At 57.8% G+C, this 57,671-nt stretch carries 49 protein-coding genes (1 of these 49 running past the window's edge); 37 read left to right on the top strand and 12 right to left on the bottom strand.

Going from position 1 to position 57,671, the window contains the following annotated elements; all coding sequences use genetic code 11:
- The 5 genes from ROO76_12820 to ROO76_12800 all read left to right on the top strand — a co-directional run.
- A protein-coding gene (locus tag ROO76_12820; protein MDT8069039.1) for a proline--tRNA ligase crosses the window boundary here: on the top strand, positions 1–1,583 show its 3' portion. Its footprint begins 187 nt before the window's first position; the window shows 1,583 of its 1,770 coding nt (coding positions 188–1,770); its start codon lies beyond the left edge, outside the window; it ends in the stop codon at positions 1,581–1,583.
- Between the two features lie 24 nt (positions 1,584–1,607).
- Positions 1,608–1,952 (top strand): hypothetical protein, encoded by a 345-nt coding sequence (locus tag ROO76_12815; protein ID MDT8069038.1) that lies wholly within the window; start codon positions 1,608–1,610, stop codon positions 1,950–1,952.
- Between the two features lie 315 nt (positions 1,953–2,267).
- The gene (locus tag ROO76_12810) at positions 2,268–4,955 is read left to right on the top strand and encodes a PBP1A family penicillin-binding protein (protein ID MDT8069037.1); all 2,688 of its coding nucleotides are present in this window, start codon (positions 2,268–2,270) and stop codon (positions 4,953–4,955) included.
- A gap of 51 nt (positions 4,956–5,006) precedes the next feature.
- Positions 5,007–5,849, top strand: a complete 843-nt coding sequence (locus tag ROO76_12805; GenBank protein ID MDT8069036.1) for a tetratricopeptide repeat protein — start codon at positions 5,007–5,009, stop codon at positions 5,847–5,849.
- Between the two features lie 32 nt (positions 5,850–5,881).
- A complete protein-coding gene (locus tag ROO76_12800) occupies positions 5,882–6,655 on the top strand; it encodes a tetratricopeptide repeat protein (protein MDT8069035.1) in 774 nt (257 codons plus the stop codon).
- Positions 6,656–6,939: 284 nt separating this feature from the next.
- Here the strand turns inward: ROO76_12800 and ROO76_12795 are convergent, their stop codons facing one another.
- Entirely contained in the window at positions 6,940–7,593 is a 654-nt protein-coding gene (locus ROO76_12795) for an HAD hydrolase family protein (GenBank protein ID MDT8069034.1), read from the bottom strand.
- A 125-nt stretch (positions 7,594–7,718) separates the two neighbouring features.
- Between ROO76_12795 and ROO76_12790 the strand changes: the two genes are divergently transcribed.
- The gene (locus ROO76_12790; GenBank protein ID MDT8069033.1) at positions 7,719–9,092 is read left to right on the top strand and encodes a hypothetical protein; all 1,374 of its coding nucleotides are present in this window, start codon (positions 7,719–7,721) and stop codon (positions 9,090–9,092) included.
- 85 nt (positions 9,093–9,177) lie between these two features.
- Positions 9,178–13,713 (top strand): DEAD/DEAH box helicase, encoded by a 4,536-nt coding sequence (locus tag ROO76_12785; protein ID MDT8069032.1) that lies wholly within the window; start codon positions 9,178–9,180, stop codon positions 13,711–13,713.
- A 181-nt stretch (positions 13,714–13,894) separates the two neighbouring features.
- Here ROO76_12785 and ROO76_12780 read toward each other — a convergent pair whose 3' ends face one another.
- Entirely contained in the window at positions 13,895–14,710 is an 816-nt protein-coding gene (locus ROO76_12780) for a DUF72 domain-containing protein (GenBank protein MDT8069031.1), read from the bottom strand.
- 66 nt (positions 14,711–14,776) lie between these two features.
- Complete coding sequence (gene ligD / locus ROO76_12775) at positions 14,777–15,811, bottom strand: non-homologous end-joining DNA ligase (GenBank protein MDT8069030.1); 1,035 nt, start codon at positions 15,809–15,811, stop codon at positions 14,777–14,779.
- An 84-nt stretch (positions 15,812–15,895) separates the two neighbouring features.
- On the opposite strand from ligD, the gene ROO76_12770 reads away from it, so the two are divergent.
- From ROO76_12770 to ROO76_12755, 4 genes are all read left to right on the top strand, one after another.
- Entirely contained in the window at positions 15,896–16,780 is an 885-nt protein-coding gene (locus ROO76_12770; protein MDT8069029.1) for a nucleotidyltransferase, read from the top strand.
- 18 nt (positions 16,781–16,798) lie between these two features.
- Positions 16,799–17,506 (top strand): metallophosphoesterase, encoded by a 708-nt coding sequence (locus tag ROO76_12765; protein ID MDT8069028.1) that lies wholly within the window; start codon positions 16,799–16,801, stop codon positions 17,504–17,506.
- 77 nt (positions 17,507–17,583) lie between these two features.
- Complete coding sequence (locus ROO76_12760) at positions 17,584–19,104, top strand: pitrilysin family protein (protein MDT8069027.1); 1,521 nt, start codon at positions 17,584–17,586, stop codon at positions 19,102–19,104.
- A complete protein-coding gene (locus ROO76_12755) occupies positions 19,104–21,299 on the top strand; it encodes a pitrilysin family protein (protein MDT8069026.1) in 2,196 nt (731 codons plus the stop codon). The genes ROO76_12760 and ROO76_12755 overlap by 1 nt, the downstream gene beginning before the upstream one ends.
- Positions 21,300–21,350: 51 nt before the next feature.
- On the opposite strand, the gene rffA is transcribed toward ROO76_12755, so the two are convergent.
- From rffA to ROO76_12740, 3 genes are read right to left on the bottom strand one after another with little or no spacing between them, the layout of a single operon-like run.
- The gene (rffA, locus tag ROO76_12750) at positions 21,351–22,505 is read right to left on the bottom strand and encodes a dTDP-4-amino-4,6-dideoxygalactose transaminase (GenBank protein ID MDT8069025.1); all 1,155 of its coding nucleotides are present in this window, start codon (positions 22,503–22,505) and stop codon (positions 21,351–21,353) included.
- 3 nt (positions 22,506–22,508) lie between these two features.
- A complete protein-coding gene (locus ROO76_12745) occupies positions 22,509–23,501 on the bottom strand; it encodes a glycosyltransferase family 2 protein (GenBank protein ID MDT8069024.1) in 993 nt (330 codons plus the stop codon).
- A gap of 1 nt (position 23,502) precedes the next feature.
- On the bottom strand, positions 23,503–23,859 hold the full coding sequence (locus ROO76_12740) for a hypothetical protein (GenBank protein ID MDT8069023.1): 357 nt from the start codon (positions 23,857–23,859) through the stop codon (positions 23,503–23,505).
- A 143-nt stretch (positions 23,860–24,002) separates the two neighbouring features.
- On the opposite strand from ROO76_12740, the gene rimO reads away from it, so the two are divergent.
- From rimO to ROO76_12635, 21 genes are all read left to right on the top strand, one after another.
- Positions 24,003–25,556, top strand: a complete 1,554-nt coding sequence (rimO, locus tag ROO76_12735) for a 30S ribosomal protein S12 methylthiotransferase RimO (GenBank protein MDT8069022.1) — start codon at positions 24,003–24,005, stop codon at positions 25,554–25,556.
- Between the two features lie 87 nt (positions 25,557–25,643).
- Positions 25,644–25,901 (top strand): DNA gyrase inhibitor YacG, encoded by a 258-nt coding sequence (gene yacG / locus ROO76_12730; protein MDT8069021.1) that lies wholly within the window; start codon positions 25,644–25,646, stop codon positions 25,899–25,901.
- Positions 25,882–26,400, top strand: a complete 519-nt coding sequence (locus ROO76_12725) for a phosphatidylglycerophosphatase A (GenBank protein ID MDT8069020.1) — start codon at positions 25,882–25,884, stop codon at positions 26,398–26,400. Before yacG ends, ROO76_12725 begins: the two co-directional genes overlap by 20 nt.
- A gap of 22 nt (positions 26,401–26,422) precedes the next feature.
- On the top strand, positions 26,423–27,472 hold the full coding sequence (locus tag ROO76_12720; GenBank protein MDT8069019.1) for a gluconolaconase: 1,050 nt from the start codon (positions 26,423–26,425) through the stop codon (positions 27,470–27,472).
- Positions 27,473–27,628: 156 nt separating this feature from the next.
- Positions 27,629–28,876, top strand: coding sequence for a competence/damage-inducible protein A (locus tag ROO76_12715; protein MDT8069018.1), 1,248 nt, complete (start codon positions 27,629–27,631; stop codon positions 28,874–28,876).
- A 94-nt stretch (positions 28,877–28,970) separates the two neighbouring features.
- Complete coding sequence (thpR, locus tag ROO76_12710; protein ID MDT8069017.1) at positions 28,971–29,555, top strand: RNA 2',3'-cyclic phosphodiesterase; 585 nt, start codon at positions 28,971–28,973, stop codon at positions 29,553–29,555.
- 92 nt (positions 29,556–29,647) lie between these two features.
- Positions 29,648–30,331: a glycerol-3-phosphate 1-O-acyltransferase PlsY gene (gene plsY, locus ROO76_12705; GenBank protein ID MDT8069016.1), complete on the top strand. Its 684-nt coding sequence runs from the start codon at positions 29,648–29,650 to the stop codon at positions 30,329–30,331.
- A gap of 138 nt (positions 30,332–30,469) precedes the next feature.
- Positions 30,470–31,504, top strand: a complete 1,035-nt coding sequence (locus tag ROO76_12700) for an NAD(P)H-dependent glycerol-3-phosphate dehydrogenase (protein ID MDT8069015.1) — start codon at positions 30,470–30,472, stop codon at positions 31,502–31,504.
- 123 nt (positions 31,505–31,627) lie between these two features.
- Positions 31,628–32,029, top strand: a complete 402-nt coding sequence (locus tag ROO76_12695) for a hypothetical protein (GenBank protein MDT8069014.1) — start codon at positions 31,628–31,630, stop codon at positions 32,027–32,029.
- A 175-nt stretch (positions 32,030–32,204) separates the two neighbouring features.
- A complete protein-coding gene (locus tag ROO76_12690; GenBank protein ID MDT8069013.1) occupies positions 32,205–33,998 on the top strand; it encodes an HD domain-containing protein in 1,794 nt (597 codons plus the stop codon).
- Positions 33,999–34,173: 175 nt separating this feature from the next.
- A complete protein-coding gene (ftsY, locus tag ROO76_12685) occupies positions 34,174–35,130 on the top strand; it encodes a signal recognition particle-docking protein FtsY (protein ID MDT8069012.1) in 957 nt (318 codons plus the stop codon).
- A gap of 82 nt (positions 35,131–35,212) precedes the next feature.
- Entirely contained in the window at positions 35,213–36,400 is a 1,188-nt protein-coding gene (gene ribD, locus ROO76_12680; GenBank protein ID MDT8069011.1) for a bifunctional diaminohydroxyphosphoribosylaminopyrimidine deaminase/5-amino-6-(5-phosphoribosylamino)uracil reductase RibD, read from the top strand.
- A gap of 70 nt (positions 36,401–36,470) precedes the next feature.
- Positions 36,471–37,178: a riboflavin synthase gene (locus ROO76_12675; GenBank protein MDT8069010.1), complete on the top strand. Its 708-nt coding sequence runs from the start codon at positions 36,471–36,473 to the stop codon at positions 37,176–37,178.
- A gap of 17 nt (positions 37,179–37,195) precedes the next feature.
- Positions 37,196–37,522, top strand: a complete 327-nt coding sequence (locus ROO76_12670) for a hypothetical protein (GenBank protein MDT8069009.1) — start codon at positions 37,196–37,198, stop codon at positions 37,520–37,522.
- A gap of 16 nt (positions 37,523–37,538) precedes the next feature.
- Entirely contained in the window at positions 37,539–38,153 is a 615-nt protein-coding gene (gene rdgB, locus ROO76_12665) for an RdgB/HAM1 family non-canonical purine NTP pyrophosphatase (GenBank protein ID MDT8069008.1), read from the top strand.
- 260 nt (positions 38,154–38,413) lie between these two features.
- Positions 38,414–39,214 carry a succinate dehydrogenase gene (locus tag ROO76_12660; protein MDT8069007.1) on the top strand — a complete coding sequence of 267 codons (801 nt, stop codon included), beginning with the start codon at positions 38,414–38,416 and terminating at the stop codon, positions 39,212–39,214.
- Positions 39,215–39,262: 48 nt separating this feature from the next.
- Positions 39,263–41,047, top strand: a complete 1,785-nt coding sequence (sdhA, locus tag ROO76_12655; GenBank protein MDT8069006.1) for a succinate dehydrogenase flavoprotein subunit — start codon at positions 39,263–39,265, stop codon at positions 41,045–41,047.
- A 121-nt stretch (positions 41,048–41,168) separates the two neighbouring features.
- Positions 41,169–41,915 carry a succinate dehydrogenase iron-sulfur subunit gene (gene sdhB, locus ROO76_12650; protein MDT8069005.1) on the top strand — a complete coding sequence of 249 codons (747 nt, stop codon included), beginning with the start codon at positions 41,169–41,171 and terminating at the stop codon, positions 41,913–41,915.
- Positions 41,916–42,139: 224 nt separating this feature from the next.
- Positions 42,140–42,922 carry a DUF5715 family protein gene (locus ROO76_12645; protein MDT8069004.1) on the top strand — a complete coding sequence of 261 codons (783 nt, stop codon included), beginning with the start codon at positions 42,140–42,142 and terminating at the stop codon, positions 42,920–42,922.
- A gap of 56 nt (positions 42,923–42,978) precedes the next feature.
- Positions 42,979–44,259: a dipeptidase gene (locus ROO76_12640; protein MDT8069003.1), complete on the top strand. Its 1,281-nt coding sequence runs from the start codon at positions 42,979–42,981 to the stop codon at positions 44,257–44,259.
- Between the two features lie 138 nt (positions 44,260–44,397).
- Positions 44,398–45,030: a peptidylprolyl isomerase gene (locus tag ROO76_12635; GenBank protein ID MDT8069002.1), complete on the top strand. Its 633-nt coding sequence runs from the start codon at positions 44,398–44,400 to the stop codon at positions 45,028–45,030.
- A gap of 685 nt (positions 45,031–45,715) precedes the next feature.
- On the opposite strand, the gene ROO76_12630 is transcribed toward ROO76_12635, so the two are convergent.
- Together ROO76_12630 and ROO76_12625 are read right to left on the bottom strand one after the other, a co-directional pair.
- Positions 45,716–46,354: a hypothetical protein gene (locus tag ROO76_12630; GenBank protein MDT8069001.1), complete on the bottom strand. Its 639-nt coding sequence runs from the start codon at positions 46,352–46,354 to the stop codon at positions 45,716–45,718.
- 508 nt (positions 46,355–46,862) lie between these two features.
- Positions 46,863–47,438: a hypothetical protein gene (locus ROO76_12625; GenBank protein ID MDT8069000.1), complete on the bottom strand. Its 576-nt coding sequence runs from the start codon at positions 47,436–47,438 to the stop codon at positions 46,863–46,865.
- A gap of 748 nt (positions 47,439–48,186) precedes the next feature.
- Here ROO76_12625 and ROO76_12620 point away from each other — a divergent pair.
- Entirely contained in the window at positions 48,187–48,714 is a 528-nt protein-coding gene (locus tag ROO76_12620) for a peptidylprolyl isomerase (protein ID MDT8068999.1), read from the top strand.
- A gap of 101 nt (positions 48,715–48,815) precedes the next feature.
- The gene (locus ROO76_12615; GenBank protein MDT8068998.1) at positions 48,816–49,361 is read left to right on the top strand and encodes a hypothetical protein; all 546 of its coding nucleotides are present in this window, start codon (positions 48,816–48,818) and stop codon (positions 49,359–49,361) included.
- Positions 49,362–49,421: 60 nt separating this feature from the next.
- On the opposite strand, the gene ROO76_12610 is transcribed toward ROO76_12615, so the two are convergent.
- The 3 genes from ROO76_12610 to ROO76_12600 form a co-directional block, all read right to left on the bottom strand.
- Positions 49,422–50,072 (bottom strand): hypothetical protein, encoded by a 651-nt coding sequence (locus ROO76_12610; protein MDT8068997.1) that lies wholly within the window; start codon positions 50,070–50,072, stop codon positions 49,422–49,424.
- Positions 50,073–50,263: 191 nt separating this feature from the next.
- On the bottom strand, positions 50,264–51,190 hold the full coding sequence (gene mdh, locus ROO76_12605) for a malate dehydrogenase (GenBank protein ID MDT8068996.1): 927 nt from the start codon (positions 51,188–51,190) through the stop codon (positions 50,264–50,266).
- Positions 51,191–51,374: 184 nt separating this feature from the next.
- Entirely contained in the window at positions 51,375–52,799 is a 1,425-nt protein-coding gene (locus ROO76_12600; GenBank protein MDT8068995.1) for an NADP-dependent isocitrate dehydrogenase, read from the bottom strand.
- Positions 52,800–53,155: 356 nt separating this feature from the next.
- Between ROO76_12600 and uvrA the strand changes: the two genes are divergently transcribed.
- The 3 genes from uvrA to ROO76_12585 all read left to right on the top strand — a co-directional run bounded on the left by uvrA (position 53,156) and on the right by ROO76_12585 (position 57,187).
- Entirely contained in the window at positions 53,156–56,023 is a 2,868-nt protein-coding gene (uvrA, locus tag ROO76_12595; protein MDT8068994.1) for an excinuclease ABC subunit UvrA, read from the top strand.
- On the top strand, positions 56,001–56,702 hold the full coding sequence (locus tag ROO76_12590; GenBank protein ID MDT8068993.1) for a VIT1/CCC1 transporter family protein: 702 nt from the start codon (positions 56,001–56,003) through the stop codon (positions 56,700–56,702). The genes uvrA and ROO76_12590 overlap by 23 nt, the downstream gene beginning before the upstream one ends.
- A gap of 194 nt (positions 56,703–56,896) precedes the next feature.
- Positions 56,897–57,187: a hypothetical protein gene (locus tag ROO76_12585; GenBank protein ID MDT8068992.1), complete on the top strand. Its 291-nt coding sequence runs from the start codon at positions 56,897–56,899 to the stop codon at positions 57,185–57,187.
- Positions 57,188–57,190: 3 nt separating this feature from the next.
- Here the strand turns inward: ROO76_12585 and ROO76_12580 are convergent.
- The coding region (locus ROO76_12580) for a DapH/DapD/GlmU-related protein (protein ID MDT8068991.1) at positions 57,191–57,671 on the bottom strand (481 nt) is incomplete at its 5' end.

Below are 57,671 nucleotides of genomic sequence, written 5' to 3'. Positions count from 1 at the left end.
ACAAGATCGGCCAGGAATTCTTCCTTCCCTCGCTAAACCCGCGCGAGATATGGGAAGCCAGCGGCCGCTGGTCGGTCATGGGCGACAACATGTTTCGCCTGAAGGATCGCAAGGGCGCCGATCTCTGCCTCGGCATGACTCACGAAGAGGTCATGACCGATATCGCCCGCAAAGAACTACGCAGCTATAAGCAGTTGCCCCAGATCTGGTATCAGATCCAAACCAAGTTCCGCGACGAGCCTCGTCCCAAGTCCGGCCTGCTGCGCGTGCGCCAGTTCACGATGAAGGACGCTTATTCGTTCGACATCGATGCCGCCGGACTCGACGTCAGCTACGAGAAGCACTATGACACCTATAAGGCGATCTTCAAGCGCTGCGGCCTCGACTTTGTCGCCGTCGAAGCACACTCAGGAGCAATGGGTGGTTCGCAGTCCCACGAGTTCATGGTGTACACCGACGCCGGTGAAGACCTCGTGGCAAGTTGCGCAAAGTGCGGTTACGCCGCCAATCTCGAAAAAGCAACGTCGCGTCTCGAACCCGTGCAGGAACTGGAGGGCGGCGACAAGCCTGAAGAGATTCACACTCCGAATATCAAGACGATCGACGAGCTTTCGAATTTCTTGAAAATCTCGCCCAAGAATCAAATGAAGACTTTGTGCTTCATGGCAGTTAATGAGAATGCGCCCGAGGGACAACCGAAGTTCATTCCCGTCGTCATTTTCGTCCGTGGAGATCACACCCTGAACGAGGCCAAGCTTGCCACGACAGTTCCTGGAGCCGAGTTCCGCCCCATGCATCCGGAAGAGGTTTCGGCGATCTTTGGCGCTTTTGGGGGATCACTAGGGGCCATTGGCTCGGAGAGCTTCCAATACCGGGGTGTGAAGGCAAAAGTCTTCCTGGATCTTGCTTTACGCGAGCGCCGGAACTTGGTAACAGGAGCAAACAAAGAGGATTACCACCTCCGTAATATCACACCCGGACACGATTTCAGGGTAGAAGATACACAGTGGGCCGACTTCCGGAACGTACAGGCCGGGGAGGGATGTCCTGACTGCGGCGAGCCACTTAAGGTGGCAAAGGCCGTGGAGATCGGGCACATCTTCAAGCTCGGCTACAAGTATTCGGAGTCGATGGGCGCGCGCGTACTCGACAAGGACGGCAAGGAAGTCACGCCGATCATGGGGAGCTACGGTATTGGCATTGAGCGCATCCTGACCTCGTCGATCGAACAGAATCACGATGACGACGGTTTCTGGCTGCCGCCAAACGTTGCGCCGTTCCAGGTCGTAGTGGTGCCCACGAATGTGAAAGACGAGCTGGTTTCGAAGACCGCGGAGGAGATTGCGGTGAGGCTCGAAGGTGCCGGGTATGACGTTGTGCTCGATGACCGTGACGAGCGCCCCGGCGTGAAATTCAAGGACGCGGATTTGGTCGGAATCCCGTTCCGGGTGACTGTTGGCAAGAAGGTTTCCGAGGGCAAGGTTGAGGTATTCCGTCGCTCGACACGTGCTACTCAGGATGCTAACATCGCCGAAATTGTAGGGGTGATGCAGAGCCTCTACCGCCCTGATGCAAGTCATTGATTTGCACAAGGCTAAGGATTCGAAATGAAGCAGTTGAAAGCTTTTCTGGGGCTTGCGATCGTGGTCGTTGGCTTCTACCTGGCCTGGGTGCTGATCCCGCCCTACTATAACAACTATTCCTTCCAGGACGAGCTCGATAACGAGGCGCGCACCGCCGTTTACAACCAACAGATGACAGAAGACGACGTGAAGAAAGAGTTGGCCAAAACGGCAAAGGATTTGGATATTCCCTTGACGCCGGACGATATTCACGTGGAAAAAACCAACGGGAACATCTCGATATGGGCGGAGTACACGATCAGCATTGAGACTCCAGTAAAGACAATCGACCTGAAGTTTTCACCGGCCACGAAGGACAAGCGGATCTAGAATCGACCGAAGAACCGAACCTCGGGACAAAAGAACAAGGCTGCGATGCAGGGTTGGACAGCAAACTGGTCTCATTAGCATCTTACTTCTTGTAACCTTTAGGATTCCGGTCTTCGGTTCACCCGATCTTTGATTCTTCGGTTTAGAATAATCTCACCTGCTCTGGCCGAGAAATGGTGAAGGCAGCTGTCTTGAGAAGGATGGCGCGTTCGCCCACCAAAGCTTGTTTGGCTGATTGGAAACGGAAGAGTGCCGGGCCAGAGTTCTCTACCGTTCATCCAAGTCGCTGAAACAGGCATCTCTGAAGATAAAAGCGTGGCCATAAAAATAAGAATTCCGCGCAAGACTTCATTCAAGTCTTCGCCAAAATCGGGAAAGAAACGCAGGTCAAACTTCCACCTCGGCGATCCTATCGTCAAGATTGGCATTGCCGCCTTCCTTTTCCTCTCGCTCGCGTTCTTCGGCGTCTTTGCCTTCTATTACGTTCGCTACGACAAGATCATCGACCGCAAGATGCGCGGACCGATTTTCAACAATTCGGCCAAGATCTATGCCCGCCCTGAAGTAGTCCGTGACGGTGAGGCTTACAACCTCGACGATCTCGTGGCGAAAATGAAGCGCGCCGGATACACACAGGATGGGCAGAAACCCGTATCGCCATGGGGTACATACAAGTTGGAGGACAATGCGATCGAGATCATGCCGGGGCCGCAGTCCTTCCACAGCCCAGACACGGCCATTGTTCAGTTCAAGAATGGAAAGATTTCGAACATTACCTCCGGGGGCGACAAGGGCCAGGAACTTGATGGGTATGAACTCGAACCGCAGTTAGTCACGGCCCTGTTCGAAGGCGAACAACGCACGAAGCGGCAACTGGTGACGTTCAACGAATTACCGAAGGTCATGGTGAACGCTGTTGTCGCGATTGAGGACCGACGGTTCTTCCAGCACTCTGGTGTGAACTTCTATAGGCTGATCGAGGCTGCCATTATCGACGTCCGCGAGCACGGACGGGAGCAAGGCGCTTCGACCATCACCATGCAGCTCTCGCGAGGTTTCTTCCTCACGCCCCAGAAGACCATCAAGCGCAAGCTGACGGAAATGCTGATTGCGATTGAATTGGAGCAGAAGTTCACGAAGGAACAGATATTCGAGCTTTACGCGAACCAAATCTATATGGGGCAGCGCGGGTCGTACTCCATCAATGGCCTGGGAGAAGCCGCGCGTGCGTACTTCAACAAGGACGTCCGTAACCTCAGCCTGCCCGAGGCTGCGATGCTGGCGGGGATCATCCAGTCGCCGAACTATTTCAATCCATATAAAAGGCCTGACCGTGTTGTCGATCGCCGGAACATGGTGCTGGATGCGATGGTGGATACAGGCGCAATTACGCGCGCCCAGCGCGATGAAGCGAAAAAGGCACCTCTAAAACTCGCGCCGCCCAATGTTGAGGCCAGCGACGCACCCTATTTCGTCGATCTCGTAAAAGATCAACTCCAGAACAAGTTCCCCGAGAACGAACTCAACGACGGGGGCCTGCGCATTTACACCACCATCGATCCGCAACTGCAGCACGCGGCTGCCGAGGCGGTACAAGTGGGCCTTAAACGGGTGGACGAACAAGTTCGCAAACAGCACACCCGGAGAGTTCGCGTTGGAAAAGGCAAAGCAGCGAAGTACGAAACCAAGGTGGACGAGAACATCAGGTACCCACAGGTCGCGCTTGTTGCCCTGGATCCGCACACCGGGGACGTTCTCGCAATGGTCGGCGGCCGCAACTATGCCTTCAGCCAGCTAAACCACGCTGTGGCCCAGCGGCCTACGGGCTCAATTTTCAAACCGTTTGTTTACGCAGCGGCGTTGAATACGGCTATCAACGATACGCCGCCGGACCAGATCATCACCGCATCTTCGACGGTCGACGATTCCCCTTCGACTTTCACTTATGGCGACCAGATCTACGAGCCGCGAAATTACAAGAATGAATATAAGGGAACCGTTTCGCTGCGGTACGCGCTGATGGAGTCGCTCAACAACGCCACGGTGAAAGTGGCGGAGACGGTCGGTTACGACAAGGTCGCCGACCTGGCTCGCGCTGCCGGAATCACATCGGTGAAGCCGACACCGGCCATGGCTTTGGGCGCCTACGACGCGAGTCCGCTAGACATGGCTGCGGCATATACCGTGTTCGCCAACGGTGGAACGCGCATTGATCCGATGCTCGTGCACTCAGTCCGTGCGGCGAATGGAGACGTGATCCAGGACTTCCAGACAACTACACGCCAGGTACTCGATCCACGGATTGCATATGTGATGACCAGCATGATGGAAGGCGTTATCAACAACGGTACCGGTTTCGAGGTCCGCCAACTAGGCTTCACTGCGCCGGCCGCGGGTAAGACCGGCACTTCGCACGACGGCTGGTTTGCCGGATACACGAGCAACTTGCTCTGCATTGTCTGGGTTGGGTACGACGATTACAGCGATCTTCGCCTGGCCGGCGGCTCAACGGCCGCACCCATCTGGGCGGAGTTCATGAAGCGAGCTGTAGCCCTTCCCCAATATCATGATGTGACGGACTTCACGCAGCCCTCGGGAGTGGTCGACGTGGCAATAGATAAAGTCACGAATCGGCTATCCACTCCGGCATGTCCGGACCATTATGAGATGGCTTTCGTTGCCGGGACTGAGCCGCAATTGACCTGCGAACAGCAGGCGGACAACCGAAATGTCTTTCAGAAGATCCTTGGGTTGGGACAACCTGCGCCACAGGTTCCTGTGATTACCGGCGGACAGCCGCGGCTTGTAGCGCCACCCAACGGTCAACAACAGGTTCCACCTGCGGCCAATCAGCAGGCGCAGCAACAAAAACCGCAACCAGAGCAGAAGAAAAAGGGATTCTTCGGTAAATTGAAGGACATCTTCGGTGGTGGTGGTGACGATAAGAAAGACCCGCAAAATGGGAACCACCAAGGAAATGGGAACAAACCACCCCCGAAATGATGTCTAATAGCAGTAAGCAGCAGGGGCACCGCCCCTGCTCGGAGGTAGAAAATGCTTGGACGCATTCTTCTCGCTTCCTCTCTCCTCATGACCGGCGCAAGCGTATCGGCCCAAACGCAATCGCCCGGCTCGCAGTCTGAAATTCCGCCGCCATCTGAAATACAGGAAGTGAAGCCACTCGCGCCTCTTCCCCAACTGTCTTTCACGCAGGCAACCGCGCAAGAGTTGGAAGACCGTGCCGACCTGCTCAAGGAACAGAAGAACTATCTTGACGCAATCGACTATTACCGAGCGGCGCTGAAGAAACATCAGAATTCCGCTATCACTGAGAGGGCTGTCATCGAGAACAAAATCGGTATGACTTATCTCTTGATTGGGAATATGAAGGCGGCGGAGAAGGCCCTGAAAAGAGCCGTTAAAACCGACAAGAAGTATCCCGAAGCCTACAATAATCTCGGAGTGGCATACTACGGTCTTAAGAAGTATCGGCCCGCCGAGAAGAATTACAAGAAGGCGATCGAGCTTCGTGAATCCGCGTCATTTCACAGCAATCTGGGAACGCTGTATATGGAGCGCAAGAAATACCAGGAAGGCATGGCTGAGTACGAGAAGGCCTACCAACTCGACCCCGGCGTCTTCGAGCGCTCTTCGCGAAATGGGATTTCCGCGCGCATGGGATCTCCGGGCGATCAGGCGCGCTTCTTCTATGTCATGGCCAAGCTCTTCGCCGCGAATGGAAAACTGGACAAGTCTCTTGAGTACCTTAAGAAATCTTTAGAAGATGGCTACCCCGATATTGATAAGGTATATAAGGACGCCGACTTCGCCACCTTGCGCAAAGATCAGCGGTTTACGGAACTGATGGCGCAGCGACCAGTGGCGATCCCGCAGTAGAGTTGAGCTGATCGAGGACGGAAGGAACAATTTTGCGATTCAAGGCCCCACTACTGCTTGCACTGGTTCTCTCTGTAATCCCTGCAATTGGGCAGCAGAACGCGGATTCAACTCCAACTGGGATGGAGTCGCGCGCGGACGCACTCCGATCCCAGAAAGACTACGTTGCCGCAGCTAATCTGTACAAGGACGCCCTTCACAAAGCTCCGAAGAACGCGGTCTTATGGAACAAACTCGGAATGACCGAATTGGTGATCGGCTCGGGTGCGCAAGGTTTTGAGCGTTCCAGTCGGTTCAACAGCGCGCGCATGGACTTCGAGCGCGCCACCAAACTTAGGAAAGACTACGCCGATGCTTTCAACAACCTCGGCGTCGTGTATTACATCCTCGGCGACTACCGCAAAGCTATAAGCCGCTATAAGGAAGCACTCGCGCTCCGCGACTCCGCTTCGTTCCACTCCAACCTCGGATCCGTTTACTTCGCGCAAAAAAAAGTCGCGCTGGCGATGAACGAGTACTTGCTGGCCCTGCAACTCGATCCAGGGGTTTTTGAACGAAGTTCCACGACCGGGTTGATCGGTCGCGTAAGCCGCCCAGAAGAACGAGCCAAGTACGCCTTCATGCTGGCCAGGTTGTACGCCAAGGTCGGCGATGTGGATCACGCAATCACCCAGATACGGACCGCGCTTGAGAACGGGTACAGCGAATTGGATCCCCTCTACAAGGACCAGGTATTTGCTGCGGTTCGGAACGATCCACGGTTCTTACAACTGATGGAGAACAAGCCGCCAGCCATTCCAAACTAAGCCACGGAAGAGCTACAGGCAACCGTTTACGACTCAAACCCCAGTTCTGTTTTCCCTCTGACTCTTGACGATAATTACGTTCTTCTTACAATTCCTTCACATTCGGCACGAATTTGCCATGTCCCACGATGAATTTCGACGCAACTTTTTTGGGTGGAACGTGTCTAACCGGGTAGAGCCTCCTGAAAACGGACTCGTTGTTCAGGGGAAACGGTGACCCTCCGGTTCCTGTAACCGGAGGGACTTTTTTTGCTCAAAATAAAGATCTTCGGCAGGGAAAAGACTTAGCCTTCCCTGGGTGAGGGCGTCCTCTGCTGGATGTATTCGGCGATGGCTGCCTCGTACTTCCCTTGCGCTTTGAGAATGAACTCAATGGCATCGCGCACGGCTCCCTCTCCGCCGCGATGATCGGTGATGACATGTGATTCGTCTTTCACGTCTTCGCGTGCGTTTGCAACCGCGATGGCCAGTCCGACAGCGCGCATCACCGGCAGATCGATAATATCGTCGCCAACGTATGCAACCTCTTCCGCTCTGATTCCTTGTTTCTCAAGAATCTCCTGCAGGACCGAAAGTTTGTCGTGCGCTCCCTGATACACGTAATCCAGCTTGAGATCGCGTGCGCGCAACCGCACGGTCTCCGAAATGCGCTTGGTAATTATGCCGATCTTAAGACCGGCATTGTGTGCCAGCGACATCGCCGTTCCGTCATGCGCGTGGAACCCCTTCGCCTCAATCACCGCGTCCGACGCAATGGCAAAACCGCCATCGCCGGCACGAGTTTCCGTATGCTGCCGCAGCGGTTGCTGTGCGCCCGCGGGAGCGGGAAACAGGAAAATGGTGCCATCGGTCATCACACCGTCCACATCGAGCAGGACGAGTTTGATCTGCCTGGCGCGATTGCGCGCGCGATCGTGGGTATCCTTGGCGTTAGACATGATAAGAAAATTGATTGTATCAGTCCGACCAGGGCGGGTAGGAATTGGGTTAAACTCTCGTCATGCGTGGGGCCCGACGACAAGCACTTGCACTTTTAATCGCGATCGTAACCGGCGCACTAGGGATGGCCGGACAGGAAACAAAGACTGCTCCCACGCAAAAGAAGTCTCCCGCCGCGACGAAAACAACCAAATCCGCCGACACGGGCGATCTCAATCGCGACACGACCTTCTCGTTGTTGCGCGAGGCCTACAACATCTCACGCGATCTCACCAGTGAGCAGCGCATCCCCTTGCTCGTCCAGATTTGCCAGATCTCTGCGTCCATGAATTCGAAGACCGCCGAGCCCCGGTTAGTGGTTCGCGCGGCCGGCGGGCATATGCAAACACGGACAGAGCGCACCGTTCCGCGCGATCTCACCAGGAAGCAGCGCGACAAGCTGCGGGACTGGTCTGAGGAGCTCTTTCAATTGGGAGACGAGTTCCCTTCCGGTTCGCAGTTGAGGTTGCAGGCTGAAACCGCAGCGGCGCGCGCCATGATCTCCGTGAACCCCAAGCGTGCGGTCGAACTGCTGGACGCCATCGACACCACTCCCGACCGGGGCGGCTGGGATCCCCGGTTGAGTGTCGTTTCAGCGTTGTTCAACGAGCTCTATGCTCGAGAAGGTGCCGCGGCAATTCCGGATATCCGCCGCGAGGCGCTGTCCCTGGGTGACCGGGGGGTGTATCCATATTACGCAGTTTTGAATTTGCTCAACCAGGTGCACGATAACCGCGACGTAGTGCGCCAGTTCTTTGCCGACAGCGTTGATTACCTGCGCCGAGGTCCGGCCAGTCGCCAGGAAATATTCGGAATGGTCAGCCTCCTGTCTTCCGATCAGATTCGAAAACAGGTGGAGGATTGGCAGACTCAGGACGCGGCGACGCAACTGGTTTCCCAGGTCAAAGAGTATATGCACGCGCAGAGCGAATCTCAGGGCGACGAATCCGTCGGCGTACGCGGGCTCCTGATGGTCGTCAAGAACTCTCTGAAACGATTTGCGCCCGATGCTGTGGCATCGCTGCCCGATCCCGCCAATCTCGGATTCAACGGAAGCCCGTACTTTATGTCTGTAAATGCCAACACCCGCCGGAAGATACCGGAGCCCTCTGTTCCCGACGAATCGATGCAGCAGCTGAAAGCGGCCTTCGAAGCGAGTCGTACCGCGATGATGAAGCTCAATGAAAATGACATTCACGAAGGCCCGCAAATGCAGCAAACCATCGGCCGTACTGTAGAACTTGGTGCGGAACTGGCGCAACAAACCATACAGAGCTACGCCCCGGAAGATCATGCCTATGCGATGCTCGTATCGAGTTCGGAACTCAGCGGCGTCGCTCGCCTTGGCGCGCATATCAACCCAGCTGCAACACTCGCAGCCATCCGAGGCGTTCAGGACGACGAGTTGAAAACCCGCCTTCTGCTGGCGGTCGCGCGCACGATTGAGTATCTCCACTAGATTATTCTGAGAATCCTGCAAGCGAACAATTGGCGAAAGTATCGATTCGGCGTAGAATTGCGCCGTGGGGCGATTTGAAGACAGATTGCCGTTCCCAGAGCCTGTTCGGGCGGCCGTTTCGGCTACTACCGGCGAGGCTGGAATCGAGCGCGAGGCGCCGCTCATTATTCCGGAGACTCTCGCCTGGGCCCATCCGCTCGTCGCCGAGTGGTTCGTTCGCAAATTCGGCACTCCCACTGAGCCCCAGATCGAGGGCTGGCCCTGCATTCTCTCTGGGCGCCCCACACTGATTTCGGCACCAACCGGCTCTGGCAAAACCCTCGCGGCCTTTCTCGCGTGCATCGATCGCCTTGTTCGCAAGGCTCTATCCGGTGAACTTCGCGATCACACCGAGGTCCTCTACATCTCGCCACTCAAAGCGCTCGGCAACGACGTTCAGCGCAACCTCGAAGGCCCCTTAGGCGAGATTCAGGCGATGGCCGGAGCACGTGGCGTGCTCATGCCGACGATCCGCACTGCGGTTCGCACCGGCGACACCCTGATCGTCGAACGGCAGCGCATGCTGCGCAAACCGCCGCACATCCTCGTCACCACGCCGGAATCGCTTTACATCCTGCTCACTAGTGATCGCGGCCGCGGCATGTTGCGTGCCGTCGATACAGTGATCGTCGACGAGATCCACGCCGTTGCCGACGATAAGCGTGGCGCCCACCTTGCGCTGTCGCTCGAACGGCTCGACCATCTCATCGAACAGAGTCAGCTTCCGAAGCCGATTCGCATTGGCCTTTCGGCAACGCAAAAACCCATCGAAACAGTCGCCGACTTCCTCTATCCCGGCCAGCCCCACGACCTCGTCGTTAGCGACGACCAGGGACCCATAACCGGAGTTATCCCCGTAACCGCGAAGCGCAAACAGCACCGCTCCGTCGCCATTGTCGACGTCGGCCATCGGCGAAAGATGGACCTCGCGCTTGAGGTCCCAAGCACGGAACTGGGCCCCGTCGCAAGCAACGAAATGTGGGGCGAAATCTACGACCGGCTGGTCGCGCTTGCCAACGAGCACCGCTCGACATTGATATTCGTCAACACCCGCCGGCTCGCCGAGCGCGTTGCCTTCCATCTCGCCGAGCGCATGGGCGAGGAAAACGTCGCCGCGCATCACGGTTCCCTGTCGCGGAAGATTCGATTGACTGCCGAGCGCAAGTTGAAGAACGGTGAAATTCGAGTTCTCGTCGCAACCGCCTCCCTCGAACTCGGTATCGACGTCGGCTTCGTCGATCTCGTCTGCCAGATCGGCTCCCCACGCGCGATTGCCGTCGCCTTGCAGCGCATCGGCCGTGCAGGCCACTGGCGCGGAGCAGTTCCCAAGGGCCGCATCTTTGCGACCACACGCGACGAACTGATGGAATGCGCGGCTTTGGTGCGGGCCATCAAGCACGGCGACCTCGACCACCTGATGATCCCCGAGGCTCCTCTGGACATCCTCGCGCAGCAGATCGTCGCCACCTGTGCCTCGGATGAGTGGGACGAAGGCGCGCTTTACGACCTCGTTCGTCGTGCTTATCCCTATCGCAGCCTGTCGCGCGAAGATTACGCCAAGATACTCACGATGCTCTCCGAAGGCATAGCCGCCCGACGAGGCCGCTACGGGGCCTATCTCTATCGCGATCAGGTGAATCATCGTTTGCGCGCCCGTCGCGGTGCACGCCTGGCCGCCATCACCAGCGGCGGCGCCATTCCCGAAACTGCGCTCTTCAGCGTCGTCTCTATGCCCGAGGGAATTACGGTCGGGACTGTCGATGAGGACTTCGCCACAGAGAGCAACGCCGGCGACATTTTTCTGCTCGGCAACACTTCGTGGCGAATCACGCGTGTCGAGGGCCGCAGTGGCCGGCTGCTTGTCGAAGACGCGCACGGCGCTCCGCCCAGTGTTCCCTTCTGGCGCGGCGAGGCCCCCGCGCGAACCTCGGAACTGAGCGAGGCTGTCGCCGACCTGCGACAGAGGCTCAGCGACCTGCTGCCGACTTCCAAGCCGGTCAGAACTGAAATTGGACATTCTGAAGAAGGCGGATCAGGGGAACGCAAGACGATCCGCGGCCTGCAATTTTCGCCCGAGATTCGAAATGCCATCGAGTGGCTCAAGGAAGAAGCAGGAACGGACGATGCCGCAGCCGTCCAACTTATCCAATATCTCCTCGAAGGCCGTGTCGTTCTCGGCGCTGTCCCAACGCAGAAGCGCGTGATTGCCGAGCGGTTCTTCGACGAGGGCGGCGGAATGCAGTTGATCATTCACGCGCCTTTCGGCGGCCGCATCAACAAGGCATGGGGGCTGGCGCTGCGCAAACGGTTCTGTCGGTCCTTCAATTTCGAACTGCAGGCGTCAGCCACCGATGACGGCATCAACATCGCGCTCGCCGAACAGCACAGCTTCCCGCTCGCGGACGTCTTCCACTTTCTGCAACCGGAGACCGTGCAAGACGTCGTGCAGCAGGCCGCGCTCACCGGTTCCCCGATCTTCCAGACTCGCTGGCGTTGGGACGCGAATCGGTCGCTCGCTCTGCTGCGCTTCCAAGGAGGGCAGAAGGTTCCGCCTCAGATTCAGCGCATGCGTGGTGACGATCTTCTCGCGGGGGTCTTCCCCGACGCCGCTGCGTGCCAGGAAAACATCGACGGCGACATCCAGGTCCCTGACCATCCCCTCGTGCAGGAAGTGATGAAAGACGTGCTGCACGAGGCCATGGATGTCGAAGGCCTAAAGCGAGTGCTCGGCCAGCTTCGTGATGGATCAATCGAAACGATCGCCGTAGACACGCCGGTTCCCTCACAGTTTTCTCACGAAATCCTGAACGCGAACCCCTACGCTTTCCTCGATGACGCTCCGCTCGAGGAGCGACGCGCCCGCGCCGTGCAGATGCGCCGAACGCTGCCGGAGAGCGTGCTGGAAGAGGTCGGGAAACTCGACTCGGCGGCCATCGATCTCGTCCGCGAAGAGGCGCGCCCGGATGTGCGCGAAGCCGACGACCTGCACGATGTCCTGCAAACCCTGGTCGCCCTTCCCATTCCCCTCGAAATGCCCGGCTGGGAGCGCCTCTCTGAAGCATGGAGCGGCTTCTTCGAAATCCTCGCCCGCAATCGTCGCGCCGTGACCGCAATCAGTGACCGCCGACTGTATTGGGTAGCCAGCGAACGCGCTCGCGCGTTCGTGGCCATTTTCCCGGACGCACAATTTGATCCTGCACCACCGGAGCTAAGCAGCCCCGAACTTCCCCGCGAAGACGCCCTGAAGCAGATGGTCAGCGGTTGGCTTTCGCACTGCGGTCCGGTCAGCGCGCATGGACTGAGCGCGACATTGGGAGTTCCGGAGCGAGATCTCGATGCCGCCCTTCTGCGCATTGAAGCCACCGGCACGGCGCTTCGCGGACAATTCACCGAACAGAAAATCTATCTCGAGTGGTGCGATCGACGCCTCCTCGCACGTATTCACCGCCTCACCGTTGCGACTCTGCGCAAGCAAGTCGAACCGGTCACGCCCGCTCAGTTCTTGCGCTGGCTGCTCCGATGGCAGCACGTCGCACCCGGTTCGCAACTTGCCGGAGAACGCGGATTGCTCGAAGCGCTACACCAGTTGCAGGGCTTTGAAATCCCAGCCAATGCGTGGGAACGCCAGATCCTCTCGCGTCGTGTTCGCGAATACGATCCGACAGTTCTCGACCACCTCTGCCTTACCGGCGCCATCGCATGGGGCCGCTTATCCCCGCATCCTGCGACAGTTGAACCAAGTGACGGTCGCGGACGACGCGTGATTCCAACCAGCGTCGCTCCTATCACCTTTTTCGTCCGCGAAGAGTCGGACTGGATGCAGCCCCGACGTCACGGCGAAGAAGAAGAGCAGGAGCACGGGTTGAGTCCGGTCGCGCGCGAGGTGCTCGGGTTCCTTCGCAAACGCGGCGCATCGTTCTTCACCGACATCGTCCGCGGCACCGGCAAACTGAAGTCAGAGGTCGAAATGGGTCTCTGGGAACTCGTGGCGGCCGGCTTCGTCACCGCCGATGGTTTCGACAACCTGCGCTCGCTCATCGATCCCAAGCGTCGCTCAGGCCAGGGACACGGGAAAACAGCGCGCCCGCGCCATTCCGCCGGCCGCTGGTCCCTTCTCTACCTCGACGACAACATCGACGGCTCCGAAACCGCCCGGCAGGAGCGCCGTGTCGAAGCGGTCTGCTGGATGCTCTTACGACGCTACGGAATCGTCTTTCGCGAACTACTGGCACGCGAAAGCGGCCTGACCCGCTGGCGCGACTTGCAGGTCGCCTTCCGCCGCCTCGAAGACCGCGGCGAGGTTCGCGGCGGACGCTTCGTCTCGGGTTTCATCGGCGAGCAATTCGCCTTGCCGCTGGCCGTAGAAAGCGTTCGTGAAATTCGCAAAATTCCGACCAGCGGGGAAATTGTAACCGTATCCGCCGCCGACCCTGTGAACCTCGTCGGTGTCATCGTCCCCGGCGAGCGCGTCCCCGCAATCTCAGGCCGCACCGTGACCTACCTTGACGGCGTTCCTTACGAACCGCAGGAAGAACGCATGCTGCCGTCGGTCGAGCAGCAAATTGAAGCCAGCGGCGACTGACTTGCGCTTCTTCGATCACGCCCCCTTTATTACGGCTCCCTTTTTTATCGCCCGGCTCGACTCTCGTTTTTGTGATCCCGTCTATAAGAACTCCGGGCCTGTCAAGACACTCATGCGCCAAGGTGGTTCTTTGCGTCGCTTTGTCTCGCGGAAGATTTTTGTTTTGACATGAATTATCGTCTCAAATGGACGCCTTGCCGCTCTGCTCCTCAGCGTGACAGCAATGACCTGCTTCATTCCGTGTGCTCTCCAGCAACTCCACAGCCCACAGCGGGCTTTCCGGACGCTCTTCATGTTTGAAGAATCCGAAGACCTCTTTACCCTGCGAAGAGGTGGTCATAACTCGTTGTGCCAGTGCCTTGCGAGCGGTCTCGGTGTAGTGGGACCGGCGAAAACGGTAATAGACGAAGGGGGCCGTGTGCACCTCCGGTGTGGTGAACTCGTCGCTTTCGGCTACGCAGAGCGCCGCGCCATGCCGCCTCAAAATATCGCTGATCTGATCAGCCAGCCAGCTCTCGTGACGGAATTCGAATGCGGCACGAAGGCCCTTCGGCAGCTTGCCGAGAAACGCGTCCAGCACCTCAGGAGATGCTTTCAGGTTTGGCGGTAACTGAAAGAGAACAGGACCTAATCGGCCAGATCGCTCCAACGATGAAACCGAGGAGACGAACGCGCTCAGAGCGTCGTCGACATCCATCAGGCGCTTGATGTGCGTGATCCGCTGGTTGGCTTTCACGACGAACTTGAAACTCTCCGGAGTCTGCTGCAGCCAGTTCGCAATCGTCTTTTCAGTGAGCAGGTGCCGGAAGGTGTAGTTGACTTCGACCGTGTTCAGGCGCGTCGAGTAGTGCTGCAGGTACTTCGATTGCGCCAGCTTCGGCGGATAGAACGCGGGCTGCCAGACCTTGTAGGCCCAGCCAGAGGTGCCGACGTAAATACGCGGGCTCCCGGCGTTATCGCGTTGCGAAGTCTGTGCCTGAGTATTTGATCCGGCCATTTCGCCTCCACCGCTTGTCGCCTGCTTCTCAGCTCTATCGTAACCGGCTAGGTACCCCCGTTCCGATCAGCCTGTCTTTCGTTTCTTCGCAGTTTTCTTCGCCAAGACTTTAGCTCTTTCGTTAGCAGAAGGCGTTCGCTTTGCGGGAACTGGCTTCACAGTTGACACACCGTCGAGGGCGGTGAGTTCCTCGATCTTCGGCAGTTTCTGCTTCATCGTGAGCACCGGTTCGAAAAGATCGCCGAATTTGTCTACTCTCTTCAGAACCTCGTCGGAGGTGAACACCAGGAGGTTGGGATCTTCTTTCTTGAGGCACTGTTCTACCTCTTCCCATTTCACCGGAGTAGAAACGGTCGGCCGCTCCTTGGCACGCAAGGAGTAGACGCAGACGGTCGTCTTGTAATCGTCGTTCTGGCTCCAGTCGACGAAGATCTTACCGGTTCGCAGCACTTTCTTCATGTCGCTGACGACGAGATCGCGATGCTGGCGTTCGAGTAGTCGCGCGAGTTCATGCGCAAAAGGCTTGCTCTGGTCGTAGGTGACGGCCGTGTTCAGCGGAACGTAGATTTGGAGCCCTTTCGAGCCCGAGGTTTTCGCAAAGCTCTTCAGCCCGAAATGCGCGAAGACGTCTCGCACCCAGAGCCCCACCTTGCAGCACTGCACGATATCTGCCGGAGCACCGGGATCGAGATCGAAGACGATGAAGGTGGGCCGCATCATGTCTTTCGACTGGGAAAGCGACGTGTGCAACTCGATGTCCGCGAGATTCGCCGCCCAGATGAGAGTCGGGAGGTCCTGCGCCAGGCAGTAGTTCACCCAGCGATTGTTCCCGGGGCTCCAAATGGGCGCGACCTGTACGAAATCGGGACGATGCGCCGGACAGTTCTTCTCATAGAAGTGCATGCCGTTCACGCCGTTCGGATAGCGCTTTAAGGTCAGCGGGCGTCCGCGGAGATGCGGCAGCAGCGCGGGCGCGATGCGGGCGTAGTAATCGATAATATGGCCCTTGGTAAACCCGACCTCGGGATACATCACCTTGTCGAGGTTCGATAGGTTCAGGCGCTGTCCCTGGATCTCGACGACCGTTTCGCTTCTCGCCATATGCTCCTCTTGGATGCTGCCGGATCGTGGTCTGCTCCAGAGATGCTGGCCCGGTCAGCGGGGTAAACCCGGTGCTCTGGAATTGTGCCGCAGCCCCGTATTTTCAACAACACTGATGGCAAGTTTTACATCAAAGGGTGGGTGCCGAAATACGCCGATAAACCGCTGCCGGTTAGTTCGTCTCAGCCGCCCGTGTTCCCACCGGAACAGGAAGAACTCTTCCGGGGGGTCCTAGAACTGCTAAATCAGAGCGGGATTCCTTACGTAGTTTCTGGCGCTTTTGCACTAGGGCAACACACCGGCATCTGGCGCAACACCAAGGACCTCGACCTGTTCCTGGCCCCAGAGGACATTCCGCCGGCGCTGGAAAAACTCAAGGACGCCGGCTTCGAGACGGAAGTCCGCGATCCCGTGTGGCTCTTCAAGGCTCACCGCGGCGAATTCTATGTCGACCTCATCACCGGGATGAGCAACGCCGTGATTACCGTAGACAAATCATGGATCGAGCACGGCTCATCGGCAACGATCGTCGGCGTTCCGACGCGCGTGCTTGCCGCCGAAGAACTGATCGCGTCCAAACTATTTGTCACGCGGCGCGAACGCTTTGATGGCGCCGACATCGTGCACGTTATCCATGGAACGCAGGGCAAACTGGATTGGAAGCGGGTACTGGAGATCGTGGGAGAGCACTGGATGATCGTGCTCTGGGCCATGGTGCTGTTTCAATACACCTATCCGGCACATTGCAATTACATACCGCGTTCGGTGTGGGATGACCTGTTAGGCCGGCTGCAGAAGGAACTGGACCATCCCAATCCGGTTGCACATTTTCGGGGCAGCCTGATCGACGAAAAGATGTTCGCTATCGACGTCAACGAATGGGGCATGGCGAACCTGATCGAGTATCACCGCCGATTGCGGGAACCGAAACCACAGTCGGACAAAGATCCGGCTGAGCCAGCCGCATAACCGGAACGACGACGCTCAATGAGAATAGCTGCCACTGCTGATCTTCATTTCACGCCGCAGAATTACGATCGCATTCGCGAGCAGATGAATCGCGTACGCGATGATGCTGACCTGATGGTCATCGCCGGAGACCTCACGAATTACGGCCGCCCGCAGGAAATGGAATCCCTGCTCAATGCCCTGGTTCGTTTACGCGTGCCGATCGTTGCGGTGCTCGGGAACCACGACTACGAGAGCGGCCAAGCCGAACAGTTGATGCAGATGATGACCGCCGAGGGAATCAAGGTACTCGACGGCACCGGTTATGAGCGCGACGGGGTTGGCTTTGCGGGGACGAAAGGGTTTCTAGGCGGCTTTGGCCGCGGAATCCTGACGGCGTTCGGTGAACCGGAGGTCAAAGCGTTCGTGCAGGCATCTGTCGACGAGGCGCTCAAACTCGAGCGCGCACTTTCACAATTGCGCACGGATAAGCGCGTTATCGTGATTCACTACGCGCCGATCGGGGATACGGTAAAGGGCGAACCGACAGAAATCTTTCCGTACCTCGGCAATTCACGCCTTTCTGAAGTCGCAGATCGCCACGGGGCCGACCTTATCGTGCACGGTCACGCGCATCATGGATCGCCGGACGGAAAGACCACCGGCGGAATCCCCGTATACAACGTTGCGCTGCACATTCTGCAGCAGCAGAACCCTCCGGTGCCCTACCGGATCTTCGACGTCTAACTCATATTGCGGTTTGACTCTCTTTCGCTTCCGGGCGTACTTTCATGGATTGGACCAATCTCCCTCGGGGGGACTGAATGAAGCTCCGCAAATCCGCTTTTCCTGTACTTCTGCTTCTGTGTATCGCCGCTTCCTCTCTCTTCGCGCAAGACCTCGCATCATTTGAAAAGCGCGTCACTGTTCAGAAGCTCCCAAACGGATTGACGGTCGTCCTCTGTCGACGGCCTGAGGCGCCGGTGTTCGCGTTCAACCTGTTCGTGGACGCGGGCTCTGCCCAGGACCCGAAGGGCGAAACCGGAATCGCGCACATGATGGAGCATATGGCGTTCAAGGGAACGCCGAATATAGGCACCAAGGACTGGCCAAAGGAGAAGGTCGCGCTCGCAAAGGTCGAGGTGGCCTATGCCGCATATGAGCGCGAGAAGCTGAAGCGGGTCAATCGCAATGACAAGCTCATGATGCAATTGGAAGAGAGCTGGAAGAAGGCGGTAGCGGACGCTAACCAGTACGTTATTCCCAACCAGTTCGGGCAGATCGTAGAGCGCGAGGGCGGCGCGGGGATGAATGCCGAAACCGCGGAAGACGAGACCCAGTATTTCTACTCGATGCCCATCAATCGCCTTCAACTCTGGGCCTATCTCGAGTCCGACCGCCTGATGCATCCGGTGATGCGCGAGTTCTACAAGGAACGCGACGTCGTCATTGAAGAACGCAGGATGAGAACCGACAGTTCACCGATCGGACGCCTAGTAGAGCAATTCCAGGGAACGGCGTTCACCGGGAGCCCGTATCACCGGCCCACTATTGGATACCAGTCCGATCTCGACAACTTTTCTGCAACAGATGCCCAGAACTTCTATCACCGTTATTACGTGCCCAGCAACATGGTGCTGGCGGTGGTTGGCGATATCGATCCGAAGACAGCGCTCCCAATCATCGACAAATATTTCGGACGGATTCCCTCAGGGCCAAAACCGGAAGAATACGCGACCAAGGATGCGCCGCAGAACTCCGAACGCCAGATCCTGCTGCACGACCCCTCGCAGCCCTTCTACCTAGAGGGCTACCATCGACCGAGCTACCTGGACCCCGACGACGCGGTTTACGACGCGATCTCCGACATTCTTTCGAACGGACGCACTTCGCGGCTCTATCGCTCTCTGGTGCGCGACAAAAAGATTGCGGCAGAAGCCGCCGGATTCAGCGGCTTCCCGGGAACGAAGTATCCTCACCTGTTTGCCTTCTATGCTGTGCCGATGCCGGGTCATACGCCGGACGAGATGCGCACGGCGATTCACGAAGAGATCGACAAACTGAAGACGACCTACGTAACAGATGAAGAACTGGCAATGATGAAGACTCGTGCGAAGGCCGCGCTGATCCGGAGCCTCGACAGCAACTCTGGGTTAGCTTCCATGCTCAGCATCGAGCAGGCGCGCTATGGCGACTGGCGCGAACTCTTCCGCGAGGTGGACCGAATAGAAAAGGTCACAAAGGAAGACATCAAGCGCGTTGCGAACAAGACCTTCACCGACAACAACCGCACCGTCGGAATTCTCGAAACGGCGCCGCTGAAGAATCAGAAGGAGGGCCAGTAATGCTTAGCCGACGATTCATCGCATTCGTGTTGAGCAGTCTCCTGGCCGCAAGCGCGGTTCAGAGCATCGCGCAGGCGCAGAAGCCAAAGCAAGCTCCTGCCAAAACCACTGCCGCGCCAAAAACAACCGGCCCGATTCCGTCTTCATGGAAGCAAGTTCCGATTCCGCCGCTGCCGAAGTTCAGCCCGCAGGAACCCATCCGTGTGCAGTTGGAAAACGGCATGGTCATCTTCCTCGAGCCCAATCACGAATTGCCCCTGATCGGCGCAGTCATGCGCATCCGTGGGGGCTCTCGCTCCGAACCCGCCGATAAGACCGGCATGCTGGATATCTACGGCTCTGTGTGGCGCACCGGTGGAACCGAGCAGCGCACTGGTGACCAATTGGACGATTTCCTGGAGGCGAGAGCCGCAAAGGTCGAAACCGGATCGAACGACGACAGCACTTTCATTTCGTTGAGCTGCCTGAAAGGCGATTTCGATCCCGTCTTTCACATCTTCCTTGAACTGCTACAACACCCTGCCTTCCGCGCCGACAAGATCGATCTCGCGAAGAGGCAGATGGACACCGACATCTCGCGGCGCAACGACGATACCGACTCTATTGGGGGGCGCGAGGGTGCCAAGCTTGTTTACGGGCCGCAGAATCCTTACGCCCGCGTGGCCGAATATGCGACGGTTGCGGCTGTCACGCAGCAGGATCTCCTGAGCTGGCACAAACAGCACAACAACGCTAACGACATGATTTTCGGGATCACCGGGGACTTCGATCCGAAGGAGATGGAGGCTAAACTCCGCCAGACATTCGAATCATGGCCGAAGGGACCGGAGAGCGAGACACCGAAGATCACCTTCAACACTGCGCCGCCAGGCATCTATCTCGTAAATAAGACAGATGTTAACCAGAGCTTGATCCAGTTGCTCGGTCTTGGCATCGAACGAAAGAACCCTGATTACTTTGCACTCCAAGTGATGAACGAAGTTTTCGGCGGCGGATTTTCCTCGCGACTTTTCCAAAATCTCCGGACGAAGGAGGGCCTTGCTTATGCAGTGGGAGGAGGCATCGGTTCCGCGTGGGATCACCCCGGCATGACGGACGTCGAGATGGGCACAAAGAGTGCGACAACGGTGGAGGGCATCAAGGGGCTCTGGCGGCAGTTGGACCTGCTCCATACCTCGCCACCAACCGAGGACGAGTTGAAACTCGCGAAAGACAGCATCCTCAACTCGTTCATCTTCCGCTTCGATACACCGGGGAAAGTTCTCCGCGAACGCATGGCATACGAGTACTACGGCTATCCGGCCGATTGGCTCGAGCGCTATCGCTCGGCCATCGAGAAGGTCACGACGTCCGACGTGAAGCGGGTCATCGACAAGTACGTACATAAGGATCAACTCTCGGTGCTCGTGGTCGGCAACTCGGAACAATTCAGCCCCGCACTCACGACGCTCGGCCCGGTAAAGAACATAGACATTACGATTCCCCCACCGCCTGGTTCCGCCAAAGCAGTTGCGAAACCGACTGCTTCCAATCCTGAGGGCAAGGCGCTCATGGGAAAAGTGGTTCAGTTCCTCGGCGGAGAGGAGAAGTTGAAGTCCTTGAAAGCGCTGCAATACCAGGCGACCTCAACGCGAGTGTCACCGCAGGGAGAAATACCGATCGACACGGAGACCACGATTGAGTTCCCTGACAAACTCGCTACCAGCATGAGCGCGATGGGTAATGAAATGAAGATCGTAGTGACGCCTACTGCAGCATTTCAGGCCGGCGGTGGACAGGTGCGGGACATGCCTTCTTCCATGCGGGCCGACGCTCTGCAAACAGCGAAACAGCAGATCTACAACGTGGCCCAGCACGCCGACGATCCAGCCTATGTCTTCGCCGCAGGCGGAACGGAAAAAGTTGGCAACACTGAGGCCGCGGTTTTGAACATCTCCGGCGACGGTTCAACCTTCCGCTGGCTGGTGAACCCCAACACCGGAGAGTTGCTGGAAGCCATCAGCGAAGTTAGCGGACGCCAGGGCCCAACAGAACGCGTGATTCAATTCTCTAACTGGAAGCAGGTCGATGGCGTGAACTTCTATAACCAGCGAACGGTCAGCGATGACGGGAAAGTGGTGGCTAAAGACGCGATTAAGTCCTGGACGGTGAATCCGCCGGTGGATCCGAAGAAGTTCGAGAAGCCGACGGAATAGAATCTCGGTGCCCCGAATTCTCCCAGTTGCCGGAGCCTTCGGGGCACCTGCTCAATACCGAAACTCACGCACTGCCTCAATTACAGTCTCCAGCTCTTCACCCGACATCGTGTTGAACAAGGGCATTCGTACAAGTTGGTCGCTGATGCGTTCTGTCACCGGGCAGTCTTCGGTTCTGCCGCCCAGCCGACGACCCATCGGAGATGAATGAAGAGGAACGTAGTGGAAAGGTGTGGTGATACCACGCGCCTTCATGTGCGCGATGAATGCCTGGCGGCGTTCCAGCGTCGGCATCAGAAGGTAGAACATATGATAGGGCTGTTCGCAATGGTCCGGAATAAACGGGAGCCGAACCCCATTCGAAGCCGCCCACGCGGCCAGTTCCGCGTAATAGGTCTCCCAGATGTTCCTGCGCTGCGACTGGATCACGTCCCGCATTTCGAATTGTCCTAGAAGGAACGCAGCGTTCAGTTCCGATGGCAAGTAGCTCGATCCGAGGTCGACCCAGTTGTATTTATCAACCTGCCCACGAAAGAACTTGCTGCGATCCGTCCCCTTCTCTCGCAGGATCTCGGCGCGATCGACAAGCGCCGGGTCGTTGAGCAACAACGCTCCGCCTTCGCCGCAAGCAATATTCTTCGTCTCGTGAAAACTCTGCGCGGCCATAAAGCCGAAGGTCCCGAGGTATTTTCCCTTGTATCGCCCGAACAGGCCGTGCGCATTGTCTTCGATAACTGAAATTCCAGCGCTATTTGCGATGGAAAGGATCGAGTCCATCTCGCAACCAACACCGGCGTAGTGAACAACCACGATGGCCTTGGTCCGCGGAGTTATCAAAGATGAAAGTCGCCGCTCATCGAGGTTCAACGTGTCCGGGCGAATGTCGGCGAAGACAGGCTTGGCACCGCATAGCACGTAGGCATTAATCGACGAGACGAATGTGAAGGAGGGAACAATTACCTCGTCACCCGGTTCCAGGTTGAGCAGGAGAGCCGTCATCTCCAGTGCATGAGTACCAGATGTTGTAAGTAGCGCGCCATGCACTCCGAGGTGTCGCCTCAGCCAATTGTGACAAGCGCGGGTAAAGCGGCCATCGCCCGCGAGAATGCCGGATTCCAGCGCTTCGGCAACGTATTCACGCTCGCGGCCAACCGGGAGACAGCGGTTGAACGGGATGCTCGTGATCGTGGTGGTCGCCGGTGACATCGCTTATTCCTGCGCCAGGATCTCGCGAATCGTCGCAGCCGGTTGTCCCATCGTGCGGAAATGTATTCGCGACAGGTACTCGCCAATGATACCTATCGCGAACATCTGCGCTCCGGAGAAGATGGCAATCATCGAGGCCAGGAATGCGAAGCCGGGAACGTTCTGACCGTTCAGAAAGTATCGCGCAACCACGTAGACCAGCGTCGCGAAACCGAAAACGGTAAACGCGAAGCCGACGAGGCTCGCGATCTGCAGCGGCAACGCGCTGAAACCGGTCATCATATTCATCCCGTGCTTCAGGAGCTTGCGGAAGTTGTATCCGGAGCGCCCTGTGTTGCGCGCCTCGTGGCGTACGCGCACGCTGCTAAAGCGATTCGTGGACCATGTGAGGAGCGCGTCGAGAAATACCCAAGGTCCCTGGTATCCGGCGAATCCATCTCGCAAGCGCGTTCGGAGTGCGCGAAACGCACTGGCATTCCTGGCCGCTGACGCACCCATCGGCCCGCTCAACGTGATCTTGGTGATCTCCGACGCAAAGTCGCGCCCAAAGCCGTGTTGCTGCACCTCGGGCACGCCGTACACGACATCGAATTCTGCCCCGAGCGCGGCGAGCAGTTTAGGGATCTCCTCGGGCGGATTTTGCAGATCATCGTCCATCGTGACCGAAACGTCGTAGCGCGCAAGGCGTAGACCGCAGAGAATCGCATTATGCTGGCCATAGTTCCGCATCAGGTCAATCGCACGCACAAATGGGTATCGTTCGACGAGGCGTCGCAGGGCGAGCCAACTGTCGTCGGAACTGCCGTCATTGACGAACATGATTTCGAACGGCACGTTCCTTGCGCTCATGACGGCTTGAATTCGTGCCGCCAATTGCGCGAGTGTCGCCGCGCCGTTGTGGACGGGAATAACAATCGAGACACCGCGCGGAAGGGCACTCAATGGCGCATACGGATAGATGGTTGCTTCGGGGACAATCTTCGCAATGGAGGTCATTTCATCCCCACGCGATCAACGCGATGCCCGCAATCAGAAGTGCTGAGCCGAACACCTTCGGAAACGTAAGCCGCTCTCCAAGCAGCATCATGCCGCCCAAGGCGACCACGGCAAAGGCGACGCTTACGAAAAACGGATACGCCGTCGAGAGCGAGATTGACGTGAGAACCCGTATGTAAATGAGGGAGGAGAGGGCGAACAGCAGAAATCCGGACCAGAACGTCGGCTGGCGAAGCAATCCGAAGCTGAGAATTCCGGACGCCGGTACACGTCCAATCGCCGCCTTAAGGCAGAGATTGGAAACGCCCATCAGGGCTGCTGAAACCGCAAGAGACGACACTGCCGACCAATGGCTCATCAAACGCAGCACTCAGCCATAACCTACCATGGGCGTCGCGAGCTAACCCCGCCGGACTTAACAAATCACGGCGAAGTTCCCGAAACGGGAAAGCGTCTCTTTCGCCGCGGGTGCCTGGTGGCCTGCTAAAATAGAAATTCCCGATGTCCAGCGAAACTTTCACTCCAGACAAGCCCATCCATGCCTCGGAGTCCGACCAGTCGACTCCCAAGGTAGGCTTTGTCTCGCTCGGCTGCCCCAAGAACCTCGTCGATAGTGAGGTCATGATGGGCATCCTGTCTAAGGCAGGAGCGACGATCACCTCGCGCGCCGAAGACGCCGACATCATCGTGGTCAACACCTGTTCGTTCATCGACACCGCCAAGCAGGAGTCCGTCGATACGATCTTGGAGATGGCCGGCCACAAGACCGCTGGGCGAGCAAAGAAGCTCATCGTCGCCGGGTGCCTCGTCGAGCGATATCGAAACGAGATCCAGAAGAACATCCCCGAAGTAGACGCCGTCGTTGGCACCGGCGAGTTGGATAAGATTCTCGCCGCAGCCGGAGTACAAGCTACACCCTCGCAAACATGCGACTCTCCCTTTCGTATCCTGAATTCCAGTACCGCATCACAGTCGCTGAAATCCGGCATCTACTCCGAACAGAAGTCCGGTCACCCTCCTGCTCGGCCCGAAGGAGATGCCCGCGAAGGGGCCGGACGCTTCTCCCGCGACGAGTGGGACGGCGCCGTCCACGATCTCCCTAATTATCTGTACGACGAGACCACGCCGCGCGTGCTCGCCACGCCCGGTCACATGGCCTACATCAAAATCGCCGAAGGCTGCGATCATCCCTGCACGTTCTGCATCATTCCGCAGTTGCGCGGCAAGTTTCGCTCGCGCCGGTTCGAGTCGGTCATCGCCGAAGCGGAGATGCTGGCCAAGCGCGGCGTGAAAGAGATCGTGCTTATCGGCCAGGACACCACCTGCTACGGCGAAGATCTCGGCTTGAAGGACGGCCTCGCCCTTTTGCTGAAGCGTTTGGCGCAAATCGAGAAGTTGCGTTGGGTACGATTCCTTTATGCCTACCCGAACAAGATCAGCGGCAAACTGCTGGATGTTATCGCGACGAATGAGAAGGTCTGCTCCTATATGGACGTCCCGCTGCAGCACGCTTCGGCCAAGGTCCTGAAGAAGATGAAGCGCGGCGCTTCGGCGGAGATTTTCCTGAAGTCGATCGACAAAATGCGCAAGGCTGTACCGAACCTCACGCTGCGCACATCGTTCATCGTCGGGTTCCCCGGCGAGACTGCGGAAGATTTCGAGCAGCTCTGCGATTTTGTCCGGGCCGCGCAATTCGACTGGCTCGGCGTGTTCAGCTACTCGGACGAGGAGGGTGCGAAGGCGTTCCATCTCGAAGACAAAGTTCCGTCGCGTGAGATCGAGCGGCGCCGCCGCAAGCTGATGCAAATTCAGAAGCAGATCAGCAGGAAACGCCGGAAGACACTCGTCGGCAAACAATTCGACATCGTATTGGAAGGTCCGTCGCCGGAGACCGAGTTGCTGTGGGAAGGCCGAACCGCCATGCACGCTCCTGAGATCGACGGCAAAGTTTTCATCAACGACTTCGGCGAATACGAAAACGTTCGCGAAGGAGAGTTTTACCGCTGCGAGATCACCGAAGCGCACGAGTATGATCTGGTGGCCAAACTGATTTGAGGGGCAAGGCACAAGGTAAAAGGTTCAAGATGTTGGCGATTTTTCTGGCACCTTGAACCTTGCATCTTGTACCTGCTTTTCTTTTCTATGCCCAAGAAAAAAGTCCGTAGCCTTCGTTGCCCCACCTGCCGCAAGGTTGTCCTGCGGGACGAGCCAGAGTTCCCGTTCTGCAGCGAACGCTGCCGGACGGTCGATCTCGGCAAGTGGGCGAGCGGCGGATACGTGATTTCGACGCCGCTGAACGATCCGGAATCCGGCGGCGAGGCTGGTTACACCGAGCGTCCGCCATCGGCCGGTCGGCGCTCCGGACCTGCAAGCGAGAACCATGAACGCAAGCCCAACTGAAGCGGAAGTACCAGCCAAGCGGACGCGCGGACCATTGTGGGCGTGGCTTGTCGGCACCTTCTTCGGCGTCGGAACGCTTCGTCCCGGGCCGGGCACCTGGGGATCAACTGCAACCGTACTCCTGTGGGCAGGATCCTCGCAGTACCTCCCGCAATCACTGCGCCTCCCCCTGAACATTCTGCTGGCGAGCCTTGCCATCGCGATCGGCATTCCGGCGGCCACACGCATCGCCCGCGCGTCGGGTAAAAAGGACCCACAACATGTAGTCATCGACGAGGTGGCCGGCCAGTTGATCACGTTAGTGGCGGCTCCACTCCATTGGAAACCGATGCTCGCCGGACTTATACTTTTTCGAGTCTTCGATATGTGGAAACCGTTCCCGGTGCGGAACCTGGAGAAGTTGCCGGAAGGAACCGGGATTGTCGTGGACGATGTTGCCGCCGGAGTTTACGGACTGATTGTCATGCAGCTATTGCTCAGGTTTGGCATCTTAGGGTGAAGAAGACTTCACCGCAGAACAGATGATGGCACTGGATCTAAAAAGTACTCGGAACGGCGGGCCGCATATTGACGGAGTCGAACCGCGCTTCGCGCTCCCGGGCGGTGAGATCCGGATCACGGGTTCGCACCTTCGCCTGCCCGAGCAGAAACAGCCGAGTGTCCGATTCGGCGAACTCGAAGCGCCAGTCGTCATCAGTGCCGATCAATTCCTCGTCACCCGCGTACCCGACGAAGCCGCCTCTGGCCCGCTGACCGTCTCAACCAACGGCTCGCGTAGCAATCCTGTCGATTTCCGCGTCGCCGCGCCGATTGCCGAAAACCTGCACCCCGTCGCAAATCCAGCGGTCGACCATGATGGCAACATTTTTGTGACGTTCTCCGGTACGCGTGGGCAGAAGGTACCCGTCGCCATATACAAGATCGACACGAACCTGAATATCCGCCCTTACGTTGTTGAGATGATGAATGCGACGGGATTGGCGCTCGATGCCGACGGCTATCTCTACGTCTCTTCGCGAAATGACGGGACCGTCTACCGCGTCGCTCAGAACGGTGCGATCTCGACTTATGCTGAAGGCATGGGCGTCGCCACTGGGATCACCTTCGACTACGACATGAATCTTTACGTCGGCGATCGTAGTGGGACCATTTTCAAGATCTCGCGAGACCGGCAGATTTACGTCTATGCAACGCTGGAGCCGAGCGTCTCCGCTTACCATTTGGCGTTCGGCCCTAACGGCAATCTCTTCGTCACGGGCCCAACGACCTCGAGCTTCGATGCGATCTACGAGATCGATTCGCACGGAACCGTGCACACGTTCTATCGCGGCCTCGGACGTCCCCAAGGGCTGGCGTTCGACACAGACGGCAATCTCTATGTGGCCGCGTCGCTGAAGGGCAAGCGCGGCATTGTGAAGGTCACTCCGGACAAGCAGGCCTCGCTGACCGTCGCCGGACAAAACCTGGTCGGCCTCGCGTTCGCGCCGAACCAATCGGCTGTGCTTGCCACAACCAGTGGGCTTTATCAACTCGCGTGGGGAATAGCGGGTAGGCCGTTGATAACAAGCTAGCACTCAGCCGTCAGTGAAACAGGGCCGAGGAAGAGCGAAAGAACGGGTTGGTGGTGCCCACATCTGCTAACTACGGCAGATGCGGAGCACAGACCTTCCCGCTTAGAGATTTCCTCAAGCTAGCTCCCGATAAGCTTTCACATTTAGACTACTAACGTGATCGCCGAAATCATCGCTGTCGGGTCGGAGATGCTCACGCCGTTCCGGCAGGACACCAATTCCCTGTTCCTCACGTCGCGCTTGAACAGTCTCGGGGTCGAGGTCGCCTTCAAAACCATTGTTGGCGACAATCGCGAGCAACTGGTCAATGTGGCGCGTACGGCGCTGGGCCGTGCCGACGTCCTCGTCTTCAGCGGCGGCCTTGGCCCGACGGAGGACGATGTGACGCGCGAGTCGGTCGCCGAGGCGCTGGGAATTGAATTGAAACGCGAAGGCGACCTCGTCGCCGAACTCTACGCGCGATTCGCGCAGCGGCGCATCAAGATGCCGGAGAACAACCTGAAGCAGGCCGACGTGCTCGGTGGCGCGGAGATCATCCGCAACCCGCGCGGCTCGGCGCCGGCACAGTGGCTGGAAGGCACGCACCTCGGCCAGCAGCGCATCATCATTCTCCTGCCCGGACCGCCTTGGGAGTTGGAGCCATTATTTCGCGAAGAGTTCGAGCCGCGATTGCGTGCCGTTCTGCCCGAAGCCTTTATCGCCGCGCGCGAAATCAAAGTCGCGATGATGGGCGAATCGGCCGCCGACCTGAAGGCTGCTCCCGTTTACAAAAAGCATAAGGATGTCCAGACCACGATTCTCGCCGGGGCCGGCGAGGTGCAGTTCCATCTCAAGGCTTCCGGCAAGACGATGGCGGAAGCCCAGGATAAGGTCGATTCCCTCGCCAATGCGCTGGAAGATGCGCTGGACGATGCCGTTTTTTCGAGTGCCGGCGATTCGCTGGAGCAAATCGTCGGCTATTACCTGCAAATGCGCGGCTCGACGTTGGCGACGGCGGAGTCGTGTACTGGTGGCCTGCTCGCCGAACGGTTGACGCGGGTGAGCGGAAGCTCGCGTTACTTCGTCGGAGGCGCGGTAGTCTATAGCAACGAACTCAAGAAACTGTTCTGCGATGTTCCGCCGCTGATGATCGCGGAGCACGGCGCCGTGAGCAAAGAAGTCGCCGCCGCGATGGCCGAAGGCATTCGCAAAAAATGTAAAGCGACATTGGGAATCGGCATCACCGGTGTCGCGGGTCCGACTGGTGGAACGGAACTGAAGCCTGTCGGCCTCGTATACATTGCACTTGCCGATGGCGTAACCAAAACCGAAGTCGTCGAACGCAAGTATCTCGGCGACCGAGACCGCATCCGCCACTGGGCCAGCCAGCAGGCGCTGGATATGGTTAGGAAGAAGCTGGTTTAACAGCGGTGCCAGGTGCCAGGTTCCGGGCACCGGGGAAGACCTCCTGCTCAAACGGTTTACCTGGCACCCGGAACATGGTACCCGGAGCCGTTTTATGCGCCTCTTCATCGCTCTCGACATCGAACCGGCCATCCGCCAGCGCATCGGTACGTTCGTCGACGGGGTACGCGGGTTCGCCCCGGACGTGCGCTTCGTCGGGCCGGAGTCGTTTCATGTCACGCTGAAGTTTTTGGGCGAGACGGAGAAGGTCGAGGCCATCAAGGCCGCGCTGAACCAGGTTCGCGGGCAAGCGATCGCCTTGAATTTTCGTGGGTACGGATTTTTCCCGGGACTGAAGAATCCGCAGGTCTTCTGGACTGGGATCGAAGCCGGACCGGAACTTCAGGAACTGGTCTCGGCGATGGACAAGGCGATGGCGGCGCTTGGGTTCGAGCGAGAGAAGGGGCCTTACCGTGCGCACCTGACGCTTGCGCGAAGTGGCTCGGGCCGGCCCGGCAGGATGCGCGGCGACACTCTGAACGCAAAATTCTCCGCGCTGCAATACAAGCTTTCCAAGCTTCCCGAACCCGAGTTCGGTACAATGACGGCACACGAATTCTATCTGTACGAAAGCAAACTGTCGCCGCGCGGCTCGCAGTACACGAAGCTCGCAAGTTTCCCGCTCGGCGCTTCGGAATGATCAATGACGATTGATTCACCACAGAGGCACAGAGCACACAGAGGCTCTTCATTCGTCATTCCGGCATTCGTCATTCGTCATTCGTCATTGAAATGATCTCGACCTACGTCGCCATCGTCGCCTACCTTCTCGGCTCCATCCCCTTCGGCTACATCCTCGTTCGCGTCTTCACCGGCGCAGACGTCCGCGCCCAGGGCAGCGGCAACATCGGGGCAACCAATGTCGCACGGACGGGAAAGAAGGGGCTGGCAGTCGCAACGCTCTTTCTGGACGCAGTAAAGGGCGCTCTAGCCGTAGTGATCGCTTATTTGTTTGCGTCTCTTAGTGCCGGAGCGTTGTTTTATACGCCCCCAGCGGGCGAAGCTTATCATCACTTCGATCCAAGCCTGTATCAGCACCTCAGTTTTAAACTTGGGGCCATTGCAGCTCTCTTCGCGATTGTCGGCCACATGTATCCGGTTTGGCTGAAGTTCAAGGGCGGCAAGGGTGTTGCGACGGGGTTGGGAGTGTTTCTCGCACTCGCGCCCAAGGCCGTTCTGATCGTTCTGGCCTTTTTCCTGATCGTCGTTGCGATCACGCGTTACGTTTCCCTGGGCTCGATCGTTGCTGCGGCGCTGTTCCCGATCACGTTCTATTACATGCATCCGCAGCACGGCACGCCGCTGATCCTGGCAATGATTTCGGGAGTGTCGCTGCTCATCATCTGGAAGCACCGGGAAAACATTCGACGCTTGATCGCGGGTAACGAAAACAAGTTCGGAGCCAAAAAGGCGTGAAGAAACCACGAAGACACGAAGAATATCATGATAAAAGCAACAACCCTCATGATGCGGAAGCGTTTTTGCTGTTGTAGTGTGAATGATTTCCTTCGTGTTTTCGTGGCTTCGTGGTGAAAAGAACGTCTGGGAGGTAGCGTGAGCAACATTGCGGTCATCGGCGCGGGTGCTTGGGGAACAGCGATTGCGATCACGTTAGGTCGCAGGGAACCGCACAGGGTTCAGCTCTGGGCATATGAGAAAGAAGTTGTGGAGAGCGTGAACGTGCGCCACACAAACGACCTCTTCCTCGCCGGCGAACCCATTCCCGACTCCGTCCGCGCCACGAGTTCCCTGCCCGAAGCCCTTTCTGCCGCGGAAATCGTGGTCAGCGTCATGCCCTCGCACCACGCGCGTCGCGTGTGGCAGCAGATGAAGCCGCACCTCACGCGAGACATGATCTTCGTCTCCGCCACCAAGGGGATCGAGAACGACACATTTCTCCGAATGACCGAGGTCATTCGCCAGGTACTCGCCGAAGGCGGCAACGGGTTCTCGCCGCACCTCGGCGCTCTCAGTGGACCCTCGTTCGCAAAAGAAGTCGCGCAGTCGCATCCCACCGCCATCACGGTCGCTTCGAACGATACCGATCTCGTTCAGGCGGTTCAGCGTGAATTCAGCGGCCCGGTCTTCCGCGTATACAGCAACGACGACCCGGTTGGCGTCGAGCTCGGCGGCGCGCTAAAGAACATCATTGCCATTGCCGCGGGAGTCGTCGATGGCCTCGACCTCGGCTACAACACCGCAGCGGCACTCATCACGCGTGGTCTCGCCGAAATCACGCGCCTCACGGTCGCATGCGGCGGTCGGGCTGAAACCATGGCTGGCCTGGCCGGTCTTGGAGACCTCGTCCTCACCTGCACAGGCGGCCTGTCGCGCAACCGCAGCGTCGGCGTCGAACTCGGCAAAGGCCGCAAACTCGACGACATCATCGCCGGAATGCACGGCATGGTCGCCGAAGGCGTCCTCACCACTAACGCCGCCGTCGGCCTCGCAAAGAAGATGGGCGTCGAAATGCCCATTACCGAGCAAATGCACGCGATCCTCCAGGAAGGCAAAGCTCCGAAGGACGCAATCCGCGACCTTATGACGAGACCTTCGACCAGCGAAGTCCGCCTGATTCGCGGTGCGTAATACTGTGGAGCGCCGGTGCCTCGCCAACCCAAAACGACGCGCCGCGTCATATCTTTTGTTTGAATTCTTACGGCGCGAGTGGTCCGATACCTCTGTCCACGTCCATCTTTGACGAGGTTGCAGATGCAGAAACTCGGAATCACGCTGGTTTTTGTTCTTTTATTTTATTCATCGCTCACCGCCCAATCGGATACCAACGAACTCGTGGTTCCCAAAGGGACCCGCATTCAAACGGACATCGCGAAATCGTTCCCGGACACCCCGCCGACCCCGTTTGAATATGACGGCAAGGTGGAGATTCCGGTACTGCTCGGGTTCACCACGGCCATCAACGCTGGCAACAAGGTCAGGGTACGAATCACGGCCGCAGACACGGACAATGGATACAGGTACGCGGCCGAACTCGTCGCCGTCACGGTCGATCACAATGAGTTCACAATTCGGACCGACCGCATACCCGTCGACCCATCCACCATGAAGGAAGTGGCCTTTACGCTGCTTGATGACCTCAAGATCGCCAGGTAGTCTTGCTCTGTTCTTCGCGCCTTCGTATCTCTGTGGTGAAGAAGCCGCTCGATCCCACAAGGACACGTACCTTTAGCCCGTAGCACGAACGTAACTCCCCGAGTCACGATTTCAGCTTCGCCAACTCCGCACTCCACCTTACAATCCAGCTTACCCGGACCCTAGTACGACAACTATGTCCCTGCTCCGTCCAACCCGGATACCGATTCTGTACCTGATTCTTGGCGTGCTGCTGCTGGTCAGCGTGGTGCCCATGTATTTCTACGCCAACCTGGTGGTGGACAAGAATCGCGAGCGTCTCAAGACCAATGAAATGCTCCTGCAGAATACGGTTACCAAGTCGCTATCGGACGACCTGGCGCACCGGCAAACGACGCTCCGCATGATGCTGGAGAACCTGGCTTCGGCCGTAAGCGTCACCAGCGGTGGCGACCTCAACGGCGAGCACGTGGCCACGCCGGAAATGCGCGCCCTGCTCGAGAAATTCGTTTCGACGTATGGCGATCTTGCCTACGCGACGCTATTGAATTCGGATGCCAAGGGCATTGATGCCGGTAAAATTCAGCCCGACGCTTTCCTTCAAAAAGAACTGGAGCAAGCTTTCGCCGCGGCTCGTGAGGGTCGTCCATACACTGGCAACGCGGTCAGCATTGGCGGGGGCAAGGACGCCAAGACTCTGCTCCTTGTCGGCCAACCGCTCGAAGCCGGAGGCCGATTCATCGGCATGGTGGCTACCGTGCTCGACCTCCAGTTCCTGGCCAAGCGCCTGACGGAAGCCAGCCAGGGCGGACTAATGCTGTACGTGGTCGATCGCCAGGGACGACTTGTCTCCGGTGGCGACGGCAATTACGCCATCGGCCAGGACATGGCGCGATTTGAGATCGTGCGCAAATTCGTCGAGCAGGGTGGACGGGCACGTTTCGTCGAAACCAGTGAATTCGCATATAACCATGACCACCGCCGCACGGAGATGCTTGGCACCTACAGCCCGGTACCGTCGCTGGAGTGGGCGGTCATCGCGCAAAAGGACCAGCGCCAGGCTTACGCAAGCGTTTATGAAATGCAGCGCTACTCGCGACTGCTTGCATTGATGGCAGTTCTGTTGAGCGTCGGGATCAGTTCATTCGCGGCACGCAATATCGCCAAACCGCTCGAGCAACTGACGGTTTCCAGCCGAGCTATCGCAAGCGGCGACTTCTCGCAGCGCGTTCACGTCACCAGCCGCACTGAAATCGGCGAACTCGCCATGACGTTCAATCACATGACCGAGGACCTCGAGCGTTTCGTGAAGGACCTGAAGCGCGCCGCCGAGGAAAACCGGGCACTGTTCTTGAACTCTATTCAGATGCTCGCTGGCGCAGTCGACGAAAAAGACCCGTACACCCGAGGTCACTCCGACCGCGTGACGAAGTACTCGGTTCTCATCGCCACCGAATACGGCCTCGAGGAGCAGGAGATCGATCGCATCCGCATTGCCGCACAGTTGCACGACGTCGGGAAAATCGGCATTGAAGATCGCATTCTCAAGAAACCCGGCGCGCTCACCCCGGAAGAATTCGAAGTGATGAAGACTCATACGACGAAGGGCGCCAACATCCTGCGCTCGGTCGAGCAACTGCGAGAGATGTTGCCAGGCATCGAGTTGCACCACGAATCACTCGACGGCCGCGGCTATCCGTTCGGCCTCAAGGGTGACCAGATTCCGCTGATGCCGCGCATCATCACCGTGGCCGACACCTTTGACGCCATGACCACCAACCGCCCCTACCAGGCGGCGATGGAACCCGAATACGTCATCCGCATCATCAACTCACTGGCATCCACCAAGTTCGATCCGCAAGTCGTTGCCGCCCTCACCCGCGCCTTCCAGAGCGGTAAGCTCCGCATCCGCCGCGCTGCAACGATGGGTCCGAGCGAACTGGAGCAAGCAGCCGAGGCACAAGGCGCAGCGACAGCAACTGCCGACTGAGTTAATCGAGCCATCGGACGATCGTACCGTCGAGCCAATGAATAACATCTCAGTTTGCCAGCTGAGTTCGCTCGCGAAAGACTGCACGAGCAGTTCCCGTCTTTCCCCGGGCACGAGGGCTCGTTGACCCGATGGCACGATCTCTTCTCTCCCTCCCGATATAATTGATCCCGTAATGATCCAGACCCTTTTTGGCAGCCTCGATCAGCCCGAGGAAAAATCATTTATTGACCGCATGAAAGAGGCGGTCACGCGCACGCGCGAGAGCCTCGCCGAGCGCATCGAAGAAGTCGTCGCCTTCAACAAGGAAATCGATCGCAACACCCTCGACGACCTTGAAGCAACACTCCTCGCCGCCGACCTCGGCACCACCACCACCCGTGAAGTCCTCGACAAGATGCGCGAGAAGGTCGACCGCAAGCAAATCGGCGACGTCGATGAACTGAAACGCGTTCTGAAAGACGAGCTGCTGGCAATCCTCACGGCGGCGACAGACAAGCCGGCAAAGAGCGTTGACGGCGAACCCGAGGTAATTCTCGTTGTCGGCGTGAACGGCACCGGGAAGACGACCAGCATCGGGAAACTCGCACACACGCTTCGCGCACAAGGAAAGACTGTGCTGCTTTGCGCGGCCGATACGTTCCGCGCCGCCGCCATCGAGCAACTGGAAGTCTGGGGCGACCGCACCGGAACGGAAGTGATCAAGACCAAGCCGGGCGGAGATCCATCGGCAGTTCTGTTCGATTCTCTGCAGGCCGCGAAAGCGCGCAACACCGACTATGTCATCGTCGATACTGCCGGGCGCCTGCACACGAAATCGAGCCTCATGCAGGAACTCGAAAAGATGCACCGCACCGCCGGCAGAATTATCCCCGGTGCGCCGCACGAAACTTTGCTGGTGATGGACGCGACCACCGGCCAAAATGGCTTGCAGCAGGCTCGCTTGTTCACGCAATCGGCTGGCGTAACTGGGATCGTGCTGACAAAACTGGACGGCACCGCGAAAGGTGGCGTAGTCATAGCGATTTCGCGCGAGCTCGGACTGCCCGTGCGCTATGTCGGCGTCGGCGAAAAGCAGGGCGACCTGCTGCCGTTCAACGCACACGACTTTGTGGAGTCGCTGTTCGCTTAGTATGTACGAGGTGCGAGGTATGATGCATTAGGCGTCCTCGTTCTTGAACCTCGCACCTCGCGCCTAGTCCCTCGTACCTTTTATGGCCCACCGCAACCACGACGAACTCTTCATGAAGCAGGCGCTGGACCTTGCGCGTCAGGGGATCGGTCTGGCGTCGCCGAATCCGTGTGTTGGGGCGCTCATCGTCGACGAGCGTGGGCGCATCGTCGGTCGTGGAACGCATACTTATGAAGGTAAGAAGCACGCGGAAATCCTGGCCATCGAAGAGGCCGGGGAGAAGGCGCGGGGAAACACCCTATACATCAACCTCGAGCCTTGTTCGCACGTCGGCCGCACCGGTCCGTGTGCCGACGCCGTAATTGCAGCCGGCATTCAGCGCGTCGTTGCTTCAATGCGCGATCCCAATCCACTGGTCAGCGGCGAGGGCTTCGCTCGCCTGCAGGCTGCCGGCATCGAAGTGCTGGAAGGCATTCTGGAAGAACCAGCGCGCAAACTTAACGAAACCTTCGCGCGCTACATCCGCACCCACGTTCCGTTCGGTATTTTGAAAACGGCAATGACGCTCGACGGCAAAATCGGCGGCGGTGGCGTCTCGCACAACCCGACCGCACTCGGCAGCGGCCACGCATCGATCTACATCACCGGCGAAGAATCGCGGCATAAAGTTCACGAACTACGTCACGAATGCGATGCCATCATGGTGGGCGTCGGGACCGTAGTTGCCGATGATCCCCTGCTCACGGACCGTTCCGGACGTCCGCGGCGTCGCAAACTCCTGCGTGTCATTCTCGATTCGCGCCTGCGCCTGCCCATTGAGTCGCGCGTGGTCCAGACCTGCGACAAGGACGTGATCGTGTTCTGTGCCTTCGGCGAGGAAAAGAAGCGCGCCGAACTTGAGAAGCGCGGCATCATCGTTGAGCAGGTACAACTCCCGGCACTGCAGGTCGTCGGCGGCAGAGATGCTCTTCCTCACGATGGCCGTCCCGATCTCCCAGAGGTGTTCCGTCGCCTTGGCGCTTTGGAGATCACGAGCGTGCTGGTCGAGGGTGGCGCGATGGTTAACTGGGCCTGCCTGCAGGCTGGTGTTATCGACAAGCTCTGGCTCTTCTTTGCGCCCAAGTTGCTCGGCGGCGAAGGCTCCGTCCCCTTCCTCTCCTCGGGCCACGCTCAACTGAGCGAAGCAATACGAGTGAAAAACATCGCTCTGCATCGGTATGGAGATGATTTCGCGGTCGAGGGATATTTACGGGATACATACGAAGAATAGGTTCTCTGATCTCCGTATTCCAAAGAAACCTCAGATTGTCTAGTCATAGGAAGATTCGTCGCCGAGCGTTATGATTTCAACTGCAATCATTCCTAACCGCTTCTCACCTGAGAACGGAGAACTGAGAACCGCTTTGTTTACCGGAATCGTAGAAGAAGTAGGTCATATCGCAAAAATCGAGCAGCGGGGAGAAAACCGCCGTCTCACCGTCGAAGCCTCCGGAGTCACCAAGGAATTGAAGACCGGGAACAGCGTCGCCGTCAGCGGCGTCTGCCTGACTGCTCTCGACATCACCTCAACCACCTTCTGCGCCGATCTCGCGCCCGAAACTTGGGTACGTACGTCTTTCTCGCGTATCACCGAGGGCGCGCTGGTCAACCTCGAACTGCCTTTGCGCACCGACGGCCGCATGGGCGGACACATGGTCCAGGGTCACGTCGACGGTGTCGGCAAATTGCTCGGCTTCGACAACATCCCCGGCACCGAGGATTACTGGCTGCACATTGAGGTCCCGCAGGAACTCGAGAAATATTTCGTCTACAAGGGCTCGGTCTCTATCGAAGGCATCAGCCTGACGGTCGCAAAACTCGAAGGCTTGAAGCTTTCCGTCGCAATCATTCCGCACACGGTTGAGATGACGAACCTGAAGACGCTCAAGCCCGGCGATCCCGTGAACCTCGAAGCCGACATCGTCGCCAAGTACTTGGAGAAGTGGTTCCGCGCCGGCCGCGAAGAGCGCGGATTGACTGTCGAGGCACTGGCGGCGAAAGGCTTCTAGCCAGGAGAGACGATCGGGTGCGACGCTATCACCATATCGGCGTGCCGACGAAGCAGGCCAAAACGGGCGAGCGCTATCTCGAGGCGTATGACATGTACGTCTCAGGATACGAGACCAGCGAATTCGGAATCGAGTGGATGCGATTCGGTCCACGAGCATCCGTACCCGAGCTCGTGCGCAACGTTCCGCATGTAGCCTTTGAGGTGGACGATCTGGAAGCGGAACTTGTAGGGCGAGAGGTGTTGATCTCTCCGAACAGTCCTTCCGAGGGCATTCGCGTTGCCTTTATCGTGGAAAATGGGGTGCCGGTAGAGTTTCTGGAAATACGCAAGGAAAACAAGTAGCCGCCGAGCCGAATTGATGAAGCACGTCCTGATCACCTCTTCGAATCCTGGTAAGCTTCGCGACTTCGACACCGTGGCTGCGCGCCATGGCGTCGAAGTCAAGTTGCTGCCGAATTTCAAATCGCTGCCGGAGTGCATCGAAGACGGCGCGACGTTCGAAGAAAACGCCCGCAAGAAGGCCGAGCACTACAGCCTGCATGCCCCCAGCGAAGTTGTCCTCGCCGACGACTCCGGCATCGAGATCGACGCACTCGGCGGCGCGCCTGGGGTGCGATCCGCCCGGTACGCGGCCACAACCGAGCACGGCAACTCCGGCGATGTCGCGAACAATGCACTCGTCCTTGCGCGCATGAGAGATGTTCCCGATGACAAGCGCACCGGCCGCTTCGTTTGCGTCATTGCCATTGCCCGCGACGGCAAAACCATCGCCACCTTCCGTGGCCAGGCCGAAGGCCGCATCCTGCGCGAACTTCGCGGCTCCGGTGGATTCGGCTACGATCCCATGTTCTACTTTCCGGCTCTCGGCAAAACCTTCGCGGAACTCACGCCCGCGGAAAAAGCAGAAGTCAGCCATCGCGGGCAGGCGTTTCAGCACTTCCTCGAGTGGTGCGATCGCCAGGGTGAGTTCTAGTCCCGGCGGAAAACGGATTAACGCAGAGGCCGCAAAGAAATAACAAGCTTCGGTTTTTTGGTTTTTCCCCTTAGCCCCTCCGCGTCCTCTGCGTTGATTTTTTCCCCTTCTCACCCGTCAGTGACTCCAATCACATCCTCCGGTTATTTTTCGTTTCTTCAAAATACGAGGAGATTGATGAGTTTTCTTGACTTGCCCTTCCTTGGAATTTGATAATCACAAGTTGTTCTTCAGCGTTCGCAAGTCATAAGGAGAAGTCCGTGGCATCTACGGTCAGTGCTCCAACCCCGGCCACCAGCAGGATTCCCAAGGGTGTGGAACCTCTGCGGGCGGGTCAGGGTCATTCGTTTTTCTGGCGTAGACTTCATTCCCTCACTGGCATCATTCCCGTAGGCGCATTTCTTCTCGAGCACCTTACCTCCAACGCAGTCGCGACCAACGGTCCCGCTGCGTACGGTGACCAGGTGAAGTTCCTCACAGGACTTCCGTTCGCGTTCTGGCTCGAGGTTTTCGGAATCTATATCCCGATCGCCTTTCACGCTGGTTACGGTTTTTATATCTGGTGGCGGGGCGACAACAATGTGAACGAGTACCCGTGGACCGGCAATTGGATGTATACCGTCCAGCGCTACACGGGAATCCTCCTCTTCGCATACATCCTCTACCACACCTGGTATATGCGCTTCACCGGCATTCACCTGTTTGATCATCCCGACGCCGCCTTCTGGAAGGTCTGGAACGAGTTCAACACCAAGCCTTGGGCTTTCTGGGCATATATGGTCGGCGTGGTCACTGCGTCCTGGCACTTCGGCTACGGCATATTCCTCTTCTGCGCCAAATGGGGAATCGTTACCGGTGAGAAGGGCCGCAAGCGTGTGCAGGCGTTTGGAGTGCTCGTAGCAGTTGCGCTCTCGGTAATCGGCGTCTACTCCGCCATGGCCTTCAAGAACCCCAAGCCATCATGGAACTTCGATCCGAACCCGAAGCCCGAGTGGCTCCAGAGCACGCACACGCAAACTGGTGAGCCGACGGCTCCGCGAACTCAGGTGCCGAACCAATAGTTCTTCTATTTGAGACAACGCGGGCTCGACCCGCGCAGGATTCATAGTATGGCCAATCCGAAAATCATCATTGTGGGAGGCGGTCTCGCGGGACTGTCTGCGACGATCAAGTGCGCCGAAATGGGCGCCAGCGTCGATCTGTTCTCCATCGTGCCGGTCAAGCGATCGCACTCCGTCTGCGCCCAGGGCGGCATCAACGCCGCCAAGAACCTCAAAGGTGAAGGTGACTCCACCTGGCAGCACTTCGACGACACCATCTACGGTGGCGACTTCCTCGCCAACCAGCCTCCCGTCAAGGCTATGTGTGAGATGGCGCCGCCCATCATCGATCTGCTCGACCGCATGGGCGTTCCCTTCAACCGCACACCCGAAGGACTGCTCGATTTCCGCCGCTTCGGGGGCACGCTCTACAACCGCACTGCTTTCGCCGGGGCCACGACCGGGCAGCAGCTTCTCTACGCGCTCGACGAACAAGTCCGCCGCTTCGAGTCGGAAGGCAAGGTCAAGAAGTTCGAGAGTTGGGAATTCCTTTCCGCCGTGCTCGACGGCAACCGCGCATGCCGCGGCATCTGCGCCATGGACCTGCGGACGATGCAGGTCGTCACTTTCCCGGCGGAAGCCGTCATCATGGCCACGGGCGGTATTGGAGCTATTTTCGGTAAATCCACCAACTCGGTGGTTTGCACCGGATCGGCGCAGTCGGCACTCTATCAACAGGGCGCGTACTACGCCAACGGCGAATTTATCCAGGTGCACCCAACGTCGATACCCGGCGAAGACAAACTTCGCCTGATGTCGGAGTCAGCGCGTGGCGAAGGTGGCCGCGTGTGGGTGCCGAAGCAGCAGGGGGACAAGCGCAATTGGAAGAGTATCCCCGAGAGTGAGCGCTGGTACTTCCTCGAAGACTGGTACCCGAAGTATGGCAACCTCGTGCCCCGCGACGTAGCGACCCGAGCCATTCACAAGGTCGTCTACGAGCACCATCTCGGCATCGACGGCCAGCCGATGGTCTACCTCGACCTGACACACATCGACCGCAAAGTCCTCGACAAGAAGCTCGAAGGTATCCTGGAAATCTACGAGAAGTTCGTCGGCGACGATCCGCGCGACGTGCCGATGAAGATATTCCCCGGCATGCACTACACCATGGGCGGGCTCTGGGTAGACTTCAACCAGAGGACGAATATTGAAGGCCTATATGCCTGCGGGGAGGCCGATTACTCGATCCATGGCGCAAACCGTCTCGGCGCGAATTCTCTCGTCTCCTGCATCTACGGCGGCTTCATCGCCGGGCCGGAAGCCGTGCGCTACGGGCAGAACACCCTGAAATCCGCACCGGCGACCAACGGCTGCTACGACAATGAACGCAAGCGCCAAGAAGAGATCAATGCCGGCCTGATGAAGTCGTCGGGAACGGAAAACCCGTTCCGCATCTGGAAAGAGATGGGCGACATCATGTCGAAGAACGTGACCGTGACTCGCTACAACAAGAACCTGCAGGAGACCGATGCGAAGCTGGTCGAGTTGCTCGAGCGCTATCGCAACGTGAACCTAAGCGATCGCGCGGCATGGGCGAACACGTCGTTCGCGTTCACGCGCCAGCTTTACAACATGCTGCAACTGGCGCGCGTCATTACCCAGGGTGCGGCCATGCGCGACGAGTCGCGCGGGGCGCACTACAAGCCAGATTTCCCAGAGCGCGACGATGAAAAGTTCCTGAAGACGACGAAAGCATACTTCGCCGCCGACGCCGACGAGCCGCGCTTCGAGTTTGAACCCGTGGATGTCTCGCTGATCAAGCCGCGTCCGCGTAGGTACGACGCAGCGACATAAACTGGTGCTTCGCGAACGAAGCGAGGGATCTGTTGTTCTGGTTGTCATCACGGTGGGCTTTAGCCCACGAGGGATCTGCTTTTCGGTCCGCTAGCACGGACCTTTATACGAGCTGAATACGATGCCAAAAACCGTACTCTTCAAAATCAAGCGACAGGACGCACCCGACTCCAAGCCCCGCTGGGAGGAGTTCGAACTGACATGGAAGCCCGGAATGAACGTGATCTCCTCCTTCATGGAGATCGCGCAGAACCCGGTCACCAAAGACGGCAAGACGACCACACCGATCGTCTACGACTCCAACTGCCTTGAGGAAGTCTGCGGGTCCTGCGCCATGCTGATTAACGGCAAGGCGCGTATGGCCTGCTCGGCGCTCGTCGATCAATTGGAGCAGCCCATCACGATCGAGCCGTTCTCGAAGTTCCCCGTTGTGCGCGACCTTTCGGTCGACCGCAGCGTCCTGTTCGAAAACCTGAAGCGCGTCAAAGCCTGGGTTCCCATCGACGGCACCTACGACCTCGGCTCTGGCCCGCGCATGACGCCCGAGGAGCAGGAAGGCACCTACCCGCTCTCGCGCTGCATTTCCTGCTGCTGCTGCATGGAGGCCTGTCCGCAGTTCAACGACAGCACCGGCTTCGTCGGCGCTGCCACCATCTCACAGGTGCGCCTGTTCAATACCCACCCCACAGGCAAATCGCTGAAGACCGAGCGCCTCACCGCGCTCATGGGCGATGGCGGTATCCAGGAGTGTGGGTACGCGCAGAACTGTGTCGAAGTCTGCCCCAAGGACATCCCGCTAACCAAGTCAATAAGCGAGGTCGGCCGATCAGTTATGAAGAAGGCAATACTGGACTTCTTCCGAACATAGTGTTTCGAGGACGGCACGGCCTCAAGCCATGCCGTTGAACGCGAAATAATGGGCTTTTAGCCTCTGAATACCTCTACTCAGCAGGACATGTACTATTTGTCGGTACGAGTGACCCTTCGTGTGGCCAAGTGTTACCAATGGGTAGGCTCTTTAAAAGGAACTCTGGGTTACAATCGCTAAACCTTAGGCATCCAATTCAGGGGTAAGTAGTTGATATTTCGAAGATGACACGACGCACTATCATCTCCGCCGTTGTAGCCGTCCTTGCCGCTATCCTTTTGCTCCCGGCCCAATCGTATGCCGCCCAGTCGCATTCATCTCGTGCGCGTTTGCGCCGAGCTCATTATCGTTATCGTCACTACCATCGTTATCGTCACATCGTTTGGAATCCTCTGCTGAAGGGCTCGCACGAATCCCTCATCCGCCAGAACGAAGAGATCGACCGACTGGAGCTTCCGCGCATCCAGAACGACGCCGAACTCGACCAGTTGATCGAAGAAGGCCAGCTCGTCCAGATCACCGAGGAGCCCGGCCTGCACATCGCCGGAAACCTCAAGCCGAATCGTCGCTACTCGAAGGCATGGACCCGCGATTTTGTGGAAGACCTCGGACAGGCCTATTACGAGGAGTTCGGCAGCCAGATCCAGTTGACGTCCGCCGTCCGCACGGTCGACCAGCAGAAAAAGCTTCGCCGCCGAAACCGCAATGCCGCCCCCATCGAAGGCGACACCGCTTCATCGCATCTCGCCGGGCTGACCGTCGATCTCGGCAAGCGTGGCCTGACCAAGAAACAGCACCTGTGGCTTGAGAACTACCTGGCAAAACTCCGGGAACTGGGCCTCGTTGAGGTCGCCGAGGAACGCCGTCAAGCCTGCTTCCACGTCATGGTCTCTGAGCGCTACAGCGATTGGCGAACACAGTTGTATGGAACGACGGAGTCTGCAACTACCTCCGGGACGGATCAGTCAGCACCAGGCACCTCGGAAGAAACTGCAGCGCAGCGGTAAGTAGCCTGGCTTCTACTCTGACTTGTCCTTTCTCATAATTTCCCTACAATAGGCGGATGCGTTTCCCAACACTTGCTGCAGTCCTGCTGCTGGTAGCCACATCTGTTGCCCAGACCAAGCCCATGACGAACACATCGAACCCAAAGAAAACGACCGCGAGCGCGGCGACAAATTGGAGAGCCATTCACGAATCAGCCATCATTGTCGACACGCACGCCGACACCACCGGACGTTTTCTCGACGAACACTTCGATCCCTCCACCGATGCCGGCTTCGGCCACTGGGATCTCTCGCGCGCGAAGAAAGGCAATCTGGGTGCGGAATTCTTCTCCATCTGGGTGGACCCAGACAAGTACAAAGGCCAGTACGTGCAGCGCGCCATGGACATGATCGACTCCGTCTATGAGACCGTCGCGAAACACCCGAACGAGATGGTTATGGCCTACTCCGCCGCCGACATCCGTAAAGCCCGCACTGGACCGCACAAACGCATTGCGGCACTGCTGGGCCTCGAAGGCGGACACCCGATTGAAGGAGACATGGGCCTGCTGCGGGATTACTATCGGCTCGGCGTTCGCTACATGACGCTTACATGGTCGAATTCGCTCGACTGGGCGCAGTCTTCGGGCGATTACAAGAAGGACGCTGACGGTAAAATCATCGACCCCGGCATGACCGATTACGGCCGCCAGATTGTCCAGGAGATGAACCGCCTTGGCATGATCGTCGACATCTCTCACGTCAGCGACAAAACGTTCTACGACGCGATCGCCACCAGTCGCGCGCCGGTCATTGCCTCGCACTCGTCCGCGCGCGCTCTCACAGACGTTCCGCGCGACATGACCGACGATATGCTGAGAGCGCTCGCGAAAAATAACGGCGTCGTGCAGGTGAACTTCAATTGCGGCTTCGTCAGCAACAAGTACAACCAGGAAACGGACCAGTTCGCCAAAGATCATCCGGATGAGATTCAGAAATTGCACGAACTCGAAAAACAATACAACGATGGCAAGATCGACGAGAACCAATTGCAGGACTACCAGGAAAAGCTAAACAGTCAGATTCCTCGTCCGCCGCTCAGCGATCTGATCGATCACATCGATCACATTGCCAAGGTCGCCGGGGTGTCGCACGTCGGCATCGGGTCGGATTTCGATGGCGTTCCATGCCTACCACAGGGCATCAACTCCGTCGCCGACCTGCCGAAGATCACCGAAGCCCTTGCCGAACGCGGCTACACGGCGAAGCAACTCGACATGATTCTCGGCGGAAATCTGCTACGTGTCTTCGCAGACGTTGAGAAGACCGCGCGGCAGATGCAGGCGGAACGCAAATAACTGAGTTCAGAATAACTCCGTGCCCCACGTCTGCCGCAGTTAGCAGACGTGGGGCTTTTCCATTCTGAACCTCGACCAACCTCCATTCATTGCGCACACTCGATTCCATCTCTACAATGACCTCGAATTGGAGGATTCATGCGTAAACTCAGCGTAGTCATTCTCCTCGCCCTATTCTCGTTTCCAAGCTTTGCCCAGACAAATGAGCCAGCAAAGAAAGCCGCGCCGCCGGCACGTCCCAAGGCCATCATTCAAACCAGCCTCGGAAACATCACCTGCACTCTCTTTCCCGACAAGGCACCACTCACCGTCGAAAACTTCATCGGCCTAGCCGAAGGTACGAAGACGTGGAAGAATCCCGTCAGCGGTGCGACCAAGGAACACACGCCGCTGTATGACGGCACAATCTTCCATCGCGTAATTCCCGGCTTCATGATCCAGGGCGGCGACCCGGCGGGCAACGGTTCCGGCGATCCCGGCTACAAGTTCAAGGACGAGATCACCGACCTGAAATTCGATCGTCCCGGCCGCCTTGCGATGGCGAACAGCGGGCCGAATACCAACGGCAGCCAGTTCTTCATCACCGAGGTCGCGACGCCGCACCTGAACGGCCACCACACCATCTTCGGCCAGTGCGACGACCTGGCTCTGATCGAGCACATCGCTAGCGTCCCGCGCGACGCCAACGACAAGCCACGCAACGCCGTCCGCATCCGGCACATCAAGATCGTCCAACCCGGCGCAGCCGCCGAGAAAGAGGCGAAGAAATAGGCCTGCTCGGTGCCTCGTTTCCGCTGACTGCCGGATGTGGGGCACCTTTTCCTACCCACCCCCTATTTTGCGAATCTTTGTTTTCGATATTTTACGGAAATTTTGTCCGCAAAATATTGAGCGACAAGGGTTTAAATCTGAAAATATCGGAAGGGGATTTGTTTTCAGGAACTTGCGCACGGAAAATGTGTTTTCGTTCTTCGTTCTTCGTTCTTCGAGAAGGCAAAACCGGGGCGGCGGGGAATGCAAAAGCAAAACTAGAGCGCTGAGCCTCGGTGGAGGAGTTGAATGGCCCAGGAGTTTGACTCCGGGCGATGGAAGGCGCACATCTTCCTGTTTTCATTCAGGGGGACGTCAGGGTCGAAGACCCACATCTGCTAACGGCGGCAGATGTGGGGCACCAAGCCGTGCCCGCCTAAAGCAGTGCGCGGGTTGAGAAAGATCGGGACAAAAGCTACAGCGCCCACTAGGGCGCCGCTGGTGGACTGATCCATGGTCAGGATAGCGAAACGGGGGGAGAGAGTCTGTGACGTCGATCAGAAAATTTCCGGGTGATTCCCAAAACGGGAATTCCGAAATCGGGATAGATTATGGTATGCCCTGTTATCGCCCGCCATTTGCATAGAACGAGAAGTTACGCCACGGGAGCTCGTTGGTAGTCACGAGCCGGAGTCGATATCCACCGTCATTTCTGCTTATCATCCTCCGAAAAATAAGGAACAAATCTTACTTGCTCGATCGGATACTCTCGCGTCGCGAGGTCGTGGGGGTTCTGAGTCAAGGCCCGGCATACACTCAAAACTGCGTTCATCGCACCAAGATCATTGCTCACAACTTGCGCCGTTGCAGTCCCCCTGCTCCTTAAGTACGCAGCGACCGTCTCCGCCTCGACCCCTACGCCCAATGGCGCCGTGTCGGAGAAACTAGGCTTCCGTACATCTCCGGACGATGTCACTACTGCCAGAGCAGATTCGGAACCAATCTTTATCCGCTTCATATACGGGTCGGCGCCCCACCTGGAAACACTATGTGTTCCTGCGGTCAGGCTAAGTAGAGCGGAATCGTACCAACATTGACTTCGGCTTTCGTCATTAATTGATCGGTCAACATTACTCGTACCTATCGGCGAGACAGTGCCGTTCCTATACAGCACATGCTGATATTCGTAGATCGAACGTGCAACGGCGTCAGACATTGCTGAGAAGTGCGAATTCTCGGAAGAATCCGCTTCAGGATAATAAAAGGCGAATGTCAAAGGTACGTAACCCTGCGCATCTCTAATAACGGTCTTTTCGTACATGGTTCCTTCGGGCACCAGAATCATGGTCACCTTCAGTGGCCGCGGAACTCGCCCCGTAAGGTACTCCACTGTCTTAAATGCCCTTTTGAAAGCTTGCTCCCAGGTCGCAGCCGGAAGAATGCGACGGTCGTCGGTGGCTGCTCTGTCCACGTGAGACTTATGTTGCCATCCCATAGCTGACGGCGCGAGCGATGGTATGGTGCGTACTTCCCATTCCCAATTCTCTGTGCGTCCTGATGAGATCGTCACCGATGGCACCTCCCTCAGCCGCTTGCTACCATTTAGCCGCGTGAATGAGTGAATCTTGTACCCCATTCCAGCCCTACTGACGCCCACGCCCCACACCTGAGAATCAGCAGCGTGCATTATCTCCCGGCGGAGGCCGTATCGATAATGCACGCAACTGGTCGAAGCAAGTATCAGGGCGCTCATACAGAACCAAGCCACACATTTGCTTCGTTGCATTAGGTCTTTCACCTGAATATTGAAAACCCCTTTTTCTTATGACTCTACGATCTGGTAACGCTCGCGGTTAATTGTCTCCAGGAGGCGGTTGTGAAATGCAGCCACCACGTTCGGGGCACGGTTGCGCAGGCGGATCCCAACTCATCGAGGAAGCCGCATATATGACACCGAGATATTGTGCACTGCTAAAACAACTCGGATTACTGCCTGTCGTATTCACATCTGTTGCAGCAACGACAATAACGTCTATGCTTGGATACTGGGTGAATTGCTGCAACCAGTTGTGTACCGCCGTCGGATCCTGGGCATAGAGACTTGTTCCTCTGACCACATGCGCAAAGTTCTGTTGCCCAACGATCTGTCCATTCGTGAGGTCCTTCACGCTCACTGTGGCAGTGCCCGTAGGGGAAGAGATCGTGGCTCCCGATAAAGACAAGGAAAGGAGTGCCTGGTTCGCGTCAAATCCGATGAGATCACTACCTGAAGGGTCCCATGTGATTGTATGCGTTAGCGTGATCTTGGCACCTTCCTTTTGGCTCCACCCTGGTTCAATCTTGGTCTCTTGCTTGGGGCATGCGGTAATCATGAGAACTGATGCTGCAACTGCTGTTAGTAGACAGATTCTGAGTAATTTCTTCGACATCTGATCCTCTGGTATCTTGAATTGGACTTCGACGCCGACAGCACTCCTTGGCAGTCTGGTTGACAGGGTAGCGTGGCGCGGCAATATTGCGTTACGCAAGTTGATTCTGTTACGGAATCGGAACAAACAACTGAGTGTCGCTCACGATTTTCTCGGGGCCGGTACCTCGCTCATTCAGCACGAAGGCTGGTAGCCCAGCCTTTTATTCTCTCCTTGCCGCGTTTCTTCGACGCTTGCCGCATGTCGCACTTTCGACTGCATGCGAACACGACGCTCACCCGGTTCATTCTCGGAGCAGGCGTTAGCTCGAAATAGTTAGCGTGATATCGTGTGCCTGTTGAAAAACTCATTTCAGTCGGAATTGCTTAAAAACCCATCGCGTCAGGATGCCCTATAAACGACGTTCTCGATTTCCGAGACATTTCTGGTCTCCAAAATTGGGGTTGATTTTCGACATTTGGGACCACGGAAAGAGTTTTTCGACAGACACTCGTCTTCTCATAATCTATCGCGAGTTTCTGGCTGCCTTTTGCCCTACCGCGAACTCCCATTTACACTAGTACTGCGCCGGTTTCCCGGCGCAGTTTCTTTCGGTATTCCTGATTCCCCGTGCCCTACGCCTGCTGCAGTCAGCAGAGGTGGGGATATAAAAACAATGCGCAAGTTTCAAGGTGTAGGAACCAATTCGTAACGTCTCGTACTCGTACCTCGCACCTTGTACTCGCACCTGACTTTTTAAGGAGAGACCATGGCACGTGAGCCCGGACTTTATGCGACCCTGAAAACCAGCGAAGGCACCATCGTCTGCCGCCTGTTCGAAAAAGACGCCCCCAAAACGGTGAAGAACTTCACCGACCTCGCCGAGGGCAAGCGCGACTGGAGCGACCACGTGAGCCGCAAAAAGGGCCCCGGCCCTCTCTACAGCGGCACCGTCTTCCATCGCGTCATCCCGCAGTTCATGATCCAGGGCGGCGACCCGAGCGGCACCGGCATGGGCGGCCCCGGCTACAAGTTCGAAGACGAAACCAAGGGCTCGGCGCACAAGTTCGATAAGGCGGGCAAACTCGCCATGGCGAACTCCGGCCCCAACACCAACGGCAGCCAGTTCTTCATCACCGTCGCGCCCACCGACTGGCTCACCGGCAACCACACCATTTTCGGCGAGGTCATCGAGGGCCAGGACATCGCGAACAAAATCTCGCAAGTGCCCCGCGGGGCGCAGGACCGTCCGAAAAAAGACGTTGTATTGGAAAAGGTGACAATCGAAAGAGTGTGAAACCAGCAGTAAGCAGTCAGCACTCAGCATTCAGTGATTTAGGTGATTGCACTTCCCTTTACGCTGAAAGCTGATTGCTGAGTACTTGCCGACGATGTGCAATGGCCTTGATAATCCAAACCTCCTGGTTCTCGCAAGACGGCCCCAGGCTACTCTTCTTCCTGACCTGCGCCATCGCTGTGTTCGCGGTCGCTCGCTGGGCTGGGAAGAAATCGGAAATCTCTTACACGGTTCCCCCGCCTGCCGATCCCGGCCCGAAGGTATCCTTCGTTCCGGTGCCTGATCCCGACGGCGACATTCATCCTCGCATGCTCATCGGCGGCGTCGAGATTCGCGCATTCTATTTCAAGACTTTCAACGCGCTCACCGGGCCGCCGGATCCCGAATCCTTCTGCGACGAGCTGACCGTCGAAGTCGAATATGTCGAGACCGGCAACCGCAGCCAATGGGGATTCACCGTAGGCACTCCGAAGGGCTTCGAAATCACTTTGCGCGAGAAGAATTGGAAGTTTCTCTACAGCCCGGCCGTCTTTGTCTTCGAAAAGTACGACCTCACGAAAATTCGCGAGGCCGTTGTCGAACGCATCGAAATCGATTCTTCCATCAAGCCCGAGGACACATCGAGCATCGCCGACCGCGTCGGCTGAACCCGGTGTATCTCCGTGTCCCACATCTGCCGTATTTAGCAGACACTGATGCGGCTTTGCCTACTTCGCTGCCCGCAGATACTTTCCTGTACTCGCGTCGATGATGCCGATTCCCTGCGTCTCCTTCAGGCTTGTGCCATAGGAAACGTACCAGGCAATTGTTTTACCGTTTGTATCGAGCGCCAGGAAGTAGTACACCGACTGCTTCGGATCCTTCTTGAACAGGGACGCTCCACCGTGTTCCTGGGCGATAGAGAATGCCTTGTCCGAATCCACCTGGACATACAATGGGCTGAACCCATGGATGACATCATTGGGGGACAGCGGCATCTCTCGGTCTCCGGTGACTCCAAATGGCGGGGCATCTTTCAAGCGGCTGCCCGAGCAGGTGAATGTTTTCCACGCCCTACCACTGGCTGATGCGAACGTTCCTTTCCAGATCGTCGATTTGCCATCGGAACCGGTGGTTTCATCGTTCACTTGTGATTCCAGGCGGACCGGGACCGCGTCCATCTGCCACCGCGCTGCCATGTCAGCCATTCGCGTTAGACAGGCCTTCGCGGTGTAAGGAGCCGGCTGCTTTACCTCTACGGGTTCGGCTTTGGGCTGTTCCGAGGCGACCGGGGCCGGCTTTGAACCCTGGCAGGAAATCAGCAGGACTGCAATACATAGTAAGAATGCAAAGGCGACTGCCTGGCGAACTCTTGGCATAGCTCACCTCCTGATAGTTTGCGTACCGGAGTTTACTGGCGCGCCTTCGCGGGGAATGTGCCATGCATCACATCTCCGCGTGAGATGTTGCAAGACTGGGAACCCCGAGGCCGGATCGACAAATCGCACAAAAAACTCCCGCCATTAAGACGGGAGCTTTTCTTCCACCTTGTACCTTAAACCTTGTGTCTCTACACCCCGATCACGCCGACTAGGTCCTTTACCGCGGCCGCGCTCTTGTTCAACGCCGCCTGCTCTTCGGCTGTCAGCTTGATCTCAATGATCTTTTCGATGCCGCGCTCGCCCAGTTTCACCGGCACGCCGACATAGAGACCGTTGATCCCGTACTCGCCTTCCAGGTAGGCTGCGCAAGGCAGGATCTTCTTCTTATCTTTCAGGATCGCCTCCACCATCTCCGTCGCAGCCGACGAAGGAGCATAGTACGCCGAGCCGGTCTTCAAATAATTGACGATCTCGATACCGCCGTCACGGGTGCGCTTGATCAGCCGGTCGAGCGTGGCCTGGTCCATGAGTTCCGTAATCGGAATTCCGGCAACCGTCGAGTAACGCGCTAGGGGAACCATCGTGTCTCCATGACCACCAAGCACGAACGCCGTAACGTTCTCCACGCTGACATCGAGTTCTTCCGCGATGAAGCTGCGGAAGCGCGCGCTGTCGAGCACCCCGGCCATGCCGATCACGCGGTTGCGTGAGAAGCCGCTCAGTTTGAACGCGGCCTGCGCCATGGCATCCAGGGGGTTCGATACGACGATGATGATGCAATTCGGCGAATACTGCACAACCTTGCCAACCACATCTGCCATGATTTTGTGGTTGGTCTTCAGCAGATCGTCGCGGCTCATGCCCGGCTTGCGCGGAATACCCGCGGTGATCACGACAACGTCGGAGTTCGCGGTGTCGGCATAATCGTTCGTGCCCTTCACGTGCGAGTCCCGCTTTTCAATCGGCATCGCCTCGAGCAGGTCGAGCCCCTTGCCCTGCGGTACGCCGTCAATGATGTCAATTAGAACGACGTCGGCCAACTCCTTGGAAGCGATCCAGTGTGCCGCGGTCGCCCCCACATTGCCTGAACCTACGATGGTTACTTTCTTGCGCATGGAGTTCCTTTCCTATGAAGTGGCGCGCATAACCTGCGCTGGCTGAAATGAATACCGGATCTGTAAATCTAGTACAAACGGTGCCCCACATCTCCGCGCATTTCGGAGATGTGGTCTTAACTTCTTTGGAAACAGCTTCCGTGCTCCACGTCTGCCGTGTTCAGCAAACTTGGGTCTTCCCTGTTTATCGCGCCGCCGTCGAAACCATCGACGCCATGTTTTCGATGATATGCGACGCAAACTCGCTCGTCTTCACCTTCGTGGCCCCTTCCATCATCCGATGGAAGTCGTACGTAACTTTCTTCTGCTCGATCGTCCGGCGAACGCCTTCTTCGATCAGGTTCGCCGCTTCCGTCCAGCCCATGAACTCGAACATCATCACGCCCGAGAGCATCACGGATCCCGGGTTGATCACATCGAGATCGGCGTACTTCGGCGCCGTCCCGTGCGTGGCTTCGAAGATCGCGTGCTGCGCCCCGATGTTCGCGCCCGGCGCGATCCCGAGTCCGCCGACCTGCGCCGCCGCCGCATCGGAAAGATAATCGCCGTTGAGGTTCGGCGTAGCCAGCACGCTGTACTCGTCCGGACGCGTCACGATCTGCTGGAAAATCGAATCCGCAATGCGGTCGTTCACCATCAGTTTCGATTTCCACTTGCCGCCGCCGTGGGTGGCATAGATCGAATCGAGCACGGTCTTCACTTCTTTGTAGACACTCTGGCGAAAATCTTCGGGCGCGAACTCCATACCCGGTTCGACTGCGTTCGCGTTCTGCTCAACCGTCCATTCCGGATGCTGGTCTTTATTGTCGAGAATCCAGCTTTCGCGCTCAGTCACAACCTTGTCGCGGAACTCCTCGGTCGCGAGTTCGTATCCCCACTTCCGGAACGCTCCTTCCGTGAACTTCTGGATGTTGCCCTTATGCACCAGCGTGACTTTCTTCAGCCCGTTCTTCAGCGCATATTCCAGCGCCATCTTCACCAGGCGCTTCGTTCCGGTGACGGAAATCGGCTTGATGCCGACGCCGGAATCGAGGCGGATCTGCTTCTTGCCGCCCTTCAGCATCTCGTTGTTCAGGAAGGCGATCAGTTTGTCGCATTCCGGTGTTCCCTGCTCCCACTCCACGCCGGCGTAAACGTCTTCTGTGTTCTCGCGGAAGATCATCAGGTTCATCAACTCCGGCCGCTTCACCGGCGACGGCGCACCGTAGTACTTCACTGGCCGGACGCACCCATAAAGGTCGAGCAACTGGCGCAGTGCCACGTTCAGCGAGCGAATTCCTCCGCCCACCGGTGTCGTCAACGGCCCCTTGATGCCTATGCGCAGGTCGCGGAACGCCGCCGTGGTGTCATCCGGCAGCCATGTATCGAACATCTTCTTCGCCTTCTCCCCGGCGAACACCTCGTACCATGCCACTTTGCGCTTGCCGTTGTAAGCCTTCTCTACCGCGGCATCGAACACCCGCACGGAAGCCTTCCAGATGTCGCGGCCCGTGCCGTCGCCCTCGATGTAAGGAATGATCGGGTTGTCGGGGATTTCGAACTTCCCGTTCTTAAATTCAATCTTCGCCCCGCTGGTTGGGAGCCGCACTCCGTTGTATGTCGTTGCCATCAGAAACCCTCCGAAACTCGACCTGCAAAAGAACGATTGTATGGAGACCGCAACCCAGCCCTGTATGACATCCGTCACAATCTGGAGTGATTTTCGGAACACACCTGTCGCGTGATATCCGTCAGAACCGCATGTGACAGAATCGGAGCCGGACGCGGTAGAAAGCCCTATTTAAAGTTACCACCGCACTCCCAGCGCGCACAATCTGAAGCCCGCTCTCGGCGCCCAGTTCGAGTTGTTTGAGCAACCCTCGTATCGCCGCTTATAATAGAAAGATTCCGCAGCTGTCCGGAAGCGTTCTGTGGGGACTTGACTCCGCTCAGCAATCTTCCGCGCTGCGACCGGCCAGATTGGGAATGTCCACGGAATCCATTACAGTTCGCGGCGCGCGCGTTCACAACCTGAAGAACATCGACTTCGAGATCCCCCACAACACCCTTACGGTGGTCACGGGAGTCTCCGGGTCGGGTAAATCGTCCCTCGCCTTCGACACCATTTACGCCGAGGGCCAGCGACGCTACGTTGAGTCCCTCTCCGCCTACGCCCGCCAGTTCCTCGAGCGAATCGAAAAGCCCGACGTCGACATCATCGACGGCATCGCGCCCGCCGTTGCCATCCGCCAGAAGAACCAGACGCGCAACCCGCGGTCCACAGTCGCCACCGCCACCGAAATCTACGACTACCTGCGCCTGCTCTTCGCCCGCGTCGGTCGCACTTTCTGCGCGAACTGTGGCACGGAAGTGCGTAAAGATACCGTCGACGAAGTCGCCGACAAGATCATGGCGCTCGGCGAAGGCACTCGTCTCAACGTTCTCTTCCCTGTCCAGCCTCCGCCACCGCCATTGGAACCCGAGAAGAAACCGCGCGGCCGAAAGAAAGCCGCACCGAAATTCGATATCACCGAAGGCCTCAAAGCCAGGCTTGGCGAACTCCGCAAGCGCGGGTTCAACCGGCTTTTCCAGAACGGCAACATTGTCGAGTTCTCTTCCCCTGAATCCCTGCTCGAACTCGACTTCTCGAAGCCCGTCTTCGTGCTCCTCGACCGTATCGCGCTCGAACCCGAATCTCGCCCACGCGTCGTCGATGCCATCGAGACCGCCTATCGTGAATCCGGCGAGATCGTCTTTCAGACCGCACCGCGCGACGACTCCGCTCCACAAACCTTGCGCTTCGCCCAGCGCTTCGAGTGCAAGCAGTGCAACATTCGCTACGAAGAACCTGAGCCGCGCCTGTTCTCGTTCAACAACCCGTACGGCGCCTGCCCCCGCTGCCAGGGCTTCGGCAACACCATCGACTACGACATGGATCTGGTGATTCCAAATCCCGGTCTGTCGCTGGATGAAGGCGCCGTCGATCCCTGGACCAAGCCGCAATACGAATGGAACCAGGCGCACTACAAGAAGGGCATGCGCGGCAAAGTTCGCTGGAATGTTCCCTACGCCGACCTCTCGGCCGAAGAGCGCGCCATCGCCGCCAAAGCGATTCAGGAATTCTTCACGGAAGTGGAAGCCAAGAAGTACAAGGTGCACGTCCGCGTGTTCCTGAGCCGCTATCGTGGCTATGCCGAGTGTCCGGATTGCGGCGGCGCGCGGTTGCGCCGTGACGCGCTGAACGTGCGCATCGCGGATAAAACGATCGCCGGCGTCGTGAAGATGAACATCGAGCACGCGTACAAATTCTTTGAATCGCTGGAGCTGTCGCCCGAAGAATCGGCGATCGCCGACAAAATCCTGGTCGAGATCCGCCAGCGTCTCAAGTTCTTAAACGACGTCGGCCTGGATTACCTCACGCTCGACCGTCTTTCTTCCACCTTGTCCGGCGGCGAGGCCCAGCGCATCCAACTCGCTACGTGCCTCGGATCGCGGCTGGTTGGCGCTTGTTACGTCCTGGATGAGCCGTCCATCGGCTTGCACGCCCGCGATACCGGCCGGCTGATTCGCATCCTCGAAGAATTGCGCGATCTCGGCAACACCATCGTCGTTGTCGAACACGATGCCGACGTAATGCGCTCCGCCGACCACATCATCGACATGGGGCCCGGCGCGGGCGAGTTGGGCGGCGAGGTGGTGTTCGAAGGTTCCTACCGGAAGATCATCTCCGACGGCGCCGTCTCACTGACCTCGCGCTATTTGCGCGGCGATTTACGCGCGGCTCAAATGTCCGAGGCTCGCGAAGTAGACCCGCGCCGCACGGTGAAGTTCTACGGCGCACGCGCTCACAATCTTAAAGGCATCGATGTCACGATTCCGCTCGACATGATGGTCGCGATCACGGGCGTGTCGGGCTCCGGCAAGTCGACTCTTGTGCATGACGTGATTTACCGCTCGCTCTCTCAGCGCCTGCGGCAAGCCGACGCCGAAGGCTACGACGAAAACCAGGATCAGAAGGCTGAAAAGGTCACGTGCCGCCGCATCGACCGTGCAGAGCTGGTGCGCGAGATCGTTCTGGTGGATCAATCGCCCATCGGCCGGACGCCTCGCTCCAACCCGGCCACGTACATCAAGGCCTACGATCTGATTCGCGAGCTCTTCGCGTCCACGCCCGAGGCCGGCAAGCGCGGCTACAACGCCGGGCATTTTTCGTTCAACATTCCCGGCGGCCGCTGCGAGAATTGCCAGGGCGATGGCACCGTCACAGTGGAAATGCAGTTCCTCGCCGACGTAGAGCTAATCTGCGAAGAGTGCAAAGGCACGCGGTTCAAGAGCGCGATTCTCGACATCCCGTATCGCGGTCTGAATATCCACCAGGTGTTGCAGCTTACGGTGAAAGAGGCGATGGGTTTCTTTCACGATTCCAAGCGTCTCTACAACAAGCTGAAGGTGTTGGCCGACGTTGGCCTCGGCTATTTACGTCTAGGTCAATCCGCGACGACGTTGAGCGGAGGCGAGGCGCAACGCGTGAAATTGGCATCGCACCTCGCACAGGCCACCTGTAGCGGGACGCTCTTTATCTTCGATGAGCCGACTACCGGCCTGCATTTCGACGACATTGCGAAGCTGCTCGCGGCATTCCAGCGCTTGATCCAGAGCGGCGGCAGCGTGCTGATCATCGAGCATAATCTGGACGTGATCCGCAACGCCGATTGGGTGATCGACCTGGGACCCGAGGGCGGGGAACGCGGCGGGCAAATCGTCGCGGAGGGCACGCCCGAGCAGATTGCGGCTGCGCGTAATTCCTATACTGGACGATACTTGAAAGAATATGCCGCAAACGCCGCACGTTGAGTCGCACTTCACAGCTTCGGAATTCGTGCGCGACATAGTTATCGGAATGGCCGATGGCCTCACCGTTCCGTTCGCCCTGGCCGCTGGGCTTTCCGGCGCCGACACCACCACGCGCATTATTGTTGTGGCTGGTCTCGCCGAAATAGCCGCCGGCTCCATCGCCATGGGCCTCGGCGGATATCTGGCCGCGAAAAACGACGCCGACCATTATGCCAGCGAGCTGCGCCGCGAAGAGCACGAAGTGAAGGAGCTTCCTGAAATCGAGGCTCAAGAGGTGCTCGAGGTTTTCGAGACGTATGGCCTTTCGCATGCTGAAGCCGTTCCAATTGTCGACTCGCTCCGCCAGCGTCCCAAGCAATGGGTGGATTTTATGATGCGCTTTGAACTCGGGCTTGAGGAACCAGATCCCAAGCGAGCACTGCGAAGCGCCTGCACCATCTCAGGAGCGTACATCGCAGGCGGCTTGATTCCTCTGGCCCCCTACATGCTGATGAGCTCGGCGAATGCAGCGCTCATCGCTTCCGTGATTGCAACCATCGTCGCGCTTGCCCTGTTCGGCGCGGTCAAAGGACATTACACCGGCATGCCACTGGCATCCAGTGCTCTGCGGACGGCGTCGATCGGAGGGTTAGCGGCTGCGGCTGCGTTCGGTATTGCCCACTTGGTCTCGGCAAAGTAGCGTCAAGTTCGTTATGCTACGCGCAGAAGACCGTCTGCTAAACGACGAATCGCAGCCTAAGAAAAATTTTTTCCAAGAATCTCTTGACGCGCTACGCCGTTTAACGGTATAAAACGGTTTCCCCCATTTTCATGACGATGATGTTCGCGGGTCCAGTCTTGGGCTGCGAGTACGAAAGGGAATGTCAATTGACGATGTCAGCCGCGCTTGCTGTTGTCGAGAGTTCGCGTTTCTTAGAAGCTCCCATACCGAAACCTTCATCCGATGAGCAATTGCGCGACTTGATCCACGACTTGCGCCAGCCGCTCAGCTCCATTGAAGCGATTGCGTATTATCTGGAGATGACATTGCCCGCCGATCAGGTTCAAGCGCGCGAACACATGACGCACTTGCAGAATCTCGTACAACAGGCGAGTGCAATGTTGGAACAAAGCGCCGCTCTTGTGCGCAAGCCTTGCGCCCGGGCTCACAGTGCGGGCATATAGCGCTTAGCCGTTCTCCGCTTTTCCCAAACGCTTTTGCAACTCCGCAACTTGTTCCCGCAGCTTGGGCAAGCGTGAGAGGTTCGCCAATTGCTCTAAGTGCTCTTTGAGAGGCCGCGCGGGTGTTCCCCAAACCACCTGGCCCTTGCGCACGATTTTCGAGGTAAGGATTCCGCATCCGGAACCGAGCACCGCGCCGGTTTCGATTCGCGCCTTGTCTCCGATTCCCACTTGACCACCGATCACCGCATCATCCTCAATGACGACACCGCCGGAGAGGCCGGTCTGCGCGGCGATGACCACGCGTTTTCCGATCGTGCAGTTGTGCCCGATGTGAACCAGATTGTCGATCTTGACGCCGTCGCCGATGCTCGTAGCGCCAAGCGCTGCGCGGTCGATGCAGGAATTCGCGCCGATCTCCACATCGTCGCCGATCTCCACGCGCCCGATCTGAGGGAACTTCTCATAACCGTGCGGCCCGCGAACG

This window comes from Terriglobia bacterium, assembly GCA_032252755.1.
In the GTDB taxonomy this organism is placed as follows: Bacteria; Acidobacteriota; Terriglobia; order Terriglobales; family Acidobacteriaceae; genus JAVUPY01.
The sequence above is the reverse complement of the archived record's forward strand: the minus strand, read 5'-3'. Positions and strand labels throughout refer to the sequence as shown.

What these genes read in the sequence shown, in the direction of transcription:
- mdh (MDT8068996.1), bottom strand. Translation starts at nt 51,190, where the DNA reads ATGCGCAAGAAAGTAACCATCGTAGGTTCAGGCAATGTGGGGGCGACC.
- ribD (MDT8069011.1), top strand. Translation starts at nt 35,213, where the DNA reads ATGGCCCACCGCAACCACGACGAACTCTTCATGAAGCAGGCGCTGGAC.
- ROO76_12790 (MDT8069033.1), top strand. Translation starts at nt 7,719, where the DNA reads ATGGCCGGACAGGAAACAAAGACTGCTCCCACGCAAAAGAAGTCTCCC.
- ROO76_12600 (MDT8068995.1), bottom strand. Translation starts at nt 52,799, where the DNA reads ATGGCAACGACATACAACGGAGTGCGGCTCCCAACCAGCGGGGCGAAG.
- ftsY (MDT8069012.1), top strand. Translation starts at nt 34,174, where the DNA reads ATGATCCAGACCCTTTTTGGCAGCCTCGATCAGCCCGAGGAAAAATCA.
- ligD (MDT8069030.1), bottom strand. Translation starts at nt 15,811, where the DNA reads ATGGCGAGAAGCGAAACGGTCGTCGAGATCCAGGGACAGCGCCTGAAC.
- rimO (MDT8069022.1), top strand. Translation starts at nt 24,003, where the DNA reads ATGTCCAGCGAAACTTTCACTCCAGACAAGCCCATCCATGCCTCGGAG.
- ROO76_12645 (MDT8069004.1), top strand. Translation starts at nt 42,140, where the DNA reads ATGACACGACGCACTATCATCTCCGCCGTTGTAGCCGTCCTTGCCGCT.
- sdhA (MDT8069006.1), top strand. Translation starts at nt 39,263, where the DNA reads ATGGCCAATCCGAAAATCATCATTGTGGGAGGCGGTCTCGCGGGACTG.
- plsY (MDT8069016.1), top strand. Translation starts at nt 29,648, where the DNA reads ATGATCTCGACCTACGTCGCCATCGTCGCCTACCTTCTCGGCTCCATC.
- ROO76_12610 (MDT8068997.1), bottom strand. Translation starts at nt 50,072, where the DNA reads ATGCCAAGAGTTCGCCAGGCAGTCGCCTTTGCATTCTTACTATGTATT.
- ROO76_12690 (MDT8069013.1), top strand. Translation starts at nt 32,205, where the DNA reads ATGTCCCTGCTCCGTCCAACCCGGATACCGATTCTGTACCTGATTCTT.
- ROO76_12795 (MDT8069034.1), bottom strand. Translation starts at nt 7,593, where the DNA reads ATGTCTAACGCCAAGGATACCCACGATCGCGCGCGCAATCGCGCCAGG.
- ROO76_12635 (MDT8069002.1), top strand. Translation starts at nt 44,398, where the DNA reads ATGCGTAAACTCAGCGTAGTCATTCTCCTCGCCCTATTCTCGTTTCCA.
- ROO76_12585 (MDT8068992.1), top strand. Translation starts at nt 56,897, where the DNA reads ATGTCAGCCGCGCTTGCTGTTGTCGAGAGTTCGCGTTTCTTAGAAGCT.
- ROO76_12755 (MDT8069026.1), top strand. Translation starts at nt 19,104, where the DNA reads ATGCTTAGCCGACGATTCATCGCATTCGTGTTGAGCAGTCTCCTGGCC.
- ROO76_12615 (MDT8068998.1), top strand. Translation starts at nt 48,816, where the DNA reads ATGGCCTTGATAATCCAAACCTCCTGGTTCTCGCAAGACGGCCCCAGG.
- ROO76_12590 (MDT8068993.1), top strand. Translation starts at nt 56,001, where the DNA reads ATGCCGCAAACGCCGCACGTTGAGTCGCACTTCACAGCTTCGGAATTC.
- ROO76_12740 (MDT8069023.1), bottom strand. Translation starts at nt 23,859, where the DNA reads ATGAGCCATTGGTCGGCAGTGTCGTCTCTTGCGGTTTCAGCAGCCCTG.
- yacG (MDT8069021.1), top strand. Translation starts at nt 25,644, where the DNA reads ATGCCCAAGAAAAAAGTCCGTAGCCTTCGTTGCCCCACCTGCCGCAAG.
- rffA (MDT8069025.1), bottom strand. Translation starts at nt 22,505, where the DNA reads ATGTCACCGGCGACCACCACGATCACGAGCATCCCGTTCAACCGCTGT.
- sdhB (MDT8069005.1), top strand. Translation starts at nt 41,169, where the DNA reads ATGCCAAAAACCGTACTCTTCAAAATCAAGCGACAGGACGCACCCGAC.
- ROO76_12620 (MDT8068999.1), top strand. Translation starts at nt 48,187, where the DNA reads ATGGCACGTGAGCCCGGACTTTATGCGACCCTGAAAACCAGCGAAGGC.
- ROO76_12815 (MDT8069038.1), top strand. Translation starts at nt 1,608, where the DNA reads ATGAAGCAGTTGAAAGCTTTTCTGGGGCTTGCGATCGTGGTCGTTGGC.
- uvrA (MDT8068994.1), top strand. Translation starts at nt 53,156, where the DNA reads ATGTCCACGGAATCCATTACAGTTCGCGGCGCGCGCGTTCACAACCTG.
- ROO76_12765 (MDT8069028.1), top strand. Translation starts at nt 16,799, where the DNA reads ATGAGAATAGCTGCCACTGCTGATCTTCATTTCACGCCGCAGAATTAC.
- thpR (MDT8069017.1), top strand. Translation starts at nt 28,971, where the DNA reads ATGCGCCTCTTCATCGCTCTCGACATCGAACCGGCCATCCGCCAGCGC.
- ROO76_12640 (MDT8069003.1), top strand. Translation starts at nt 42,979, where the DNA reads ATGCGTTTCCCAACACTTGCTGCAGTCCTGCTGCTGGTAGCCACATCT.
- ROO76_12675 (MDT8069010.1), top strand. Translation starts at nt 36,471, where the DNA reads ATGATTTCAACTGCAATCATTCCTAACCGCTTCTCACCTGAGAACGGA.
- ROO76_12760 (MDT8069027.1), top strand. Translation starts at nt 17,584, where the DNA reads ATGAAGCTCCGCAAATCCGCTTTTCCTGTACTTCTGCTTCTGTGTATC.
- ROO76_12625 (MDT8069000.1), bottom strand. Translation starts at nt 47,438, where the DNA reads ATGTCGAAGAAATTACTCAGAATCTGTCTACTAACAGCAGTTGCAGCA.
- rdgB (MDT8069008.1), top strand. Translation starts at nt 37,539, where the DNA reads ATGAAGCACGTCCTGATCACCTCTTCGAATCCTGGTAAGCTTCGCGAC.
- ROO76_12745 (MDT8069024.1), bottom strand. Translation starts at nt 23,501, where the DNA reads ATGACCTCCATTGCGAAGATTGTCCCCGAAGCAACCATCTATCCGTAT.
- ROO76_12720 (MDT8069019.1), top strand. Translation starts at nt 26,423, where the DNA reads ATGATGGCACTGGATCTAAAAAGTACTCGGAACGGCGGGCCGCATATT.
- ROO76_12780 (MDT8069031.1), bottom strand. Translation starts at nt 14,710, where the DNA reads ATGGCCGGATCAAATACTCAGGCACAGACTTCGCAACGCGATAACGCC.
- ROO76_12805 (MDT8069036.1), top strand. Translation starts at nt 5,007, where the DNA reads ATGCTTGGACGCATTCTTCTCGCTTCCTCTCTCCTCATGACCGGCGCA.
- ROO76_12725 (MDT8069020.1), top strand. Translation starts at nt 25,882, where the DNA reads ATGAACGCAAGCCCAACTGAAGCGGAAGTACCAGCCAAGCGGACGCGC.
- ROO76_12695 (MDT8069014.1), top strand. Translation starts at nt 31,628, where the DNA reads ATGCAGAAACTCGGAATCACGCTGGTTTTTGTTCTTTTATTTTATTCA.
- ROO76_12630 (MDT8069001.1), bottom strand. Translation starts at nt 46,354, where the DNA reads ATGATTCTGGTGCCCGAAGGAACCATGTACGAAAAGACCGTTATTAGA.